The following is a 56086-nucleotide window of genomic DNA, read 5'->3' as shown; positions in this document are numbered from 1 at the left end:
GGGCTCCAGCACGGCCTTGAACGCGTCCAGCGCGGGCGCCTTCAGCTGCTCGTCGGCCTTGGCGCGACGGCGCGGCAGGTAGCCGCCCAGCGCGGCGCGGCGCTCGTGCAGGTACTTCATTTCGGGCGAATCCTCGGCCGGCTTGAAGTACGGCAGGTCTTCCAGCTTGTCGTCCGGGATCGGGATGCCGAAGCGGTCGCGGAATTCGCGGATCGATTCGAGCTCCAGCTTCTTTTGCTGGTGGGTCGGATTCTTGGCCTGGCCCACGTGGCCCATGCCGTAGCCCTTGATGGTCTTGGCCAGGATGACGGTCGGCTGGCCGGTGTGGGTGGTCGCGGCGTTGAACGCGGCGTACACCTTGTGGGGGTCGTGGCCGCCGCGGTTCAGGCGCCAGATGTCCTCGTCGCTCATGCGCGACACGGCTTCCAGCAGCTTCGGATGCTTGCCGAAGAAGTGATCGCGGACGAACTTGCCGTCGTTGGCCTTGTACGCCTGGTACTCGCCGTCGACGGTGTCTTCCATGATCTGGCGCAGGATGCCTTCCTTGTCGTGCGCAAGCAGCGGATCCCAGTAGCCGCCCCAGATCAGCTTGATGACGTTCCAGCCCGAACCGCGGAAGTCGCCTTCCAGTTCCTGGATGATCTTGCCGTTGCCGCGAACCGGCCCGTCCAGGCGCTGCAGGTTGCAGTTGACGACGAAGATCAGGTTGTCGAGCTTTTCACGGGCCGCGAGCGCGATCGCGCCCAGCGATTCGGGTTCGTCCATTTCGCCGTCGCCGCAGAACACCCAGACCTTGCGGTTGCTGGTGTCGGCGATGCCGCGGGCGTGCAGGTACTTCAGGAAGCGGGCCTGGTAGATGGCCATCAGCGGGCCCAGGCCCATCGACACCGTCGGGAACTGCCAGAAGTCCGGCATCAGCTTCGGATGCGGGTAGGACGACAGGCCCTTGCCGTCGACTTCCTGGCGGAAGTGGTTGAGCTGTTCTTCGGTCAGGCGGCCTTCGAGGTAGGCGCGGCCGTACATGCCCGGCGAGGTGTGGCCCTGGAAGTAGACCAGGTCGCCGCCGTGGCCTTCGTCTTCGGCGTGCCAGAAATGGTTCTGGCCGCAGCCGATCATGGTGGCCAGCGAGGCGAACGACGCGATGTGGCCGCCCAGGTCGCCGCCGTCCGGCGGGTTGTGCTTGTTGGCCTTGACCACCATGGCCATGGCGTTCCAGCGCACGTACGAGCGGATGCGCGATTCCAGCTCCAGGTTGCCCGGATGCGCCGGCTCCAGGCCGGGGGGAATCGTGTTGACGTAGGCGGTATTCGGCGAGAACGGGATGTGGGCGCCGGAACGACGGGCTTCGTCGATCAGGCGTTCCAGCAGATAGTGGGCGCGCTGCGGTCCTTCACGGTCAAGGACTGCCGCCAGGGCTTCGAGCCACTCCTGGGTTTCAAGGGTGTCTTCGTCGTTGGCAGCCTGCACGGCGCCAGCCTGGGCGAAAGAGGACATCGTGTGTCTCCTGTTGGGGTTCGTTCGTGACCACACCCGCTTATTTATCTACTCGCGGACATTGCATGGTAGCCGGGATCATCCGGGCTACCATGTCATGCATGGGTCGGGGTGTTTTCTAAGGACCTGCGGCTAGGGCCTGTTCCCTATCAGCCGGCATTCTAAGAAAGAAGATTAACCGCTCGCAAGCAAAATTTCATGTTGCGGTACGGCATTTCATAATGCGGAATTTTGAATGGAAGCTGAATACCTCCCGTCTATACTTTTTAAGCCGTAGTCCAAAAGGAGGGGTTGATTCCCGGCAATTCCCTTCCAACACGCACTAAAATGCGCGGTCTATCCGGCCCGAATTCCATGTCCAGCGCGCCCAAGTCCAATATACCTACGCCTTTCCACGACCACGCCCGCACCCGCCGGCGCGGCGTGTACTGGGTCACGCCCGCGATGGTGCTGATCCTCTATATCTGTGTGATGGCGGTGTTCTTCTGGCTGCAGCGCATCCATGACGACAGCGTCATGTTTGTCACGATCGACCAGGAAATGCGCCAGCAGCGGCTCATCTGGGTGGTGCTGGCCCTGTCCTGCGTGATCGTCATCAGCCTGCTGATGCTCTGGCGCTACACGCGCTTTCGCTCCACCGCCGAGGCCGCCCTGATCGCCGAAACCGGCTTTCGCCGCGCCATGGAGAACTCCATGTCCACCGGCATGCGCGTCCTGGACATGGAAGGCCGCATCGCCTACGTGAACCCGGCGTTCTGCCGCATGATCGGCTGGAACGAAGCCGACCTGATCGGCCGCAGCCCGCCCTTCCCCTATTGGGTGCCGGGCCGCCATGAACAGCACCAGCACACGCTGGACGTGCTGATGTCGGGCAAGACGCCCAGCAGCGGCCTGGAAGTCGAGGCGCAGCGCCGCGACGGCTCGCGCTTTACGGCGCGCATGTATGTGTCGCCGCTGCTGGACCCCAACGGCAACCAGATCGGCTGGATGACCTCCATGACCGACATCACCGAACCCAAGCGCATCCGCGAGGCCCTGACCGCCGCGCACGAGCGCTTCATGACCGTGCTGGAAGGCCTGGACGACGCCATTTCCGTTACCGCCGACACCCACGACGGCCTGGAACTGCTGTTTGCCAATCGCACCTACCGCCGCGTGTTCGGCGCGCAGACGGGCGGGCACGACGAGCTGCTGGCCGGCCGCCGCGGCCGCTTCACCGACGAATCGGTCGAGGTGTTCGCGCCGTCCGTGCAGCGCTGGTTTGAAGTGCACCACCGCATGCTGGCCTGGACGGACGGCCGCCGCGTGCGCATGCAGGTGGCGCGCGACATCACCGAGCGCCGCGGCCACGAAGAAGCGTCGCGCGTGCAGCAGGAAAAGATCCAGCTCACCAGCCGCCTGACCACGATGGGCGAAATGGCGTCGTCGCTGGCGCATGAACTGAACCAGCCGCTGACGGCCATCGCCAACTACAGCATGGGCGCGGTTGCCCTGGTCAAGGCCGGCCACACCAGCCCCAACATGCTGCTGCCCGCGCTGGAGAAAGCCGCCTCGCAGGCCGAGCGCGCCGGCAAGATCATCAGCCGCATCCGCGAATTCGTGAAGCGCAGCGAGCCGCGCCGCCAGCGCGTGGCCATCGGCCGCATTGTCGACAACGCCATCGGCTTTGCCGAAATCGACGCCCGCAAGCGCCGCATCCGCATCGACAGCTTCGTGCCCTCGAACGCGCCGGACGTGCTGGCCGATCCCATCCTGATCGAGCAGGTGCTGCTGAACCTGCTGAAGAACGGGCTGGAGGCCATGGAGAAGAGCGAGTCCGACGAGCTTAAGGTTGCCGTAATTCTGCACGAGCAGCATATCGAGGTGGCCGTGGTGGACCGGGGCCATGGCCTGGCCGAACCCGAGCGCCTGTTCGAACCCTTCTTCAGCACCAAGACCCAGGGCCTGGGCATGGGCCTGAATATCTGCCGTACCATTATTGAATCGCACCACGGCCGCCTGTGGGCGGACCCCAACCCCGCCGGCGGTACTATTTTCCGCTTCACCCTGCCCTGCGCTGCGTCCCAGACGCAGGCCCAGAATGATCAGTCCGAGGAGTTGCACGCATGAACACGCCCCACCTGTCGAGCACGGTATTCATTGTTGACGACGACGAAGCGGTCCGCGATTCGCTGCGCTGGCTATTGGAAGCCAATGGCTACCGCGTTCGCGCCTACGCCAGCGGCGAATCGTTCCTGGAAGACTATGACGCCAGCCAGATCGGCGTGCTGATCGCCGACGTGCGCATGCCCGGCATGAGCGGCCTGGAATTGCAGGAACAGCTGATCCTGCGCAATGCGCCGCTGCCCATCGTGTTCATCACGGGCCACGGCGACGTGCCCATGGCCGTGTCCACGATGAAGAAGGGCGCGGTCGACTTCCTGGAAAAGCCCTTCAACGAGTCCGACCTGCGCGAGATCGTCGCGCGCATGCTGGAGCAGGCCACGCAACGCGTGAGCAAGCACCAGGCCCAGAAGGATCACGAAGCCATGCTGGCGCGCCTGACCGCGCGCGAGCAGCAGGTGCTGGAGCGCATCGTCGCCGGCCGCTTGAACAAGCAGATCGCCGACGATCTGGGCATCAGCATCAAGACCGTCGAGGCGCACCGCGCCAACATTATGGAAAAACTTGAAGTGACCACCGTTGCTGATTTGATGAAAGTGGCCTTGGCCAAACCCGAGGCTCATGCATGACCGCTAGGATTATTGACGGCGCGGCATTGTCGCTGCGCATTCGCGAAGAAGTGGCCCAGCGCGTTTCCGTGCTGGCCGCCAAGGGAACCCGCCCCGGCCTGGCCGTAGTGCTGGTGGGCGCGGATCCCGCGTCGCAGGTGTACGTGCGCAACAAGGTCGCCGCTTGCGAAAAGGCCGGCCTGCATTCCGTGAAAGAGCAGTACCCGGCCGAGATGACCGAGGCCGAGCTGCTGGCCCGCATCGCCATCCTGAACCGGGACCCGTCCATCCACGGCATCCTGGTGCAGCTGCCGCTGCCCAAGCACATGGATTCCCACAAGGTCATCGAGGCCATCGCGGCCGAGAAGGACGTGGACGGTTTCCATATCAGCAACGCCGGCCTGCTCATGACCGGCCAGCCGCTGTTCCGTCCCTGCACGCCCTACGGCGTGATGAAGATGCTGGAATCGGAAGGCGTGGCGCTGCGCGGCGCGGAAGCCGTGATCGTGGGCGCCAGCAACATCGTCGGCAAGCCCATGGCCATGCTGCTGCTGCAGGCCGGCGCCACCATCACGCTCTGCAACTCCAAGACGCGCGACCTGGGCGCGCAGACCCGCCGCGCCGACGTGCTGGTGGTTGCCACGGGCAAGCCCGGCATGATCGACGGCTCGATGATCAAGCCCGGCGCGGTCGTCATCGACGTGGGCATCAACCGCGGCGCGGACGGCAAGCTGTGCGGCGACGTGGACTTCGCCTCCGCCAAGGAAGTGGCCGGCGCCATCACGCCCGTGCCGGGCGGCGTGGGCCCCATGACCATCGCCATGCTGCTGGTCAACACCGTCGAAGCGGCGGAACGGGCTGCCGCCTGAGTCCGGCTGCGCCCCCGGGCCGCGCCACGCGCCGGCCCTGCCGCGGGAACTGCCCCGCCCGGCCCTCGGCCCGGGCCGCGGGCGCCCCCGCGGCGCTCTCCGCAAGCGATATCCCGCCCTTGCGTTTGGGCGGATCGCCCCTACCTGATCCTTATGTCCTTCGTCGGCGCGCCGTCCGCGCCGCCCGCTATTTTTCACGCCGGTAACACCATGAACCAGAACCCCCTGCTCGCTCCCGTCTCCGATCTGGTCGATTACGCGGCCGTCAAGCCCGGGCATATCGTGCCCGCCGTCGAGGAACTGCTGGGCATCGCCCGGCAGGCCGTCGACCACGCCGCCGATCCCGCGCTCGCGCCCACCTGGAAAGCCGTGGTGGAGCCGCTGGACACCGCGTCCGAGCGCCTGTGGCGCGCCTGGTCGGTAGCCGGCCACCTGAACGCCGTCGTCAACACCCCGGAGCTGCGCGAGGCCTATAACGCCGCCCTGCCCCTGGTGACCGAATTCTCGACCTGGGTCGGCCTGCACGAAGGCCTGTACAAGCAGTACCAGCGCCTGGCCGCCGCCCCCGATTTCGCGTCGTGGACGCCCGTGCGCCGCCGCATCGTGGAAATGGCCCTGCGCGACTTCCGCCTGAGCGGCGTCGAGCTGCAGGGCGCCGACCGCGAACGCTACGCCGCCATTTCCGACCGCGAGGCCCAGGCCTCGCAGAAGTTCTCGGAAAACGTGCTGGATTCCATCGACGCCTGGTCGCTGCTGGTGGAAGACGAAGCCCGCCTGGCCGGCATCCCGGCCGACGTGCAGGCCGCCGCCCGCGCCGCCGCCGAAGAGGACGGCAAGCCGGGCTGGAAGCTCACCCTGAAGATGCCGTGCTACCTGCCCGTCATGCAGTACGCGCAAGACCGCGCGCTGCGCGAATCGCTGTACCGCGGCTACGGCACGGTGGCGTCCGAGCAGGGCGAGGCGAAGTTCGACAATTCCCCCCTCATCGAAGAACTGCTGGCCCTGCGCGCCGAAGAATCCGGCCTGCTGGGCCTGGGCACCTTCGCCGCGCTGCGCCTGCAAACGCGCATGGCGCGCGACGCCAAGGAAGTCACCACGTTCCTGCGCGACCTGGCCGCGCGCGCCAAGCCCTATGCCCAGCGCGACCTGGCCGAGCTGAAGGACTACGCCACCGGCGAACTGGGCCTGGACAGCCTGCAGCCCTGGGACGTGGCCTACGCGTCCGAGCGCCTGCGCGAATCGCGCTACGCCTATTCGGAAGACGAGGTGAAGCAGTACTTCACCGAGCCCCGCGTGCTGGCGGGCCTGTTCGACGTCATCCAGACGCTGTTCGACGTGCGCCTGAGCGAAACGCCGGTATCGTCGTGGCACGGCGATGTGCGCGGCGTGCGCGTGGAAAGCCCCAAGGGCGAGCTGATCGGCCACCTGTACCTGGACCTGTACGCGCGCTCGGGCAAGCAGAACGGCGCCTGGGTCGACAGCGAGCGCACGCGCCGCGTCGTGGCCGGCCACGTCCAGACGCCCATCGCCTACCTCACCTGCAACTTCTCGCGCCCCAACGGCGATCGCGCCGCCGTGCTGACGCACGACGACGTCATCACCCTCTTCCATGAAACCGGCCACGCCCTGCATGCCCTGCTGTCCGAGGTCGACGAGCCCGGCGCCGCCGCATTCGCCAGCGTGGAATGGGACGCCATCGAGCTGCCCTCGCAGTTCATGGAGAACTTCTGCTGGGAATGGGCCGTGGTGCAAAAGCTGTCGGCCCACGTGGACACCGGCGAGCCGCTGCCGCGCGCGCTCTATGACCGCCTGGTCGCCGCCCGCAACTACCAGAGCGGCATGCAGACCGTGCGCCAGATCGAGTTCGCGCTTTTCGACATGCTGATGCATGACCGCGCCACGGGCGCATCGATTACCGACGTGCTGGCCCTGCTGCAGCAGGTGCGCGAGGAAGTCGCCGTGCTGTTCCCGCCGGCCTGGCATCGCCTGCCGCACGCCTTCTCGCACCTTTTCGCGGGCGGCTACGGCGCGGGCTATTACAGCTACAAGTGGGCGGAGGTGCTGTCCGCCGACGCCTACGAGGCCTTCGAGGAAGCCGCGGCCAAGCAGGCCGGCAATGCGCTGGGCACGCTGGATCCCGCAACGGGCGCCCGTTTCCGCCGCGAAGTGCTGGCCGTGGGCGGCTCGCGCCCCGCCGCGGAGTCGTTCGCCGCGTTCCGCGGCCGCGCCCCGCGCATCGACGCGCTGCTGCGCCACAGCGGCATGACGCCCGGCTGACAAGCCCCCGCTGCCTGCCGGCCCGCGGCCCGCCTTCGCGCGGGCCGTTTCTTTTTCAGCCCGCCCTTTGCGCCGGGACAAGGCGCCGCCGCCGCGCCCTGCCCGGGCTTGCCGCAACGGGTAGAATCAAAAGGTTTACCCCCTTTTCCGGCTATTGGACTCATGCGACACCTCATTTCCGGCCGCGCGTGGCGCGGCCTGCTGTTGGCTCTGTGCGTGTTTCTTGCCGCCTGCGGCGACAGGAACGTCGATTGGACGCTCTACAACGTGAAGGGGCATCTGCCCGACCTGAAATTCTCGCTGCCCGGCGCGGGCGGCAAGACGGTCAGCAGCGAGGAGCTCAAGGGCAAGACGGTGCTGCTGTTCTTCGGCTACGCCAGTTGCCCGGACATCTGCCCGACGACCATGGCGCAATTGACCGCCGTGCTGCAGAACCTGGGAGACAAGGCACGGGATGTGCGCATCCTGTTCGTCAGCGTCGATCCCCACCGCGACACGCCCGACATCCTGCAGGCCTACGTCAACGCCTTCAACAACAACGCCATCGGCGTGACCGGCGACGAGAAGCAGATCGCAGACCTGGCCCGCCGCTACCGCGTGGCCTATCAGATCGAAAAGCCCCGGCCCGGCGACGACGCCGATATGTACGAGGTCACGCACAGCCGCGGCGTGTACATTTTCGACAAGGACGGCCGGGCCCGCCTGCTGGCCTCGGACACCGACAGCATCGAGGCCATGACCAAGGACGTGCGCCAGTTGATCGACCTCTCCTCCTGAGCCGGACAGCCGTTTCCGCATACCAGTTGTTACAGCCGGGCCCCGCGACGCGTGGGTATCATCAGTCCACATTGCCCCTTTTATCCTAGTAAGGAGTACGCGCATGAGCATCATCATCATGATCATCGTCGGGTTCATCGTGGGCCTGATCGCCCGCGCCATCATGCCCGGGGACCAGAACATGGGGATCATCATGACCACCATTCTGGGCATCATCGGCGCGGTCGTCGCCGGATTCCTGGGCCAGTCGCTCGGCTGGTACGCTGCGGGCGAACCCGCCGGCTGGATCGGGTCCGTCGTGGGCGCGATCATCGTCCTGTTCGTGGTGGGCCTGATCGCCAAGAAACGCGCCTGACGTCCTGCTAGGCAAAGCAACATAAAAAAGGGCCGGTCTTTTTGACCGGCCCTTTTGTATGTTGCTTTGCCCGCGCCGCAAGCGCGTCGCCGCTTAGCCGGCGGGCGCCGCCGCCGTGCGTTCGGTCCAGCCGCCGCCCAGCACCTTGTACAGGGTGACCAGGTTGGACAGCCGAGCCAGGCGCGTGTCGACCAGCGCCTGCTGCGCGGTGTACAGCGAACGCTGCGAATCCAGCACGCTCAGGTAGTCGTCGATGCCCTGGCGAAAACGCTGTTCCGAGGCGTCGTAGGCGCGCTGGTTGGCGTCCACCAGCAGGCGCTGCGCCTGGATCTGCTCGTCCAGGGTGCCGCGGCCGGCCAGGGCATCCGCGACTTCACGGAAGCCCGTCTGGATGGACTTCTCGTATTGCGCGACCTGGATGTTCTTCTGCACCTTGGCCAGGTCCAGGCCGGCGAGCAGCGAGCCGCCCGCGAAGATCGGCGCGGTGATCTGGGGCACGAAGCTCCAGGCGCCCGAACCGCCTTCGAACAGTCCGCCCAGGCTGGCGCTGGCGGTGCCGGCCGAGCCCGTCAGGCTGATGGTCGGGAAGAAGGCCGCGCGAGCCGCGCCGATGTTGGCGTTGGCGCCCTTGAGCTGGTGCTCGGCCGCGCGGATGTCCGGACGGCGGGCCAGCAGGTCCGACGGCAGGCCGGCGGGCAGCGTGGTCGGCAGCATGCCGTCGTCCAGCCTGACCGCGCCGTCCAGCGCCGCCGTCAGCTCGGGCGGCATGGGCTGGCCCACCAGCAGCACCAGCGCGTTGCGGTCCTGCGCGGCCTGGCGCGTGTATTGCGACAGGTTGCGCTGGGCCGTGCGCAGCGACACTTCCGCCTGGCTCAGGTCCAGCGAGGTGGACAGGCCCTGGTCGTAGCTTTGCTGGGTAAGCTTGAAGGAGTCTTCCTGGCTCTTGAGCGTGTCGCGCGTGAGGCTCAGCAGTTCCTGGTCGGCGCGCAGCGTCAGGTAGGCGTTGGCCACCTCGGCGATCAGCGCAAGCTGGGTCGCGGTGCGCGTCTCGTCCAGCGCCAGATAGGATTCCAGCGCCTGGTCGCTCAGGCTGCGGATCCGGCCGAACAGGTCCAGTTCCCAGGCGGACGTCGCTGCGCCCACCTGATAGCTGTGGCTGGTAGTGGCCTGCCCGCTGGGCGAGAGGTCCGCCGGCGTGCGCTGGGCCGATCCCTGGCCGGCGATGCCCACGCTGGGCATCAGGTCGGCGCGCTGGATGCGGTACTGCGCGCGCGCCGCCTCGACGTTCAGGGCCGCCACGCGCAGGTCGCGGTTGTTCGCGAGCGACCGTTCGATCAGCTGCTGCAGCAGCGCGTCTTCACTGAAGAAATCGCGCCAGCCGACATCGGCCGTGGACACGCCGCCCGGCGCGCCCGCCTGGGCCGTGTTGTAGGCCGGGCCCGTGGGATAGGCCGTGTCGATCGGCGCATCCGGCCGTTCGTACGTGGGGGCCAGCGAGCAGCCCGCAAGCGCCGCCGCCAGGGAAACAGACAGCAAGGTTCTCATCTGAAGTTTCATTACGGTTGTCCTTCTGCGGACACGTCCTGCGTAGCCTTGGCGCTGGTGTCGTGCTTGTCGAGGTTTTCGCTCATGCGCTTGACCTTGAACACGCGCAGCATGATCACGAAGAATGCCGGGACAAAGAAGATGGCCAGGAAGGTGCCGGTCAGCATGCCGCCGATGACGCCGGTGCCGATGGCGTTCTGGCTGCCCGAACCCGCGCCCGTCGAGATCGCCAGCGGGGTCACGCCCAGGATGAACGCCAGGGACGTCATCAGGATGGGACGCAGACGCTGGCGGGCGGCGTGGATGGCCGATTCCGTCAGGCTGGCGCCCGCCTCGTAGTGCTCCTTGGCAAACTCCACGATCAGGATGGCGTTTTTGGCCGCCAGCCCGATTGTGGTGAGCAGGCCCACCTGGAAATACACGTCGTTGGACAGGCCCCGCATCAGCGTCGCCAGCAATGCCCCGATGATCCCCAGCGGCACCACCAGCATGACCGCGGACGGAATGGTCCAGCTTTCATACAGCGCCGCCAGGCACAGGAACACCACGATCAGCGAAATCGCGTACAGCGCGGGCGCCTGGGCTCCGGACAGGCGCTCTTCGAAGGACAGGCCCGTCCATTCAAAGCCCACGCCCACCGGCAGCTTTGCCGCCAGCCGTTCCATTTCCTCCATGGCCGCGCCCGAGCTGTAGCCCGGCGCCGCCTGGCCCTGGATGTTGTAGGACGGCACGCCGTTGTAGCGGTTCAGCTTTTGCGGGCCGAAGCTCCAGGTGGCGCTGGAGAACGCCGAGAACGGCACCATGTCGCCGGCGTTGTTGCGCACATACCATTTGTTCAGGTCTTCCGGCAGCATGCGCGACGATGCCTCGCCCTGCGCGAACACCTTCTTCACGCGGCCGCGGTCGATGAAGTCGTTGACGTACGACGAACCCCATGCGGTGGCCAGCGTGCTGTTGATGTCCGAGACGGCCACGCCCAGCGCGCGCGCCTTCTCGCGGTCGATGTCCAGCTGGTACTGCGGCGCGTCTTCGATGCCGTTGGGACGCACGCCGATCAGGACCGGGCTCTTCGCGGCCTCGCCCAGCAGCTGGTTGCGCGCGGCAAGCAGCTTTTCGTGGCCCACGCCTGCGCGGTCCATGAGCTGGAAGTCAAAGCCGGTGACGTTGCCCAGTTCCATCACGGACGGCGGCGGCACCACGAACAGCTGCGCGCGGCGCTCGGTCTTGGCGAAGTGCGCGTTGGCGCGCGCCGCCACGGCGCCGGCCTTCAGGCTGGCGTCGCCGCGCTCTTCCCAGTCGCGCAGCTTGATGAAGAGGATGGACGCGTTCTGGCCGCGGCCGCCGAAGTTAAAGCCGTTGACCGCGAACACCGAGGTGACGGCGTCCTTTTCTTCGGTCAGAAGATAGTTGGTGGCGTCGTCGATGACGGCCTTGGTGGCTTGGGCGGTGGCGCCGGCCGGCGTCTGGATCTGGGCGAACAGGATGCCCTGGTCTTCGGCCGGCAGGAACGCGGTCGGGATGCGGGTGAACATCCAGCCCATGGCGAGGACCAGCGCCAGGTAGACCACCATCAGGCGCTTGGTGCGGTTCAGGCCGCGCGCCACGGTGTTGGCGTAGCCGTTGCTGCTGCGCTCGAACGTGCGGTTGAACCAGCCGAAGAAGCCGCGCTTCGCGCCATGATGGCCCTTGGGGATGGGCTTGAGCAGCGTCGCGCACAGGGCCGGCGTGAAGACGATGGCCACGAGCACCGACAGCACCATGGAGGACACGATGGTGATCGAGAACTGGCGATAGATCACGCCGGTGGAGCCGCCGAAGAACGCCATGGGTATGAACACGGCGGCCAGCACCATGGCAATGCCGATCAGCGCGCCGGTGATCTGGCTCATGGACTTGCGGGTCGCCTGCTTGGGCGTGAGGCCCTCTTCGGCCATCACGCGCTCCACGTTCTCCACCACCACGATGGCGTCGTCGACCAGAAGGCCGATGGCCAGCACCATGCCGAACATGGTCAGTGTGTTGATGGAGTAGCCGAACGCCGCCAGCACGCCGAACGTGCCCAGCAGCACCACCGGCACGGCCAGCGTGGGAATGATGGTGGCGCGGAAGTTCTGCAGGAACAGGTACATCACCAGGAAGACCAGGATGATGGCTTCAACCAGCGTCTTGAACACTTCGTGGATCGACAGGCTGACGAACGGGGTCGTGTCGTAGGGATAGACGACGTCCATGCCCGGCGGGAAGTAAGGCTTCAGGTTGTTGATGGTGTCGCGCACCGCCTGCGCCGTGTCCAGGGCGTTGGCGCCCGGAGCCAGCTTGATCGCCAGGCCCGAGGCGGGCTTGCCGTTGTAGAAGCTGTCGATGGCGTAGGTCTGGCCGCCGAGCTCGATGCGCGCGACATCGCCCAGGCGCACCTGCGAACCGTCGGAATTGACCTTCAGCAGGATGCGGCCGAAGTCCTCGGCCTTCTCCAGGCGCGAGGGCCCGATGATGGTCGCGTTGAGCTGCTGGCCGCGCACGGACGGCAGGCCGCCCAGCTGGCCGGACGACACCTGCACGTTCTGTTCCTTGATCGCCGCCACCACATCGACGGTAGTCAGGCCGTAGTTGACGAGCTTGGCCGGGTCCAGCCAGATGCGCATCGCGTACTGCGAGCCGAAGAGCTGGAAGTCGCCCACGCCCTGCGTGCGGCTGATGGGATCCTGGACGTAGGACGCGACGTAGTCGGCCAGGTCGTCCTTGGTCATCGTGCCGTCGGTGGACACGAAGCCCGCCACGATCAGGAAGTTCTTCGTGGCCTTGGTGACGCGGATGCCCTGCTGCTGCACTTCCTGCGGCAGCAGCGGCTGCGCCAGGGCCAGCTTGTTCTGGACCTGGACCTGCGCGGTATCCGGGTTGGTGCCCTGCTTGAAGGTCAGCGTGATGGACATGCTGCCGTCGGAATTGCTTTCCGACGAGATGTATTGCAAACCATCCAGGCCGTTCATCTGCTGTTCGATCACCTGCACCACGGTGTCCTGCACGGTCTGCGCGGACGCGCCCGGGTAGGTCACCGCGATGCCAATGGCCGGCGGCGCGATGTTGGGGTACTGGGCGACCGGCAACTGCAGGATGGACAGCGCGCCGGCCATCATCAGCACGATCGCGATCACCCAGGCGAAAACCGGCCTATCGATAAAAAACTTTGCCATGCATGGCTCCCTGATTACTGCTTGGCCGCGGCGGCGTTGGCCGCCTGCGGCTGCTGTGCGTTGGCGCCGGCTTCGGTGGCGACCACCTCGACGCCGGGACGCACCATCTGCAGGCCTTCCACGATGACCTTGTCGCCGGCGGCCAGGCCGTCGGTAACCAGCCACTTGTCGCCGATGGCGCGGTCGGTCTGCAATTCACGCAATTCCACCTGGTTCTTGGCGTTGACGACCAGCGCGGTCGGCAGGCCGCGCTGGTTGCGCGTCACGCCGCGCTGCGGCACCAGCAGGCCGTCGGCGGCGACGCCATCGGCCAGGCGGGCGCGCACGAACATGCCGGGCAACAGGCGGCGGTCCGGATTGGGGAACACCGCGCGCAAGGTGATCGAGCCCGTGCCCGGGTCCACCGTCACTTCCGAGAACTGGAGCTTGCCGGTCTGCTTATATTGCGAGCCGTCTTCCAGGGTCAGCGTCACCAGGGCGGCCTGTTCGCCGTCGGCCTTCTTCAGCTGGCCGCTGGCCAAGGCGTCCTGCAAGCGCAGCAGCTGGACGCTGGACTGGGTCACGTCGACATAGATAGGGTCGATTTGCTGCACTGCAGCCAATGCGTTGGTCTGATTGGCCGTGACCAGCGCGCCTTCGGTCACCGAGGAGCGGCCGATGATGCCGTCGATCGGCGACAGGACCTTGGTGTAGACGAGGTTGATGCGCGCCGTGTCGAGCGCGGCCTTGGCCGACAGCACATCGGCGGCGGCCTGGTCGCGCGAGGCGACGGCGTTGTCGTAGGTCTGCTGGCTGACGGCGCGGGTGGCCACCAGCGGCTTGTAGCGCTCGGCCAGCAAGGCGGCCGTCTTCTGCTGCGCCTGGGCGCGCGCCAGGGCGGCCTTCTGGCTGTCCACGCTGGCCTGGTAGAGCGCGGGGTCGATCTGGTAGAGCTGCTCGCCCGCCTTGACTTCGCCGCCTTCGGTGAAGAGGCGCTTCTGGACGATGCCGTTGACCTGCGGACGCACTTCGGCCACGCGGAACGGCGAGGTGCGGCCAGGCAATTCGGTGGTGAGGGAAACGGGCTGCGTGGTCAGGGTGACGACCGTGACTTGCGGCTTGCCCGCTTGGGGAGCCTCTTGCTTCTTGCCGCAAGCGGCCAAGGTGAGAGCCGATGCCGTCAGCGTGACGATAGCCGCGCTGCGCCACATAGCGCTTTTCTTATTCATAGATTGCATTCCCGATTTCCAACAAAAAAAGAAGCCCTGTCCCGGACCGTGATGATTCGGTTGGCTCGTATCGACTGGGGTGGTTTCGCGTTGAACACGCAGACAGGGCTTTGTCGCATTGCTGCATTGCAGAACTCGCATTCTGAGTTATCCCGCCCAAGAAACAAAGGGGCGCATTGAGAAAACATCATTCCATTTATGGGACAATTATGAAATCTCCACTTTGACAAACTCCTGTCATGAAACGTCTACAGGGCATGGAACTCTTCGTCGAAGTCGCGAAAACGCATAGTTTTAGCCGCGCCGCCGCGACGCTTGGCGTCCCCAAGTCCACCTTGTCTCGCCAGGTGGCCGAATTGGAAAGATCCGTCGGGTTGCGGCTGCTCAGCCGCACTACCCGCAAGGTCGAACTGACCGACGCGGGCCGGTTGTACTTCGAGCGCTGCCAGCGCATCGTGGCCGAGGCGCAGATCGCCCATGAGGAATTGCAGAAGCTGGTCGACACCCCCACCGGGCCGCTGCGGGTGAACATGCCCGCGGATTTCGGCACGGACTTCCTGGCTGAGTCGTTCATGGAGTTTTCCCGGCGGTATCCCGATGTCACGTTTTTCCTGGATCTGGCCAATCCGGACCACGCTTCGCGCGTGTTCCAGACCTGCGATGTTTCGATCGAGATCGGCGACCTGCCCGATTCGACGCAAATTGCAAGGCTCTTGGGCATGCTGCCCGCCCACATGTACGCCTCGCACGAATATCTGGCCAAGCACGGCGAACCGCGGCATCCCAGCGACCTGACCCGGCACGAGTGCATAGAGTTCCGCGCGGAAGGCGCCGGACGCGTGACCCGCTGGCCGCTGAGCAATGGCGACCAGCACATCGAGTTCACGCCGGGCAACCGGTTCTCCGTCAACGGCGTCGCCATGGCCCGCCGCCTGGCCATGCTGGGCGCGGGCATCGCGGTGCTGGTGGGAGGTCAGTTGGCAGAGCAGCAATCCGGCCAATTGAAGCGCGTGCTGCCCGACTGGCAACTGGGGCCGTTTCCTGTCCACGCCGTGACCGAGACGCGGCTATTGCCCGCCAAGACCCGGATCTTCATCGAGTTCCTGATGGAGCGCCTGGGCTGCCACCGGCAAGCGAAGAATACCCCCGCTTTCATGAAGTGAAGCGGGGACGGAAACAGATTGAAAAATCTGATGGCCGCCGACATCACATGTCGCGATGCCTGACCAATCGCGGCGGGCGTCGCGGCAGGTGTCTAGGCCGGTGTCTGACACCCGCGATAGACGGTCTTCATTCCAAGGCCGTGCTGCAAGGGTGTCAGACACCGGCCTAGACACCGGCCTAGACACCTGCCTTGACACCGGCCTTGGCAACTGCCTTGTCCCCCGGCCCGCCCCGTCAGAACTCCTCGTCGTCGCGCAGGTAGCGCCACTGGCCCAGCGGCAGTTCGCCCAAGGCCACGCGGCCGATGCGTACACGCTTCAAGCCCACGACTTTCAGGCCGACCAGTTCGCACATGCGGCGGATCTGGCGCTTCTTGCCTTCGCGCAGCACAAAGCGCAGCTGATCGTGGTTCTGCCAGCGCACCTGGGCCGGCTTGAGGGCCTTGCCGTCCAGCGACAGCCCGTGGTTCAGCAGCGCCAGCCCGTTGTCGGAAAGGTCGCCCTGCACGCGCACCAGGTATTCCTTGTCGACGCTGGAGTCTTCGCCGATCAGGTGCTTGGCGATGCGGCCGTCCTGCGTCAGCACCAGCAGGCCCTGCGAGTCGATGTCCAGCCGGCCGGCCACGGCCAGCCCTTCCAGATGCGCGCGCTCGAAGCGCTGCGGCACCCTGTCCCCCGCGAAGCGCGAACGCGCGTCGATCAGGGCCACGGCGGGCGTGTAGCCTTTCTCGGCTTGCCCCGACACATAGCCCACGGGCTTGTTGATCAGGATGGTGACCCGCGAGGTCTGGCGCGCCTGGGCGGCGCGCTCCAGCGTGATGACCTGGTCGGGATAGGCCCGGGCGCCCAGTTCGGACACCACGACGCCGTCCACGCGGACCCAGCCGCGTTCGATATAGCTGTCGGCCTCGCGGCGCGAACAGAGTCCGCGCTCGGACATGAGCTTGGAGATACGTACTTTTTCCATGGGCGGTATTGTATGCGGACCCGCCCCGCGCCCATCCGGCGAGCGGCCCTGCGGCACTCAGACGCATGGGGCCCGTCAGCCGGGCTTGGCATAATACGCAGCCATGACGACACCCGCAGCACATCGCCCCCCACTAGCCGCAGGCTGGCTGGCGCAAGCCCCGGCCATCCTGCCCCCCGCCCAGCGCCACTGGCTGTTCCGCCCCGGCGCGTTGACCGCCGGGCTGCGCCAGGTGGGACAGGTCCGCCTGCGGGTCGTGGCCGAGTACGCCGACGGCGCCCCGCTGGACGAAGCCCGCGCCATGCATATCGCCCCAGGCTCGCCCGTGTGGATCCGCGAAGTGCTGATGTCGGTGAACGGCGTGGACAGCGTGCCCGCCCGCAGCCTGACCCCGCTTGCCGCGTCCCATGGCGCATGGCAAGGCATGCGCCGCCTGCTGACCCGGCCGCTGGCCGACATGCTCTATCACGACAGCACCGTCATCCGCTCGCCCTTCGCCTGCCGCCGCCTGGCCTCCCCTGTGCCGTTTCATGCGACCGCGCGCGGCGTGCTGCCCGCCGAACGCCGCGAGCGGGACGCCGGGCGCATCTGGGCGCGCCGGTCCGTGTTCTGGCGCCAGGGCCAGCCGCTGCTGGTGGCCGAGTGCTTCTTGCCGGGCTTCTGGGAGCTGATCGCCGACCAGCCCGCGCCGCCGCTCGTGCCGCACCAGCGCACGCCGCGCTGACGCGGCCGCTTTCGCTGCTTCCCGGCCTCAATCCTCGTAACGCCGCCCCAGCTCCAGCAGTTCGGGCGTGCCGATCACCGCGTTCAGTCCGTCGAAGTCCAGCATCTTGTCCTTCCAGGGCGCGGTCGTGCCCTGCCGGCGCAGGCTGCCGTAATAGCCTTGCAGCGTGTGCGCCACGGCGCGCGCGGCGCCGCCCGGAAAGATGACGATGCGAAATCCCTGCGCCGTCAGCGCGTCGGCGCTTTGCACGGGCGTCTTGCCGCCCTCCACCATATTGGCCAGGAGCGGCGCGCGCGCGGCGAATCGGTCGCAGGCCGCCCGCATCTGTTCCGGCGTGCGCAGGGCTTCGATGAAGAGCGCGTCGGCGCCGGCTTCCAGGTAGGATTCGGCGCGGTCCAGCGCGGCTTCCAGGCCCTCGGCCGCCAGCGCGTCGGTGCGCGCCAGGATCAGCGTGGACGCGTTCACCCGCGCGTCGACGGCGGCGCGCAGCTTGCCGCGCATCTCGGCGGCGGGGATGACCGTCTTGCCGTCCAGGTGGCCGCAGCGCTTGGGAAAGGTCTGGTCTTCCAGCTGGATCATGGCCGCGCCCGCGCGCTCGAAGCCGCGCACCGTGCGTTGCGTGTTCAGCGCATTGCCAAAGCCCGTGTCGGCATCGACGATTACGGGCTTGGACACCCGCTCAGCGATACGGGCCAGCGTGTCTTCGACCTCGGTGTACGTGGTCAGGCCGATGTCCGAGCGGCCCAGGCGTGTGTAGGCAATGGACGCCCCGGACAGGTACAGCGCGTCAAAGCCCGCCTGCTCGGCCACCAGCGCCGACAGGGCGTCGTAGACGCCGGGGGCCAGCACGGCGCCGGCGGCCAGTTGCGTTTTCAGGTTCTGTTTCTGCATCACATCCGCTTCCTAGTCCAGGCCGCGCCCGAGCAGCGCCGCCGCGGTCGCCGCGGCGATATGGCCGCCGGCGACCGCACTGAGCAGGCCGTTGCCGGACAGATAGCCCGACACGTCGTTGCCCGATACGCCCCGGGCGGCTCCGCCCGCGGCCAGCAAGTTCGGCAAGGCCCGGCCATCCTGGCCAAGGACGCGGCAACGCGCATCGATGTCCAGCCCGCCTTGCGTATGAAACAGCGCGCCCGTCACCTTGACCGCGTGGTACGGCGGCAGGAGCGTCCGCTCGAAGCGGCGGCCGTGGGGGTCCGCGGCCTGCGGGCCGACGGCGGCCAGGGTCCGATGCAAGGCTTGCGCATCGCACCCGATCAGGGCCGCCAGCTCGGGCAGGCCGGCGCAGGTCTTCAGCGCCTGGCCGGACTCGGCCAGGACAAAATCCGGAAAGCCGCGGGCCAGCGCCAGCGTGCGGTCGTCGAACACGTTCCAGGCCACGGAACCGGGCTGCGCCAGCACGTGGACGGCCGCCTCGGAGTAGCCGCGGGTCTCGTCATGAAAGCGCAGGCCGTCGCGGTTGATCTGCACGCCGCCGTCCATCATCACCGCCCAGGAAATCAGCGCGCCCTGCGGCGTGGCCCAGGAACCATGGCCCTGGTAGCCGCCCAGGTCGGCCAGCCGCGCGCCCAGTTGCGCGCCCCATTCAATGGCGCTGCCGTCGTTGCCCGCGTGCCCGCCATAGACGGCGTCGCGCATGGCCGGCAGGTGCCGGCCCACCATCGCCGCATTGCCGCCGAAGCCATTGCAGGCCAGGATCAGGGCATCGCAGCCGATCACATCCATTGAACCGCCGGGGCGTTCGCAGCCCACGGCCGACACGCGGCCGTCGTCGTCCACCCAGATCTCGCGGGCCAGCGCGCGCGTGAGCAGATAGGCGCCCGCTCCGGTTGCCGCCCGCTCCAGCGCGGCGACCAGCGCGGCCCCGGTGCGTTCGGGCAGGGTGTGCATGCGGCGGGCGCTGTGGCCCGGGTACAGGAAGCCGTCCAGCACCTCGAACGCCAGCCCATGGTGCGCCAGCGCATCCATGGCCGCCGCCGCGGCGCCGGTGTAGGCGGCGACCAGCTCCGGCGCGGCGGCGCCGTCGGCCTTGGCCTGGATGTCCGCGGCGAAGCGTTGCGCGTCGTCGTCGATGCCGGCGGCGCGCTGCACCGCGGAACCGGCCGCCGGAATGAAGCCGGACGACAGGGCCGACGAGCCGCTCGGCGCGGCATCGCGTTCGATCAGCACGGTCTCGATGCCGGCGCTGGCCAGGCGCAGCGCGGCGGTCAGGCCGCAGGCGCCGGCGCCGATGATCGCCACCGGGACATGCATGGCGTCCGCGCCGGGCGCGGTTCCCCTTCTGACGGCCGGCGCGCTCACAGGGCCAGCCTGTCCAGCAGGTCCTGGCACGACACCACGTCGGCCACGCTGCGCAGGTCCGCCAGCGCCGCGTCGTGCATGGCGGGCGTCGGCGCGGCGCAGCCGTCGGCCAGCACCGTCACGTGATAGTCGCGCATGTGGGCGTCGCGCGCCGTGCTGGCCACGCCGCCGTTGGTGACGATGCCGGCGACCACCACGCTGGAGATGCCCGCGCGGCGCAGCACCCAGTCCAGCTGCGTGTTGAAGAAGGCCGAATACGCCACCTTCCAGACCGACACGTCGACCAGGCCGTCCAGCTCGGCCACATGGGCCTGCCCGGCCGAGCCGGCGACGAAATCGCCCTTGCCCAGGAACGGGCGCAGCTGCTTCAGATGCGGCGAGATCATGGGCTCGCCGTGCGCGTCCGGCCACAGCGTGAACAGGCTGGCGGCCACGAAGCCGCCCCGCGCCTTGAGCGCGCGGGCCACGGGCGCCACGCGGGCGGGCAAGGCGCGCGCCTGCGGGCTGACCGCGCCGCCGCGGTCGTAGGCGCCGCCCGGCGCCAGAAAGTCGTTCTGCAGGTCGACAATAACCAGCGCGGTGGTGCGGGGATCGAAGGGTTGCATGGTCCGCTCCTACGGGACAGTCCGGGCGATCAGCAGATTGCCCAGGGTATCGACGCGGCCGGCAAAGCCGGGCTCTATCCAGATAGTGGTGTCGGGCTGCTCCAGGATGGCGGGGCCGGCCACCTCGGCGCCCACCGGCAGGTCCAGCCGCGCATAACGCACGGCGTCGCGCCACTGGCCGGCGTGAAAAACCGCCTGCGTGCCCAGCGCGGCCGGCATGTCCTGGCAGGTAGGGGCCAGCAGCGCCAGGTCGAACTTGGGACGCTGGCCGATGCGGGCGTAGCGCAGGTTCAGGATGCGGACCGGGATGCCGGTCAGGCTGCGGCCGAAGGCGGCGCGGTAGGCGCGGTCGAACGCGGCGGCGATGCCGGCGCGGTTCAGGTCGCCGCGACCGGCTTCGACGCGCACGGTATGGCTCTGCCCCACGTACAGCATGTCCAGCTCGATGCTTTCGCGGATGCCTTCGAAGGCCACGCCGGCGGAATCCAGCCGTTCCTGGCAGGCGCGGGCCAGCCCGTCGATGCGGGCCAGCAGGTCATCGGCATCCAGCGCGTCCAGCGCCACGTTCAGGGTCTGCACGCCGTCGTGGCGCATGTCGGCCATGACGCAGCCCAGCGCCGAGGTCACGCCCGGATAGCGCGGCACGATGCCGTGGGCGGCATCCACCTCGTTCATCATGGCGCAGACATGCAGCGCGCCGCCGCCGCCGAACGGCATGTAGGCGAACTTGCGCGGATCGTGGCCGCGCTCGATCGACACGACGCGGATGGCGCCGGCCATCTTGGCATTGGCCACCGTCAGGATCGCTTCGGCCGCGGCGTGCGCGTCCAGGCCCAGCGGCCTGGCCACGTGCTCCTCGATGGCAGCGCGCGCCAGCTCCACGTCCATGGTGGCCAGCAGGCCGCCGCCCAGCGGGCGGTCGGCGGCGATGCGGCCCAGCAGCACATTGGCGTCGGTGACCGTGGGACGCGTGTTGCCGCGTCCGTAGCAGGCCGGGCCGGGGATGCTGCCGGCGGATTCGGGGCCGACCTGCAGCAGGCCGCCCGCGTCCACGCTGGCGATCGATCCGCCGCCCGCGCCGATGGTCTCGATCTGGATCATCGGGGCGCGCACCACCATGCCGAAGTCGATGGACGTCTGCGCCGACAGCGAGGCCTCGCCGCCCGCCACCAGCGACACGTCGAACGAGGTGCCGCCCATGTCGCCGGTGACCACGTCCGGAAAGCCGGCCGCGCGGGCGATGGCCGCGCAGGCGATCACCCCGGCCGCCGGGCCGGACAAGGCGGTGCGCACCGGCACGTCGCACGCCGTCTGGCGCGACATGACGCCGCCGTTGCTTTGCACCACCAGCAGTTCGCCTTCGAATCCGTGCGCCTGCAGGTCCGACTCCAGCCGGGTCAGGTAGCTGCCCACCACCGGCTGCAGGGCCGCGTTCAGCACCGCCGTCGAGCAGCGCTCGAACTCCCGGATCTCGGGCAGCACTTCGGTGGCGGCCGTGACGTTGCCGTTGGGCCAGATCGCCCGCACGCGGGCCGCGGCCCGCGCTTCGTTGGCCGGATTGGCGTAGGCGTTGACGAAGAATACGCAGACCGCCTCGCAGCCCTGCTCCAGCAGCGCGCGCGCCGCGGCCTCGACCTGGTCCAGGTCCACCGGCGTGTGCAGGGCGCCGTCGGCCAGCACGCGCTCGCGGACTTCCAGGCGCAGGTCGCGCGGGACGACCGGCTCGTAGTTGCCGCGCAGGCCCCAGGTCCGGGGCCGGTCGCGCCGGCGCATTTCCAGCACGTCGCGAAAGCCCTCGGTGGTGATGATGCCGGTGCGCGCCACCTTGCGCTCCAGCAGCGCGTTGGTGCCCACCGTGGTGCCGTGCACGATGGTGCCGATGGCGCCGGCGCCGTCGGCCACGCGCGCGATGCCGTTCATGAAGCCGCGCGCTTCCTCGCCGCGGGTCGACGGCACCTTGACGACGCGCGCGGCGCCGCCCGCCTCGTCCAGCACGAACAGATCCGTGAACGTGCCGCCCACGTCCACGCCAACCACCAAACCTTGCGCCGCGCTCATGCCGACTGCTCCTTCAGGATATCGCTTACGTAGCCCATCTTTCGGTCGTGCTCGCGCGCCGCCCCGGCGCGCCCTGCAGGCGCGCCATAGCCGCCGCCGCCCGGCGTCTCCAGGCGCACGCGGTCGCCGCGCCGCAGCTGGATGCCCAGCATCTTCGAGCTCATGGGCGGGGTTTGCCATTGGCCGTCCTGCTGATAGCGAAAGACGTTCAGCGCCGCCTGGCCGCCGCCCGCGATGCCCTTGGGCGCGCTGCGGCCGCGTTCGCCGAAGATGAAGGCCTCGGCGCTGTCTTCCAGCAATTCGATTTCATAGATCGCGCCCAGGCCGCCGCGGTGCGTGCCGTCGCCCGCCGAATCGGGGCGCAGCGCCCATTGCGTAAAGCGCACGGGATACGCCGCCTCCAGGATTTCCAGCGGCGGGATGGTGGCGGTGGAGATGGGCGCGTTGCCGTGGCTCAGGCCGTCGCCGTCCGAATGGCCGCCGTGGCCGCCGCCGAAGAAGCTGAACATCACCCAACGCTGGCCCTTGCGGGCGGCGTCGCTGCGGTAGCCGGCGATGGACAGCGCGTTGATGGTGCCGTAGGCCTGCGCCATGGCGCGTTCCGGCGCGGCCTGGGCCATCGCGCAGAAGATCACGTCGATCATGCGCAGGATGGTTTCGGTATAGCCGCCCACGGGGCGCGGGCGGTCTGCCGAGATCACCAGGCCGTCGGGCAGCACTACGTCCACCGCGTCCAGGACCCCGGCGTTGGCCGGCACGTCCGGGAACAAGTGCTTGAGCGCCACATAGCAGGCGGCGATGGCCGTGGCGCGCGAGATGTTCACCGGGCCCGCGCAGGCGGGCGAAGTGCCGGTGAAGTCCAGCGCCAGGCGGTCGCCGGCTATCGTCAGCGCAAGGGCGATGCGCAGGGGCGCGTCGCGCACGCCGTCGTTGTCCAGCATGTCCTCGAAGGCATATACGCCGTCGGGCAGGCGCGAGATGTGGTCGCGCATCAGGCGGCGCGCCCGTTCGCGCAGGGTGTCCAGGGACTCCAGCACAGTGGCGTCGCCGTATTCGTCCAGCAGCCCGTCCAGCCGGCGCGCGCCCAGCTCCAGGGCCGCCAGCTGGCCGTTCAGGTCGCCCCACAGGCTGTCGGGCAGGCGGGTGTTGGCCTTCAGGATGGCCAGCACGTCCTGGTCCAGCGCGCCGGCGCGCAGGATGCGCACGGGCGGGATCTGCACCGCCTCCTGCCAGCATTCGGTGGCGGCCGGGTTGTAGTTGCCGGGCACGGCGCCGCCCACGTCGTGCCAGTGCGCGGCCGACGCCAGGAAGCAGAACAGGCGGCCGCCGCGGAACACCGGCCTGACCAGCTTGAAGTCGTTGGCGTGCGTGCCGCCTTCGTAGGGATCGTTGAACAGCCAGACGTCGCCATCCACCATGCCGCCGCGCTCGGCCGCGGCCTTGGCCGCCGCCTTGACGGCGAACGCCATCGCGCCCACGAACACGGGCAGTCCCGACTTGCCCTGGATCAGCGTGGCGCCGGTGGCGGCGTCGTACATGCCGTGGCAGGCGTCATGGGCCTCGGCGATGATGGGGTTGAACGCGCTGCGGTACAGCGTGGCGTCCATTTCGTCGGCAATCTGTTCCAGGCGGCCCTTCAGGACCGCCAGGGTGACGGGATCGAGCATGAGGTTCTTCCTAAGAGGTTTGACGCTGTTTCAGCAGGTTCAGCAGTCCGCCGGCCCGCACCATTTCCAGGAGAAAGGCGGGCACGGTCTCGCAGTGCAATTCGGACGGGACGGCGCCGGGGCGGTCGATGCGCCCCGCGGCCGGATCCAGCGCGATGCGTTCGCCCTCGGCGAGCGTCCCGGCCTGTTCGCAGGTCAGCAGCAGCAGGCCCACGTTGAACGCGTTGCGAAAGTACAGGCCATTGAAGGACGGCGCGATCACCGCCGCCACGCCCAGGCGGACCAGCGCGGACGCAGCCTGCTCGCGCGAGGAACCGATGCCGAAGTTCGGCCCCGCCACCAGCACGTCGCCCGGCTGCACCTGGCCCGCGAACTCCGGCCGCACCCGCTGCAGGCAATGGCGGGCGATCTCGTCGATGCCGAATTTCATATAGGCGCCCGGGGCCAGCGCGTCGGTGTCGATGTCAGCGCCTACCCGCCACACGCGGTGCGTTGGCTTCTGGTCCGTCATGCCGTGAACTCCCTGGGGTCGGCGATGCGGCCGGCCACGGCCGACGCCGCGACCGTGTAGGGCGACGCCAGATAGACCTGGGCCGTCTCGGAGCCCATGCGCCCCTTGAAGTTGCGCGCCGTGGTGGAGATGACGCTGGCGCCGTCCGGAATGGATCCGCCGTAGCCCGCACAGGCGCCGCAGGACGTGGCCAGCACCTCCGCTCCGGCCTCGCGCAGCGCCCGCATGACGCCTTCCCGCTCGGCTTGTTCCTGGTCCTGCCGGCTGGCCGGCGCCACCATCAGCCGCATGCCGTCCGCCAGGCGGCGTCCGCGCAGCACGCTGGCCGCGGCGCGCAGGTCTTCCAGCTTGGCGCCGGTGCAGGCGCCGATATACGCCACCTGCACCGGCACATCCTGGTACTGGTCCACGTCGCGCGCATTGGCGGGGCTGTGCGGCGCGGCGACCTGGGGCGCCAGCGCGGCGGCGTCGAAATCGTGCCATTCCGCGTCCGCGCCCGGGTCGCTTTGCCAGCGCGCCAGATCCAGCTCCGCCGCCACGCCCGCCTCGCGCAGGTAGGCGGCGGTGGTCTCGTCCGGCGCGATCAGGCCCACCTGCGAACCGAGTTCGGCGCTCATGTTGGACAGCGTCATGCGCTCTTGCATGGACAGCGCGCGCACGGCCTCGCCGCAGAATTCCACCGCCTGGTAGCGCCCGCCGTTCATGCCGTAGCGGCCGATCATGCGCAGCATCATGTCCTTGGCGGTGACGCCGCCGGCCAGGCGGCCGCTCCAGCGCATCATCAGCGTGCTGGGCACCTTGACCCAGATCTGGCCGGTGACCGCCACGCCCAGCATCTCGGTGCTGCCGATGCCGAACATGTAGGCGCCGAACGCCCCGCCGGTGGGCGAATGCGAATCCCCACCCACGCAGAACATGCCCGGCCGGATGTGGCCGTGCTGCGGCACCACCACATGGCAGATGCCGACGGAGTCATACACGTTGGGCAGTTGCTGCCCCGCGGCCCAGTCTCGCGCAATGCGCACGATGCGGCGCGATTCGTCGTCGGACTCCGGAACATAGTGGTCGATGACGAGCACCACCTTGGAGCGGTCCCAGAGCGTGGCGCCCAGCTCTTCCAGCATGGGCTGCAGACGCCGCGGGCCGCTGGAATCGTGGAACATCGCCAGGTCCACCGCACAGGTCACGATTTCGCCCTCGGCGACCGCGGCGCGCCCGCAGGCCGCGGCGATCAGCTTCTGAGCCAGGGTTTGAGGCTTGGCCATCGCTACATTCCCAGGTAGGCGCGGCGCACGTCGTCGCTGGCCAGCAGGTCCGCGCAGGCAGCGCTGTAGCGCACCGCGCCGTTCTCCAGCACATAGGCGCGCTGCCCCGTTTCCAGGGACTGGCCGACGTTCTGCTCCACCAGCAGGATCGCCAGCCCGCCGGCGTGCAGGCGCTGGATCAGGCCGAACAATTCCTCGACCATCAGCGGCGACAGGCCGAGCGACGGCTCGTCCAGGATCAGCAGGCGCGGCTCGGCCATCAGGCCCCGGCCGATCGCCAGCATCTGCTGCTCGCCTCCGGACATGGTGCCGGCCAGTTGCGCCAGCCGCTCGCGAAGCCGCGGAAAAATCTCCAGCACCTTCTCCAGGTTGGCGGCGCGGCGCTCCCGCGCCCGGGCGAAGGAGCCCAGCTCCAGGTTCTCGCGCACGCTCAGGTTGGGGAAGATGCGCCGGCCTTCGGGCACCTGGATAAGGCCCGCCTGCACCACCTGGCGGTAATGGCGGCCGGTCAGGTCCTGGCCCTCGAAGCGCACCGTGCCGCCCCAGGGCCGGCACAGCCCGCACACCGTGTTGTTCAGTGTGGACTTGCCCGCGCCGTTGCTGCCCAGCAGCACGACGATCTCGCCCGCGCCCACCGCCAGGTCCACGCCGCGCAGCACTTCCATGCGCCCGTAGCCCGCGCGCAGGCCCTTGACCTCCAGCAGCGCGCTCATGCCGGCGCTCCCTGGGCGGCAAGCCGGGCCGCCGCGCCGTGGCCCAGATAGGCCTCGACCACCTTGGGATCGCAGGTGACCTCGCGGGGCGTGCCCGACGCGATCAGCCGCCCCTGAGCCAGCACCCATACGTGTCCGGCCAGGCTCATCACCGCGCGCATCACATGTTCGATCATCAACACGGTGACGCCGTCGTCCACCAGCTTTTTCACCACCGGGATCATCTCGTCGATCTCGCTGGGATTCAGTCCCGCCAGCACCTCGTCCAGCAGCAGCAGGCGCGGCCGCGTGGCCAGCGCGCGCGCCAGTTCCAGGCGCTTGCGGCCCGCCACGGTCAGGTCGGCCGCCGGCTTGTCCAGCGAGGCCTGCAGATTCACCCGGGCGGCCACGGCCTCGGCCTCGGCCAATGCCTCGTCCCGGTCCGCCAGGCGCAGGTGCGCGCCCACGGCGATGTTCTGGCGCACCGTCTGCGCGCCGAACGGCTGCACGATCTGGAAGGTGCGGGCCAGGCCCAGCCGCGCCGATTCATGCGGGGCGCGGCCGGTGATGTCCTGCCCGGCGAAATGCACGGAGCCGGAACCGGGCCTGAGAAAGCCGGACAGCAACCCGAACAGCGTCGTCTTGCCCGCCCCGTTGGGGCCGACCAGCGCGGTCAGGGAGCCTTGCGGAACGTCCAGGCTCACGTCCTGGACGGCCTTCAGGCCGCCGAAGGCGATGGACAGATTGCGCGCTTGCAGCAGGATGTCAGACACGGGCGCGCTCCTTGAAGCCAAGCAGGCGGCCCAGGGACTGGCCGCAGCCGGTGATGCCGCGCGGCAGGAACATCACGATCACGATCAGCACCACGCCGTAGATCACCATGCTGATGCCAGGCAGTTCGCCAAAGAGGTTGCGGGTCAGGTCCGCCAGCGCATGCAGCGCCGCCGCGCCCAGCAGCGGCCCCCACAAGGTGCCCAGGCCGCCGACGATGGCGCCCACCAGGGCCTCCACCGAGACGGCCGAGCCGAACGCGATGCCCGGGTCGATGTATTGGAAGACCTGTACGTAGAACGCCCCGGCGGCGCTCATGAAGGCCGCGGACAGCGCGATGCCGCCCAGCTTCACGCGCAGCGGATTCACGCCGATGGCGCGCGCGGCGTCTTCGTTGTCGCGCACCGCCTGCAGGTAGGCGCCAAAGCGCGAATGGCGCAGCCAGGCGGTGACCAGCAGGGCCAGCAGCACAAAGCCCAGCAGCAGATAGATGTAGCCCCGGCGCGAGCCGAACTGCATGTTGGCCGCGCCCTCTTGCAGCGGCACCATCAGCCCTACCCCGCCGCCGGTGAATGAAGCCGACAGCGCCAGGATGCGGAACACCTCGGCAAAGGCCAGCGTCACCAGCGCGAAGTACGAGCCCTTCAGCCCGTAGCGAAACGTCAGCCCGCCCACCGCCGCGCCGGCCAGCGCCCCCATGGATATCGCCATCGGCAGCGCCAGCCAGGGGTTCAGGCCCAGGTTCAACTGGCCCAGCGCCTGCGCATAGGCGCCCACGCCAAAGAACAGCGCGTGCCCGAAGGACAACTGGCCTCCATAGCCGCCCAGGATGTTCCAGGCCTGCGACAGGAGGGCCGCGTACAGCGACATCATCACGAACGTCAGCAGCACGCCCGATTGGGCCAGCGCGGCAACCGCCGCCAGGGCGGCGCCAAACAGCGCAATCGCGCAAAGATCCTTCTTCATGGTCAGCCCCTCGCCCCGAACAGCCCCTGCGGGCGAAACAGCAACACCGCGATGAAGATCGCGAATATGCCCATCTGGCCCAGCGAGTCGCCCAGGAACAGGCCCCCGATGGACTCCACCACGCCGATCAGCAGCCCGCCCGCCAGCGCCCCCACGAAACTGCCCATGCCGCCCAGCACCACGATGGTGAACGCGACCAGCACGAAGCCGCTGCCCACTTGCGGATTCACGTAGTAGGCCGGCAGCAGGAAGCAGGCGGCCGCGCCCAGGCAGGCCATGCCGATGCCGAAGGACAGCGCGTAGACCTTTTCCACGTCGATGCCCATGAGCTTGGCGCCCTGCTTCTCGCGGGCGACGGCTCGGATCGCGCGGCCCAGGTCGGTGCCGCGGATGATCCAGAACAGCACCGCCGCCACCGCCAGCGCGCCGAAGAACGCGATGACCTTGGGCAGCGCGATCATGGCGGGCCCGATCTCGACCGTGGACAGGGTGTACGCGGTTTCGATGCTGCGCGTGTCGGACTTGAACCAGACCAGCGCCAGGTTCTCCAGCACGATGGCCAGGCCCAGCGTCACCAGCAGGATGTTCTCGTCCTTGCCGTGGCTGGCGCGGTTGATCACGAACCGCTGCAGCGCATAGCCCAGCGCGAACATCCCCGCCACCACCAGCGGCAAGGCGGCGTAGGGGTCGATGCCCAGCCGGTCCTTGAGCAGGTAGACGGCGTAGAGCGCGACCATGAGCGCGGCGCCGTGGGCGAAATTGATGATGTGCAGCACCCCGTAGATCAGGGTCAGGCCCAGGGCGATCAGCGCGTACACGGCGCCGGTCGTCAGGCCGTTGAGCACCGAGGCGAAGAGGATGGCGGGGTCCAGCATGCTCAGGCTTTCAGCGGAAAGACGGCGTCTGCCTGGCGGTAGTCCACCGGGAAGATCACCTTGATGTCGCCGCCGATCACCTGCGTCAGCAGGGGCTGGGCGCCGGTGTTCTGGCCGTTCACGAAGCGCGTCGGGCCGTAGGGCATCACGTTGTCCTGGAACGTGCTGGCGGCCAGCGCGTCGATGATCGCCGCCCGGTCGGCGGACCTGGCGCGTTCCAGCGCGTCGGCCAGCAGCAGCATCGCGGTGTAGGTCATGAAGACCTCGTAGCTGAAATACGCGCCCTTCTCTTCCACGCGGGCCTTCAGCGGCGCCACGCGCGCGTCCTTGGGGTTGAACCAGTGGTTGCAGTCAATGATGCCGTTGGCGATGTCCGGGAATTCCTTCAGGAATTTGTAGCTGGACGCCGCGCCCCCCAGCACCGAATAGATGGCCTTGGGCTGCACCTTCTGCTGCTTCATGGCGCGCAGCAGCAAGGCATATTCGTTGTAGTAGTTGGCCGGGATCACGATGTCGGGATTCACCGACTTCATGCGCAGCACGATGTTGTTGAAGTCGCGGGTGGGGTTCGGGTGCTTGACCACTTCCTTGACCTCGAACCCGTGCTGCGGCAGCGACTTGGACAGGAGCGCCGCCGTGCCGGTGCCAAAGAGCGAATCCTCGTGCACGATCATCACGGTCTTGGCCGGCTTGCCGGCCGCGTCGTTCAGCGCCGCCAGGTCCATGATGGCGCGTTCGCTACAGGCGCGGTAGCCGGGGCCGAAGCGGAAGGTGTTCTTCAGGCCGCGCTCGACGATCTGGTCGGCCACGCCCACATCCACCACGTGCGGCAGGTTGTGCTTGCCCGCCGTCTGCGTCGTGGCCAGGCAGATCGCCGACGCGTACGCGCCCACGATGGCCGACACGCCCGCCTCGTTCATTTTTTCGACCTCCGCCGAGCCCGCCTCGGGGCGCGACTGCGCGTCGCCCAGCACCGCTTGCAGCGGCGCGCCGCCCAGCGACTTGATGCCGCCGGCCTTGTTGATGTCCTCGATCGCCAGCAGCGCGCCCAGGCGGCATTGCTGCCCCGAATAGGCCAGCGCGCCGGTCACCGGATGCAGCACGCCGACCTTCACGGGCGCGGCGCCCTGGGAACGGGCCACCCAAGGCGCGGACACGAGTGCGGCCGCGGCGGCGGATTGATAGAGGAAAGTGCGGCGCGAATTCATGGGAGATCTCCGAAGGGTTCAATGAAATTGGGCCGACAGCTCTTCGCTGACCCAGACCTTGGCGTCGATGCTGCCGACGCGCGACAGCTGCAGCTGGTATTGATAGCGATCGGGCCGGTACAGGCCCTGCAGCAGCTGCACGGGCCGGTCGTTCACATCGCGCACGACCCGCGTCACCGCCAGCAGCGCCGAGCCCACCGATACATCAAGATGGCGCGCCACCTGCGCATCGGCCAGGCGCGCGGAAATGGTCTGCGTGGCGCCGCCGAACTCCACGCCGGCCGCTTCCAGCAGCATCAGCAGCGGCTCGCGTTCCAGGTCGTCGCGCGTGAAATCGGCCACGGCCTGCGGCACATAGGTGGTGATGTGGGAGAGCGGCCCGGCCTCGGTGCTGCGCACGCGCAGGCTCTTGTGGACCGGGGTTCCGGGCGCGATGCGCAGCGCCTCGGCCACGGCAGGCGGGGCGAACACGAGCGTGCTGTCCAGCACCTGCACCGTGGTGCGCAGGCCCATGTTGACGATGTTCTCCAGCAGGCCGGTCAGATGCGCCTTCTGTTGCGAGCTGGCCGCGGGCACCGCGTTGGGGTTGGATGCGCCGCGCAAGGGCCAGGTCCCCAGGCCGGGCCGGCGCGACACCAGGCCGTCCGCCACCAGCATCTCCATCGCCTTGCGGATGGTGATGCGGGCCACGTCGAACTGGCCGGCCAGCGCATGTTCTCCGGGTACGCCGTCCTGATCGAAGCGTCCCTCCTGCAATTGCTCGCGCAGGACGAGATAGATCTGGTGGTACTTCGGAAGCGGCAGTGAGGTTCCCATGCAGGGAACTCTAGGGGTGTCCTAATGTACCGTCAATGGAACAAATGCCATTGCGGGTTGTTCTATCGGGAAAACACCGACTCGATCCGATTGCGCCCGCGCTGCTTGGCGTAATACAGCGCGCGGTCGCTGCGGCTCAGCGCCAGCTCCGCGTCGGCGTCCATCGTATGCATGGCGGCTATGCCGATGCTGACCGTCAGCGGTATGGGCTGGCCCTCCGACGAGTAAGGCGTGTCCGCGATGCGCCGCTGCACGTTCCTGGCGAAGACCTGCGCGCGTTCGATGTCGGTGTCGGGCAGCACGACCGCGAACTCCTCGCCCCCGATGCGCCCGACCAGGTCGATCTCGCGCAGCTGGGCGCGCAGCATCTTCGCGAAATGCTGCAGCACGCCGTCGCCGATCGCGTGCCCCCAGGTGTCGTTGATGTGCTTGAAGTGGTCCAGGTCGCACATCAGCACCGCCGCGCAGCGGCTGCCGTGTCCCTTGATCCGGGCCAGCTCCGCGGCGATGCGCGACATGAAATGGCGGCGGTTGGGCAAGGTGGTCAGGGCATCGGTGGCGGCCAGCTCGCGCAGTTCGAATTCGGCGCGCTTGCGGTCGGTGATGTCGGTGACGAAACCATGCCAGATCACCCCGCCGTCCGCGTCGCGCCTGGGGCTGGCGTCGCCCTGGCGCCAGCGCACGCCCTGCAGCGGAAGGCAGACCCGGAACTCCAGGTGCCATGGCGCCTGCGCCGCCGCGGCGGCTTTCAGCGACGAGTGGTAGACGGCCAGATCGTCCGGGTGGACGCGCTGCTCGATGGCCGTGGTGCTGGCCCGCACGTCGTCGGCCGTGAGTTCGAACATGTCCCAGATGCCGGCGCTGACGTATGAGAACCACGACCCGCCCTCCGGCACCGGCCTGCTCTGGAAGACCAGGCCGGGCACGGCGTCCGTCAGGTTGACGACCAGATCCGCCGTGCGCTGCAGGCGTTCCGACATGGCGCGCACCGCGCTGATGTCGGTGGTGGTGCCCATCATGCGCAGCGCCCTGCCCGCCTCGTCCCGGCTGACGACCTTGCCGCGGCTGCAGATCCACTTGTAGCTGCCGTCCTTGCAGCGGATCCGGTGCTCGACCTCGTAGCTCTCGGTCTTGCCGTCGAAATGGTCTTGCATGGCGGCGCGGACGTAATCCAGGTCGTCCGGATGCAGGCGCGTGTAGGCGTCTTCGATGCGGCAGGACAGCTCGGATTCGCCGTAGCCCAGCAAGGCCTTCCAGCCCGGCGAATACGTGATCTCGCCCGTAACCACGTTGCGGTCCCAGACGCCGGTGCCGCTGCCGGCGATGGCCAGCGACAGCTTGCGGGCCTCGTCGCGCCAGGAGTCTTCGTCCGCCCGCTCCAGCGCCAGCGCCTGGCGCTTTTCCACGGCCATGGCCGCGAGGCCGGCCAGATCCCGCAGGGCCTGGCGCTCTTCGTCGGTGAGATGGCGCGCCTGCCCGTGCAGCAGGCGGATGGCGCCCAGCTGGCGGCCGTCGGCGGCGCGCACGGGGCATTCGGCGGTGAAGGGGAAATCAGGGGCGGCGGGCGGCGCGCCGGCCTGCGCCTGCCAGACTCCGTCGGCGTCGCTGCAAGCCACCAGCGCCATGTCCACGCCGAACAGCCGCCTGGCCAGGCGGGCCAGCTTGTCCAGGGGGCCGTCGGGTTCGGCTTGCACTCCGCCCGCGCTGTCGACTGGCGCCGGAGTTGGGGAAGCGTCACCTGTAGCGGGCATTTCGGAACCTGATCAATACGGGATTCATCGGTGTAGCCATGCCTAGGCCGTGGATGACATTTTGTCACGTTCCGCACCAAAATTGCATCATTTTGGAAGATATGATCGCCGCCCCGTGACACCCCCTGGTTCGCGCCCGCCGCCGGACCGTTCAGCTCGCCTTCGGCCGCGTGTCCACCGCTAGGCACAGCAGCGCCGTCACCAGGGCCAGGCCCACATGCCCTATATACAGCGGCGAGAAATCGGCGTGGCTCACCGCGCCATGCCCCAGTAGCAGCACCGTGATCGCCACACCCAGCACGCCGCCGATCTGGCGCGTGGCCTGGTTGACCGCGCTGCCCACCGCATAGTGCTGGGCCGGCAGGCGGTTCACCGCGGCGCCGGACAAGGCAGGCAGCACCATGCCCACACCGATGCCGCTGAGCAGCAGGCCGGGCAGCCAATCGCGCAGGTAGGCGGGCTCAGCGCCCGGCGCCAGCAGGAACCACAGTCCGCTGGCCGCATAGACCAGCGCGCCGCCCACCAGGAACGGCCGGTGTCCCATCCGCGCCGCCAGCCGGCCGGTGACGATCGCAGTCGGCACCACCAGCAGCGGGCCGGGCGTGACGGCCAGTCCGGCTTGCGGCAGGCTGTAGCGCCACACGCCCATCATGTAGAAGAAAAAGGCGAAGAACATCATGGCGAACGCGATGCCGAAGCTGAAGGTGGCCAGGTTCACATAGCGATAGGTCCGGTGCTTGAACAGCGCCAGGTCCACCAGCGGATGCGGCGTTGCCCGGGCCCACGCCACGAAGGCGACCAACGCAATCACGCCCACGGCGGCCGCCACGGCCAGCTCGCCGCGCCGCCACGCCGGCGACTCCGACTGCACGATGGCCAGGGCCAGCGCGCCCACCCCCACGACCAGCAGCGCCATGCCCACCCCGTCCACGCGGCGGCGGGCGTCGGGCCGCACGGATTCCTTGAGCAGGCCCGCGCCGAACCACAAGGACAAGGCGCCCAGCGGCAGGTTGATGTAGAACGCCCACGGCCAGCCCGCGACGTCCACCACGAAGGCGCCCAGGCTGGGCCCGACAGCCGCCGCCAGTCCGCCCACCGCGCCCCACAGGCTCACCGCCACCGAGCGCTGCGACGCCGGGAACGCCGCCAGCACGATCGACAAGGAGGCGGGCAAGAGCAAGGCCGCGCCGATCGCCTGCAACACGCGGGCGGCGATGAGCCACCCCTCGCTGCCGGCCAGCCCGCAAGCCGCCGAGGCAGCCAGGAACAGCACCACCCCGCCCATGAACATGCGCTTGCGGCCGTGCGTATCGGCCAGCCCGCCCGACGGGATCAACATGGCGGCGAAGACCACCGTGTAGGCATTGAGCACCCACGACATGTCCGCGGCGGAAGCCTCGGGAAAGCCGTCGCGCAGCGCGCCGAACGCCGCATAAAGCATGGTGCTGTCCAGGGACACCAGGAATACGGCGATGCTGGCGACCCAGAAGACGGGCCAGGGGGACGCGGCGGCCGGGGCGACGCCTGTCGGCGTAATAGCGGGAGGCGTCGTGGCGGAGGGAGAGGTGGAATCCATGATGGCGCGTTCCTCCGGCTTACAGATAGACCGCCGGGCTGGCGGACAGGCCCTGCTTGACCTGGCGCGTCTGCTCGTCAGCCAGCACCTCTTCCTCGCCGGCTTCCAGCGCGTCCAGCGCCTGGCGCACGATGGCCTCCGGGGTGGACTTGGGCGCGTCGATGCCCTGGGTCAGGTCGGTGTCCACAAAGCCCATATGCAAGCCCAGCACCTGGGTCTTCTGGGCGCGCAGCTCCTGGCGCAGCCCGTTCGTCAGCGCCCAGGCGGCGGACTTGCTCATGGCGTACACGCCCAGCAGCGGGCCATTGATCCAGCTGGCGATGGACAGCACGTTCAACACCGCGCCCCCGCCGTTCGCGGCCAGCACCGGCGCGAAGGCCCGCGCCACCAGCAGCGGGCCGAACAGGTTGGTGTCCAGGTGACGACGGGCCGATTCGACGCTGTCGGGCGCCAGGAAGCCGCCCGTCACCGCGATGCCGGCGTTGTTGATGATCAGCGTCGCATCCTTCGCCAGCGCGGCGGCGGCCGCCACCTCGTCCGGATGGGTCACGTCCAGCCTGATCGGCTCGACGCCGGCCAGCGTGATGGCGGACGGATCGCGCGCGGCGGCATAGACCTTGCGGGCTCCGCGGGCCAGCGCCTCGCGGGCGAAGGCCAGGCCCAGGCCGCGATTGGCCCCGGTGATGAGTACGACGGCGTTCTTGAGTTCCATAATGGGCATTCCTTGGTCGGGCGGTTGTGCGGCGGATGAGCCGGGGTTTCCTTACTTGCAAATATGATGATCATCATATTTGTGTGCGGCAAAAAGGCCGCGCAAGACGGCCTTGGGAAAAACATTCAGTGGGACGGGCTGCCGCCCTCGTGGTCGTACTGGTCCAGGACCGCCTGGCGTGCCGACGCCAGCACGGCGCGCCCCTGGGCGTTGTCGCCCAGCGCCCGGGCCAGTTGCAGGGCGCCGACCAGCGTGCTGGTCACCGCCACCGCGGCGTGCTCGCCGGCGCCGGCGGGCAATACCCGCTGGATGCCTTCCAGCAGGCGCTGCACCCGGCTGGCCGCGACCTCGCGGACTTCGGGCGACTGGCGGGGAATTTCAGAGGCCAGGGCGGAAACCGGGCATCCGCCCTCGCAGCCCGCAAGATGGGCCTCGCCCAGATAGGTGTCGACCCAGGCGCGCAGCGGGCTGGCGCCTTCGGCGCGGCGGCGCGCCATGCCCTGCGACAGGCGGGCCGCGCCATCCTTGCCGGCGCGATCCATCGCGGCCGCCAGCAAGGCGTCGCGGGACGGGAAATGCGCATAGAAGCCGCCGTGGGTCAGGCCGGCTTCCTTCATGACATCCGCCACCCCCACCCCCGAATACCCCTCGCGCCGGATCACGCGCGCGGCCGCGTCGACGATGCGTTCGTGGGACAGTTCCTTGCGGCGGGAGGCAGCCATGTTTGCGGCACCTTAAATATGATGAACGTCATATTAATGCCGCGATTATCCGGAACGCAAGACCCGGCCCCGTATTTATTTCAGCGCCAGGCCTCGGGCTCGACGCTGACCTCGCCCTTATCGGCCGAGAAATACACAATGCCGTCCGAGATATTGGCATTGAGCTGCATCGTGCGCTCGGCCAGCTTGGCCAGCGCGCGCGTCTGGTCCGAAGGCAGATTGATCACCTTCAGGTTGCGCGTGCGCTCCAGCTTGTTGCGCACGCCATCCCACCAGATCTTGCTGGCCGAGCCGCCGTAGCAGTAGACGATGACTTCGTCCGCGCGGCCGCAGGCGCGCAGGATGCGGCGCTCTTCGGGCTGGCCCACTTCGACCCACAGCTTGATCGCGCCGGTCAGGTCCTTGACCCACAGGTCCGGTTCGTCCGTGTCGCTCAGGCCCTTGGTGAACGACAGGTCCTCTTGCGCATGCAGCGCGAAAGCGACCAGGCGGACCATCATGCGTTCGTCGGTTTCCGAGGGATGGCGGGCGACCGTCAGCGTATGGCTGCCGTAATAGTGGCGGTCCGTGTCGGCGACGTTGAGTTCGGCCTTATAGATAGTGGCGCGCAGGGCCATGGCAAAAATCCGTTGAAAATAGCGAATTGCGTAAAGGCCGCCATGATACCGCCTGCGGCGGCGCGTCCCTACCTCCCTACCTGGTGTCAGACACCCACGAACCGCGGTGTCTGACACCGGAGCGATCACGCTTTCGCTGCCGCCGGGCGGCGCTACACTTTCCGGACGCCCGCAATCCAAACACCATCCCGACCATGACCGCCACCGCCGCCCTGCTTGCCTTCACCCTGGCCGCCGCCATCCTCACCATCACGCCCGGCCTGGACACTGCCCTGGTGCTGCGCACCGCCGCCGTCGAAGGCGGACGGCGAGCCCTGATGGCCGGCCTGGGCGTCTGCGCCGGCTGCCTGATTTGGGGCGCCATCGCCGCGCTGGGCCTGGGATCGCTGCTGGCCGTGTCCACGCTTGCCTATGACACGCTGCGCATCTGCGCCGCCGCTTATCTGTTCTACCTGGGCGCCAAGCTGCTCTGGCGTACGCTGCCCGGCCGCGGGTCCGGCGCCGGCATACCGCCAGCCGGTATGCCCGCAGCCGCCAGCCCTCAAGCCCAGGCTGCTCCCGTCCCGGCCAGCGCCAGCGCCACCGGCTGGTTCCTGCGCGGCTGCCTGACCAACGCGCTGAATCCGAAGGTCGGCATCTTCTACATCACCTTCCTTCCACAGTTCATTCCCGCCGGCGCCGACGTGCTGCGCTTCAGCCTGCTGCTGGCCACGGTCCACGCCATCGTGGGCCTGCTCTGGTTCGCCCTGCTGGTCGCCGCCACCCGCCCCCTGGCCCGCTGGCTCTCCCGCCCCGCCGTCATGCGCGGCCTGGACCGCGCAACCGGCGCGGTCTTCATCGCATTCGGATTGAGGCTGGCGCTGGAGAAGCGTTAGGCGAAAAAAAAACGCCAAGGGCGCGAGACACGAAAAGCAGGCGACATCCGGCACCCGCAAAGATCCATTTCAGCCTGCCACGTCGTTTAGGGTGTCAGACACCTTCGTAATGGTGTCAGACACCTTCGTTTCACGGTGTCTGACACCGTCACGCGGACGGTGGAGCGTCTGGCGCCGGGGCGGCCCAAGAACCCAAACCAGCAACAAGCAACGAGCAACAGCCAAAGGCACCACCCCTCACCCAGCCGCGTCAATAAACCCCAACCGCATGCCGAGCCACGAAATGCCCCTCCCCGACAGCCACCAGCGGCTCCACCAGGGGATCATCCCCCAGCTTGCGCATCGGGCTGGGAATCTCATCCACCAGCAACGACCGCTCCCGATGCCGCCGCTGCGGATCCGCGATCGGCACCGCCGCCATCAGCTTCTTCGTATAGGGATGCTGCGGGTTCTCGAAGATCGCGCGGCGCGGCCCGATCTCCACGATCTGTCCCAGGTACATCACCGCCACCCGGTGGCTCACGCGCTCCACCACCGCCATGTCGTGCGAAATGAACAGGAACGACACGCCCAGCTCGCGCTGCAGATCCAGCAGCAGGTTCACGATCTGCGCCTGGATGGATACGTCCAGCGCCGACACCGATTCGTCCGCGATCACCACCTTGGGGTTCAGCGCCAACGCGCGCGCGATGCAGATGCGCTGGCGCTGCCCGCCCGAGAACTCGTGCGGATAGCGGTCGATCATTTCGGGCAGCAGCCCGCACTTGTCCATCAGCCAGCGCACGCGCTCCTGCGCGGCCTTGCCGCGCGCCACGTTGTGGATCAGCAGCGGCTCCATGATGGAATAGCCCACCGTCATCCGCGGATCCAGCGACGCGAACGGATCCTGGAAGATGAACTGGATATGCTGGCGCAGCGTCTGCATCGCGCTGCCGCGCAACGCGCCGATGTTCTTGCCGTCGAACTCGATCGAGCCGCTCTTGCTCTTGACCAGCTGCAGCAGCGAACGGCCCGTCGTCGTCTTGCCGCAGCCGGACTCGCCCACCAGCGACAGGGTCTCGCCGGGATAAAGGTCAAAACTGACCTTCTCGACCGCATGCACGCGCTTTTGCACCCGGCCCAGAATGCCGCCGGTGATATCGAAGCTGGTGGTCAGGTCGCGCACCTTCAGCACCGGGCCGTTCTCGCGGCGCACGGTGGAAGCGGCCGCCACGGGCGTATCCACCAGCTTGCCGGGATCGGCCACGCGGGCGGCTTCGTCCAGCTTCAGCAGCGGGAACGGCGCGGGCTCGTCCGTGCCGTGCATCGCGCCCAGGCGCGGCACCGCCGACAGCAGGGCGCGGGTGTAGGCATGCTGCGGACGCGCGAAGATGCCGTCCGAACCGCCCTCTTCCACCTTGTCGCCGCGGTACATCACCAGCACCCGGTCGGCCACCTCGGCCACCACGCCCATGTCGTGCGTGATGAAGATCACGCCCATGTCCATTTCTTCCTGGAGCTGGCGGATCAGCTGCAGGATCTGGGCCTGGATGGTGACGTCCAGGGCGGTCGTCGGCTCATCGGCGATCAGCAGCTGCGGCTTGCAGGACAAGGCCATCGCGATCATCACGCGCTGGCGCATGCCGCCCGACAACTGGTGCGGATAGCGGTCCAGGATGGCGCGGGCCTCGGGGATGCGCACGCGCTCCAGCATGCGCAGCGTTTCCGCGCGCGCGCCGGCGGCGTCCAGCCCCTGGTGCAGCTGCAGGGCCTCGGCAATCTGGTTGCCCGCCGTGAAGCTGGGGTTCAGCGAGGTCATCGGCTCCTGGAAGATCATGGCCACGTCGGCGCCGCGCACGCGTTGCAGCGTGGAGTCCTGCGCGTTGGCCAGGTCCAGCACGTCGCCGCTGCGCCGGCGCAGCAGCATGCCGCCGTTGACGATCTTGCCGCCGCCATACTCCACCAGCCGCATCAGCGCCAGCGAGGTCACGGACTTGCCCGAACCGGACTCGCCCACGATGGCCAGGGTTTCGCCGCGATCGACGTGGAAGGAGACGTTGCGCACCGCTTCCACGGTGCGCTCGGGCGTCTTGAAGCGCACGGTCAGGTCATTGACCTGCACGACGCGTTTGGGATCCATTGTTGCCATAGTGATCATTTTTCCTGACGCGGATCGAGCGCGTCGCGCAGCCCGTCGCCCAGCAGATTGAAGCCCAGCACCACCAGGAAGATCGCCGATCCGGGGAAGATCGACATCCAGGGCGCCTGGGTCATGAAGTTCTTGGCCGTGTTCAGCATCGAGCCCCACGACGGCGTGGGCGGCTGCAGCCCAAGTCCCAGGAAGGACAGGCTGGCCTCGGCGATGATGGCGGTTGCGATCGTGATGGTGGCCTGCACGATCAGCGGCGGCATCACGTTGGGAAACACGTGCCGGCCGATGATGCGCAAATCGGACGCGCCCAGCGCGCGGGCGCTCTGGACGTAGTCTTCATTCTTGACCGCCAGCACCTGCCCGCGCGTCAGGCGCACGAACTTGGGCGCGGCGGACACGCCGATGGCGATCATCGCGTTGGTCAGGCTGGGCCCCAGGAAGGCGGCCAGCGCGATGGCCAGGATCAGGAAGGGAATGGCCAGCAGCGCCTCGGTGGCGCGCGAGATGATGCTGTCGGTCCAGCCGCCGAAGTAGCCGGCGGCCAGGCCGAACGGCACGCCCACGACCAGCGCGATCAGCACCGACACCAGGCCGGCCATCAGCGAGGCGCGGGCGCCGTAGACCATGCGGCTGAAGATGTCGCGGCCCAGTTCGTCCGTGCCCAGCCAGTAGGACGCCGACGGCGCCTTGCGGATGGTGGTGAAGCTGGTCTGCAGGGGGTCGTGGTTGGCGATCAGCGGGGCCAGGACGGCCAGCAGAACGAAGAACAGCACGATGCCCAGGCCGAGCATCGCGATGTGGTTGCGCTTGAACTTGCCCCAGGCGCGATTGCGGCTGCGGGGCGGCGTGACGGCAGCGGCCGTTGCAGGAATTGCGCTCATGAGTGCCTCAGGCGGGGATTGACCAGGATATACAGGATGTCGGCCAGCAGGTTCATCAGGATGAAACCCACCGCCACGCAGAGCACCACGCCCTGCACCACCGCGTAGTCGCGCGTGAAGACGGCGTCGACCACCAGCTTGCCGAAGCCCGGGATCGTGAAGACCTGTTCGGTCAGCACGGCGCCCGCCAGCAGTTCGCCGAACAGCAGGGTCACGAGCGTGACGATGGGCATCAGCGCATTGCGCAAGGCGTGGCGCAGCACCACGCGACGCGGCGACACGCCCTTGGCGCGGGCCGTGCGCACATAGTCCGCGGACAGCGCTTCCAGCATGGAGGACCGCGTGTGCCGCATCAGGTAGGCGGCGATCGCGGTCGACAGCACCAGCGAAGGCATCAGCATGGTCTTGATCGACAGCCAGAAGTCCTCGGACGGCGACACATAGCCCGAGGCCGGCAGCAGCTTCCACTGCACCGACACGACCATGATCAGGATGATGCCCAGCCAGAAGTTGGGGATGGACATGCCGGACAGCGCGGCGATGTTGGCGCCCATTTCAACGGGCTTGCCCTTGCGCACGGCGGCCACGATGCCCATGGGTATGCCCACCAGCAGCGCGAAGAACATGGCCATGGCGGCCAATTGCAGGGTGACGGGCAGCTTCTGCGCGATCAGCGTCGTGACGGGCACGTCGGTGCGCAGGGACTTGCCCAGGTCGCCTTGCAGCACCTGCCCCGCCCAGGCGGCGTATTGCATGGGCAGCGGATCGTTCAGCCGGTATTTGTCGCGCAGGTAATCCAGCACGGCAGGATCGCGTTCTTCTCCGGCGAGGGTCAGGACCGGATCGCCGGGCAGGATTTTCTGCAGCATGAAGACGATCATCGACACCAGTATCAGTGTCGGTATCGCGACGATCACGCGGCGCAAGATGAGTTTAAGCATGTGGGAAACCGTAAGACAGGAACGACGGACGGCGCCGGCCGGACTTGGCGCGACACGCGCCCGCCGCAAAGAACGACCGGACGCGCAAGGCGCGTCCGGCCAGCGCGGCGGAGAACCGCCGCGCCATTATCACTTCTGTGCGAAGGTCACGCCCTTCAGGCGGATCATGCCGTCCGGGTAGGGCGTGAAGCCCTTGACCTTCTTGCCCATGACGAACGGCCACGGCTGATAGTAGTTGTACACGCCGGGCAATTCGTCCTGGATGATGGCCTGGGCCTGGTCGTAGATGGCGCGGCGCTTGGTCTCGTCGGGCACGGTGCGGGCCTGGTTCAGGAGCTTGTCCAGTTCCGGGTTGCAGTAGTGGCCGTCGTTCAGCGCGCCCTTGCAGGTCACGAAGGCATGGACGTTGCCGTCGGGATCGACCCGGCCGGACCAGCCCAGCATCACGATCTGGAAGTTGCCGCCCGAGGCTTCCTTTTGCAGGGCGGCGTATTCCGTGGGGCGCAGGGACAGGTCGAAGCCCGCCTCCGCTCCCATGGCCTGGACGATTTCCGCGATGGACGAGGTGGTGGTGTTGTTGCCGAACACCAGCTCGGCCTTCACGCGGTCAAAGCCCGCTTGCTTGAGCAGGGCTTTCGCCTTGGCCGCGTCGCGCTGGGTCGCCGGGAACTTGTCGCTGTGGTAGGGGCTGGCGGGCGGGAACGGCTGCTGGGCCGGTTCGAAGATGCCGCCGCCGGCCACTTCATTGATGGCGTTGCGGTCGATGGCGTACTGGAACGCCTGGCGCACCAGCTTGTTCTTGAACGGATTGTCTTCGGCGCGCTTGCCGTTGGCCACGTTGAACATGAATTGCTGGAAGCCCAGGCCGGCCACCGGCGCGAACGTCAGGCTGGCGTCGTTCTTGACCTGCGGGGCGTCCGAAGGATTCAGGCGTTCCAGCATGTCCAGGTCGCCGGCGCGCAGGTTCGACAGGCGCACGGTGGTGTCGGGGATGGGCAGGAAGGTCACGCGCTTGAAGGCGTAGTCCTTCGCGCCGTAGTACTGGTCGAATTTCTCGAGCACGATGCGGTCGTTCTGGATGCGTTCGACGAACTTGTACGGCCCCGAGCACACGGGCTTGCGGCCCACGGCGGCCACGTCGTCCGAGAAGGTCTTGGGCGACAGCATCATGCCGGCGCGGTCGGACAGCTGGGCGAGCAAGGTCGCGTCCGGCTCCTTCAGGGTCAGCACCAGCGTGCTGGCGTCCGGCGCGTCGACCTTTGCCACCGAGCGCAGTTCGCCCTTGCGCAGGCTGTCGGGCAGGCTCATGGCGCGTTCCAGGTTGGCCTTGGCCGCGGCCGCGTCGAACTTGCTGCCGTCGTGGAACAGCGCGTCTTCGCGCAGCTTGAAGGTCAGCACCTTGTTGTCGTCGCTGAACGACCACGACGTGGCCAGCTGCGGCACGAAATGCAGCTTGGGATCGATGTCCACCAGCTTGTCGCACAGCGACGTGAACACGATGCGGCCCACATAGGTTCGGGCGCGGTGCGGATCCAGAACGTCCGGATCTTCCTGCAGGCCGATCCGGATGTTCTGGGCGCTTGCGGCGCCGGCGGCCAACGCCAGGAGGCTGGCGCCGAAGGTCAAGGTCAAGCGTTTCATTGTGTTTATTCCCCTTGTTGCTGCATTGCCTGATATTTAGAAGCCCACGGCCTGGCCGTCGCGCCGGCTGTCGCTGGCGGCGACATAGCCCAGTTCGTTGTCGTTCTCGGACATGCGCCAGATGAACTGGCCGGCGCCGAAGTCCATGTAGGGATCGTCGACGGACTTCAGAGCATGCCCGAGGTCCTTCAGGCCCGCAATGGTGGAGGCCGTCATGTTGGTCTCGATATCCAGCGTGAAATCGCGGTTGACCTTCCAGCGCGGCGCGCAGCAGGCGGCCTGCGGGTTCTGGTGGTAGTCGATCATGCGGACCACGGTCTGCATGTGGCCCTGCGGCTGCATGTCGCCACCCATCACGCCAAAGCTCATGACCGGCTTGCCGCCGCGCGTCAGGAAGCCCGGGATGATGGTGTGGAACGGGCGCTTGCCGCCCTCGACCACGTTGGCCGACTTGGGATCCATCGAGAAGCCCACGCCGCGGTTCTGCATGCTGATGCCCGTGCCCGGCACGACCACGCCCGACCCGAAGCCCATGTAGTTGGACTGGATGAACGAGATCATCATGCCGTTTTCATCGGCGGCGGTCAGGTAGATGGTGCCGCCGGCGTGCGGACGGCCGGCTTCGAAATGGGTGGCCTGGTCCAGGCGGATCAGCTTGGCGCGGCTGTCCAGGTAGGCGTCCGACAGCATTTGCTCGGGGGTGACCTGCATGGCGCGCGGATCGGCCACGTACTTGTACAGGTCGGCGAACGCCAGCTTCATGGCTTCGATCTGGATGTGCTGGGACTGCACCGAATCCACCGGAATATCAGACATATCGAAGCGCTCGACGATGCCCAGCGCGATCAGCGCGGCGATGCCCTGCCCGTTCGGCGGGATCTCGTGCAGCTCGTAGCCGCGGTAGGACTTGGAGATCGGCTTGACCCATTCCGGGCGGTAGCCGCGCAGGTCTTCCAGCGTCATCGCGCCGCCGCATTCCTTGCTGAAGGCGGCGATGCGTTCGGCCAGCTCGCCTTCGTAGAAGTCGCGGCCCTTGGATGCGGCGATGCGGCGCAGCGTGTTGGCGGCGTCCGGGAAGCGAAAGTGCTCGCCGACCTTGGGCGCGCGGCCCTCGGGCAGGAAGGCCTGGGCATAGCCCGGCTGCGACTTCAGCTCTTCGGCGGCGGCGGCCCACTTGTGCGCCACCACCGGCGGCACGGCGTAGCCGCGCTCGGCGATTTCGATGGCGGGTTCAAACAGCTGCTCGAACGGCAGCTTGCCCAGCTTTTCGTGGAGCGCGGCCCAGCCGGCCACCACGCCCGGCACGGTTACGGCGTCCCAGCCGCGCTTGGGCTGGATGGCCAGGCCGTCGGGGCCCGTGCCGTACTTGCGCTTGAAGTATTCGGTGCTCCATGCGGCCGGCGCCACGCCGGACGAGTTCAGGCCGTGCAGTTCCTTGCCGTCCCAGACGATGGCGAAGCAGTCGCCGCCCAGGCCGCAAGAGACGGGTTCGACCAGGACGATCGTGGCGGCGGCCGCGATCGCGGCATCCACCGCGTTGCCGCCTTTGAGCAGCATGCGCAGCCCTGCCTGAGCCGCCAGCGGATGCGACGTGGAGACCACGTTGCGGGCAAACAGCGGGATGCGGACGGAAGGATACGGGTTGCCCCAGTCGAAGGATTTCATGGCGCTTGTCTCATAAGGTTAAGCGGGCGAAGTTACTCTCGTGCTCTAATTAAATCAATTTGATTTTTTGTTCCGTCATAAAAGAAAATTTTATGAGTACGATCCGTTTTCTGCGCACTTTCCTGGCCGTCGCCCACCATGGCTCTTTTTCGGAAGCGGCCGAACAGGTGGCCCTGACCCAGGCCGCCGTCAGCTTCCAGATGCGCTCGCTGGAGGCCGAGCTGGGGCGCGAACTGTTCGACCGCAGCGGCCGCCTTGCCATTCTTAACGCAGCCGGGCGGGAATTGCTACCTGAAATCAAGCACTTGCTCGATTTATACGACAAGATGAGGCTACCCAGCACCGTGCCGGGCGAGCTGGCCGGGTCCGTCTCGGTCGGCAGCATCGTGTCGTGCATGGGCACCCTGTCCAAGGTGATCTCGGGCCTGAAGAAGGCGCATCCCAAGCTGGACGTGCGCATCCTGTCGGGCAAGGCCAGCGAACTGGCGGGCAAGGTGGAAGACGGGGAACTGGACGCGGCGTTCCTGGTGGAAGCCGGCCGCAAGATGGCCAGCACTCGCTGGACCCCGCTATATGAAGAGCAGCTGGCGGTGATCGCGCCGCGCTCGGCGGTGGGCGAGACGGCCCGCCAGGTGCTGGCGGGCAATCCCTTCCTGCGCTTTGACCGCACCCAGCGCACCGGCCTGCAGATAGACCGGCTGCTGCGGCGCCTGGCGGTGCCGCTCAATGAATTCCTGGAGCTCAACGCCATCGAGACGCTGGTGGAACTGGTCCGCCAGGAGGTGGGCGTGACGCTGCTGCCGCTGATCAACGGCGCCAACTGGCAGCACAGCCCCGAGTTGCGGATTCTTTACCTGCCGCAGGACCTGGGCCCGCTGTCCCGCTCCATCGGCATGCTGGAGCGGCGCGAACACGCCCGCCAGGGCATCACGGCGGCGATCTGCGAGGCGTGCGCCACGGCCTTCCGGGCGCGCGACACGCAGACCGCCGCCTGAGCGCTACTCGCCCATCGCCGGATCCGTCACGGACGCGCGGCCCGTTTCGACGCGGCCGGCAAAGCGGCGCAGCCAGGACGGGTCCTCGGCCAGGCGCGCCGTGAAGTCGTACCAGGCATGGCTGCCCGCCAGCGCCCAGTGCTGCTCGACCTGCCCGCCCGCCGGCACGGCGAACGTCCAGCGCTCGTGGTTGGCGTAGTAGGCGTTGGGCGTGACTTCAAAGGTGCAAGGCGTCTTGCCGCTGTTGATGAAGCTGACATAGAGGTCGCCGTTGGCGATGTCGTAGCAGACGCGGACCTCGGCATCCTGCTGCGACGTCCTGTCCAGCGCCAGGTCGCCCGCAAAGTGGCGGTGATAGCCGTTGGGGCCCAGCACCCACAGGTCATACTTGCCGCCGTCCACCGCCGTGTCCCAGCTGCCTTCGAGCTGCTTGTCGGCTTCCACCGTGTAGCGGCGCGGCAGGCGGTCCAGGTGCAGGCGGTCATAGACGTGGAACACCGCCGCCTGCTTGCCCGTGTTGGAGAACACCAGCCACATGTTGCCGGTGGTGGGCTGGCTGCGGCCGCTGGTGTGCAGTTCGTAGGGCAAGGCGCGCGAATGGCGCATGCCCTTCTCCTGCGCCGGCTTGGCCTGGGTGGACGGATCCGGCAGCGGCACGGCGGTCAGCGCTTCCTGCGCGGTGCGTTCCTGATCCGACTCGGAACGGGTCAGGATGTTCAGGTCGGGCAGCGTTTCGTCGTTGGGCGTGGCGAAGTTGAAGGCCGAGGTCAGGTCGCCCAGCACGGCGCGGCGCCACGGGCTGATGTTCTCTTCCTTCACGCCGAAGCGGGCTTCCAGGAAGCGCAGCACGGACGTGTGGTCGAACGCCTGGGAATTGACCCAGCCGCCGCGGCTCCACGGCGACACCACATACATGGGCACGCGCGGGCCGGGGCCGTAGACGCGGTTGTCGGCGGCGTCCTGGGCGGAGGCGTGCGTGTGGCGCTCCAGGTCGGTGTTGACGGTGGAGGCGCCCGCCATGGAGCCGTCGGCGTTCAAGGACGGCGCGGCGGGCGGCGGCAGGTGGTCGAAGTAGCCGTCGTTCTCGTCGAAGTTGATCAGCAGGACGGTCTTGCTCCAGACATCCGGATTGGCCGTCAGCGCGTCGAGCGTTTCCTGGATGTACCAGGCGCCCTGCACGGGGCTGGACGGGCCGGGATGCTCGGAATACGTGGCGGGCGCCACGATCCACGACACCTGAGGCAGCGTGCCGTTTATCGCGTCGTCGCGCAGCGCCTGGAGGAAGCCGCCGTCCGGCATGGTGTTGGCCGTGCCCTTGTAGAGCGGATTGGCGGCGTCCATGCTGGGCGTCCAGGCCGGGTACGGCGCGCCATTGGCGCCGTTGCCGGCCAGGTCGTTGGCGCGGCGGTACTGCTGGAAACCCGCCAGCGGGTTGTCGCCGAAGTTCTCGGGCAGGTTCTGGTAGACCTTCCAGGTCACGCCGTTTTCCTGCAGGCGCTCCGGATAGGTCTTCCAGGTCCAGCCGATGGACGAATCGCCCAGGCTGTCCCACTGGTTGCGGGTGGACGGGCCGTTGCCCTGGGCCAGCGGATCGTTGGTGCCGGTCCAGTGGAACAGGCGGTTGGTGTTGGTGCCGCCATGCGTGGAGCAGTGATAGGCGTCGCACAGCGTGAAGGCGTCGGCCAGCAAAAACTGGAACTCGACCTCTTTCTGGCGGTAGTAGCCCATGGACTGGTTCTGCTTGTAGCGCGGCCATTGGTACATGCGGCCGTCGTCCCAGGCCATCTGCGCGTCCACGTAATCGTGCGGCGTGCCGGCCACGCGCTGGGCGTTGCCCTGCGTGCTGTCCAGGTGGTACGGCATCACCACGCGGGTGGCGTTGGCCTGTTCCCAGACCGAGCGGTTCTGCGGCAGCGGAATGGTGATGCGGTCGCCAAAGCCGCGCACGCCCTTGAACGTGCCGAAGTACATGTCGAACGAGCGGTTTTCCTGCATCAGGATGACCACGTGCTCGACGTCGTTGATCGTGCCGGTGCGGTTGTTGGCGGGAATCGCCAGCGCGCGGCGAATGGCCGGCGGGAACATCGACAGCGCGGTCAGGCCCGCGGTGGAGGCCGCGGCGTTGCGCAGGAAGCGGCGCTTGCCGGCGTGGATCGGGTCTTTTTCGGACTTCACGGATTCTTTTCCTATGGATCTACAGGGAGCGGCTCAGGGCGCGCAGCGCAGTTCGGGCTTGGCCGGGGTGGGCGGCACGGGCGTCGGCGTTTCAGGCTGGCCGCCGTTGTCGGGCGGGCTGTCGTCGCCGTCGTCGCCGCCGCAGGCGGCCAGGGTGGCGGTCAGCATCAGCACCGCGCCGGCGCGCAGGAAACCGCGCAAGATCATCGACATACTCATGGTTTTTCTATCCTTGGGACATCAGGGAAATAGTTCGGAGACGGACTTGCCGGACATCGCCAGGGACTTCACTTCGTCCTCGGTCAGGGCCCGCGACCAGAAGGCCAGGTCGTCGAACTGCATCGTGTACGGGCCCTTGGTGCCGGCGCAGCAGATGCCGTAGGTGCCCTTGCCGTCTTCGTTCAGGCCTATGTGCGGGCCGAACACGCCGGCGATCTGCGTCAGGTTGACGGTGGCGGTCCCTTTGAAGAGGCGCGTGAAGCCCAGCTCGCTGTCGTACCGGTAGGCCACCATGCTCTTGGCGGGCTTATCGATGACCATGGCGATGTAGACCGGCTTGTTGGCGGTGAACTTCACGCCTTCGATGTCGACGCGCGATCCGCCCGCCAGGTTGAAGCGCAGTTCGGGGCCGGCCCACTGCGCGATGGTGATGCCGGGGTTGGCGCCGGAGTTGTAGTCCTTGTTGCCCAGGATGGAGCGGTCGTTGGCGGTGCCGTCGGACTGGTACCAGAAGCCGATGGTGAACGCCTGCACGCTGTCCATGAGGCCGGCCGGGTAGTCCAGCTTGAACGCGCCCAGGGCGGCCGAGCCGCGCTCGTTTTTGAAGCTCTTGCCGTACACGCCCGGGTCGGCGAAAGCCGGCGCCTGCGTGCCGTCGTAGGGCGTGATCGCGCCGCCGCCGGCCGCCACGTCGTTCACGTTGCCTTCGAAGGGAAAGAACATCGTCAGGCCGGTGCGCAGCGAGGCCAGCAGCGGCACGGGCTTGGCGTAGACCACCGTGGCGCGCGCGGCGCTGACCGCGCGGCCCGCGGACACGCTGTAGTTCAGCGCATGCACGCCTTCGGTGTCGAACGTGTAGCCCGTGTCCACATACTCCGTGGCCGTGCCGGGCAGGCGCGCCACTTCCGCGCCGTCGCGGCTGACCACGATCTCGCCGCCGGGCTCGCCCACGCGCACCCAGCTCAGGGTCACGCTCTTGTTGTCCATGGACGTGCGGGTAGCCACGCGGCGCAGCGCCAGGGGTTCGGTAAGCGAGGTGCCGGCCATGTCGTAGGCGGCCGCGGCGGGCAGCGCGTCCAGATGCGCGAGCAGGGTCGGCGTCAGGTCGGCCGCGCCGGGCAGCGCGTACCAGTTGTTGTCCCACAGGCCGTCGAACGAGGCGTCGTCCGCGCTGCCGCCCAAGAGGGTCGGCTGATTGGCGGCCAGCAGGATGGTCTTGTTGGAAGAGAACGGCAGCCCGTCGCTCGCGCCGGTCTTGCCCAGGCCGTGGCTGGACGCCACCACCATCAGCCAGTTCTCGTTGGGATGGTCCGCGCGCCGGTCGGCGATCTGCTTGGCGAGGACGCCGATGGCGGCGTCCGTCTGATGGATGACGGCGTCGTAGGTCGTGCCGAAGCCGCTTTCGGCCGCGGCGCGTTCCGGCGCGCCGAACTGCGCCACCACCATGTCATAGCCTTCGGCGATGCGGTCGCGGGCCTGCGCGGCGACGCAATCGTCCACGCCGGCGCAATCGGTCAGCGATTGCAGATAGCCCGCGTCGCGGTCGCTGCCCACCAGGCCGGCCAGCAGCGACGAATTGAACGCGCCCGCGGCGCGGGCCTCGGGCTGCGCGGCCTTGATGCGCTGGAACACGCTGGGCGCCTTCAGGGCCTGGCCCGGCGCGTTGGAACGCACGCCATGCGCGTCGGCCCACTGGCCTGTCAGCAGGGTGGCCCAGCCCGGCGCGATCAGCGTGGGCTGCTGCGTCGCGCCGCCGGTCACGCCGCCGGTCCAGGCGCGCGTGGCGGTCAGCTGCGCGATGTTGGACAAGGTCTTGTCGGCCACTCCGCGGCGCAGGGCGTCGTAGGTCAGACCGTCGACACCGATGAACAGCACCTTGTCGACGCTGGCCTGGCCGGGTTCGGTCACGGGCGGCTGGGTCGGCGGGACGGCGGCGTCCTCGTCGTCGTCATCGCTTCCTCCACAGCCCGCCAATGCGCTGGTCGCCAGCAACATGGCGCACCATCTTCTCCAACTCAATGTCTGCATCGCTTCTCTTCTCTTTTCATGAACAGGGTCTTACGCTGGCCGACATGGTGGCGGCCCAAGGTGAAAGACCCGTGAAGCAAAGAAGAGAAACCCTGATCGACGGATCAGGATTCTTTTGCGAACGGTGCGAGGCGGAAATTGAAAAGGGTCGGCAGGCCGGTCCTTTGTTGCGCTGGAGAGATCAGCATTGCAGACCTGTCATGAAAGGCCGCTATAGTCGGGCGCGTCGTCTTGTCCCACTGCCCTTTGCGCCCATGCCACTGTCCCTGTCCTTGCGTTCCGCCCTGCCCACGGCGCCCGCCGCGCTGCGCGTCATTGCCGTGCTGGCGCTGGCCGCGGGCCTGGGAGTCTGGGCGTCCATCCTGCTCGCGCCGCGCCCCGGTCCCCTGCCCCCCGCGGTCTCGGCCGCCGCGCCGCGCGCGGCCGACAACACGCCGGTGGCGTTGTGGTTCGGGAAGGATGAAGTCATGCGCACGCAGATCAGCGTGCTGGGCGTGATCGCGGCGGGCCCCGACGGCGCCGCCGTGCTGAGCGTGGACGGCGGGCCGCCGCTGGCATGGCGCGCCGGCGGCGAAGTGGCGCCGGGCATCGTATTGCGGGACATCGCGGCGGACGCCGTGACGGTGGAACAGGCCGGGCGGACTAGCCGCCTGGCGGCGCCGGCGTCAGAGGCTGCGCCGGCGGGGATTGCTCAGGTGAAGTGAGGCGGTGTCAGACACCTGTGAAGTAAGGCGGTGTCAGACACCTGGTGTCTGACACCGGACTGATCAGCGCTTGCGTCCCGCGGGGCGGCCCATTTGCTTGCGGCCGGCCGCGTTGCCCAACGTGGAACCTACCGGCTTCTTGTTGGCGGCAGCCAGCTTCTTTTGTTGGAGCGCCTTCTCCACTAATGCGGCCAAACCCGTCGAAGACTTCTCTTTTGTAGCCATTACCGCTCCTTGTAGAGAGGACATGGTAGCAGGCGGGCGGTTTCCGCCCGCTCGCCCGCTGCGGCGCGCGCCCAGGCGGGCCCGCAGGCGTTTGCCCCCGCGTATGCATTACTGTCATATTTCATGTCCACAATCCCCGGCTTCTACTGAAAGACCGGAGTTGTAAAGTGCGCCACTTACCGCGTGGGCTTGCCCGCCAGCAAGGTTTCACCCTGATCGAGATCATGGTGGTGATTGTGATCATGGGGATTCTGGCTGCGCTGATCGTGCCGCGCGTGCTGGACCGCCCCGACCAGGCCCGCCAGGTCGCCGCGCGCCAGGACATCGCCGGCATCATGCAGGCGCTCAAGCTCTACCGCCTGGACAACGGCCGCTACCCCACCACCGCCCAGGGCCTGCGCGCGCTGGCGCAAAAACCCGAGGGCGTGGCCAACTGGCGCGGCTACCTGGACAAGCTGCCCAACGACCCCTGGGGCCATCCCTATCAATACCTGAGCCCCGGCGTCAAAGGCGATATCGATGTCTTCTCATTCGGCGCCGACAACAAGCCCGGCGGAGAAAACGGCGATGCCGACATCGGTTCCTGGGAACTCTGAGCGCGGCTTCACGCTGGTCGAGGTGCTGGTGGTGCTGGTGATCGTCGCCATCGCCGCCAGCATGGTGAGCCTGTCGGTCGGCCAGGGCGACAACCGCCTGCGCGGCGACGCGCAGCGTCTGGCCGACGCCTTCACCGTGGCGCAAAGCGAGGCCCGCAGCGACGGCCGGCCCATCCGCTGGCTGGCCAACGGCCAGGGCTGGTCGTTTGAACGCCAGGGCCGCCTGCCCGGCCCCAGCGCCGAGGAAGACGCCCCCGTGCCCGCCGACCGGCTGGAGCGCGACGAGGTGCTGCGTCCGCAGGCGTGGTCGGCCAGCCCCGTGCAACTGCGGCTGGACCCGGACCGCCCGCTCATCTTCAACACGGAATGGGTGGCGGCTCCCGTCACGCTGACCCTGCGCGCGGGAGACGCCCGCGTCACCCTGCAACGCGATGCCTCGGGCCGCTATGACATCCGCTGAACCGCCGCGCCCGCTCAGCCGCGAACGCGGCTTCACGCTGATCGAAGTGCTGGTGGCGCTGGCCATCATTGCCGTGGCGATGGGCGCGGCCCTGCGCGCCACCGGCGTCATGGCGGCGAACAACCGCGCCCTGCAGGACAAGACCCTGGCGCTGCTGGCCGCGCAGAACGCGCTGACGCAGCTGCGCCTGGACCAGACCCTGCCGCGCGCCGGCTCCCAGACCGTGCCCTGTCCGCAAGGCGGCCTGGCGCTGCAATGCGAGCTGGTCTTCACGAACTCCATGAACCGCAGCTTCCGGCAGGTCTCCGTCAAGGTGCACGACGCCGCGTCCGCGCGCGAAGGCGCCATCCTGCTGCAACTGGACGGGCTGCTGTCCAGCCTGCGATGACGATGCGCCGCCCCCCGCAATCCCAAGCCGGCTTCACGCTGATCGAAGTGCTGGTGGCGCTGGCGCTGATGGCGCTGGTCAGCCTGATGGCCTGGCGCGGCCTGGCCAGCGTGTCCACCGCGCGCGACCGGATCGAGGCCCAGGCCGAGGACACGGACGCCATCGTCCGCACGCTGGGCCAGATGGCGCGCGATGTCGAGCTTTCCTACAGCGGGCCGGGCTTTGATTCCCCGGGGCTGGACGCGCAGCCCTTCACCAGCGGCCTGCGCCTCTTGCCGCGGGCGGCCGGCGGCCAGACGCTGGAGATCCTGCGCCCCGATCCCGACGGCAACGGGCTGTGGCAGCGCGTGCAATGGCAGGTCCGGCCCGACGGCCTGTGGCGCGCCAGCGGCCCGTCGGCGGCGCGCAGCCCGCTGCCCGCCGCGGCCGGCGGCGCGCTGCTGCTGGCCGGCGTGCGCGCCCTGACGCTGCGCGCCTGGGTGCCGGGCGCCGGCTGGACTGACCCGCGAGCCTCCTTCGCCGCGGCGCCGACCGGCCTGGAGATCACGCTGGAACGCGGCGCCCCGGGCGACCCTCGGCGCTACACGCGCATTCTGGAGCTGCCATGAGGCGCGCTGCACGGCGCGCGGGCGCCTCTCGCGAACGCGGCGCGGCGGTGGTCAGCGCGCTCATCGTCGTCGCCATCGTGGCGGCGCTGACCACCAGCCTCTTCCAGCGCCAGACCGCCAGCACCCGCCGCGTGGAGAACGAAGAGGCCCGCGTGCAGGCCCGCGCCATGCTGGCGGGCGGCATCGACTGGGCCCGGCTGGTCGTGCGCGACCACGGCCGGCGCGAACCGACCACGCGCGGCGACCAGATCTGGGCCACGCCGGTCCTGGACACCCGCATCGAGCGCCCGGGCGACGACCGCGTGGCGGTGTTCTCGGGCCGCGTACAGGACGAGCAAGGCAAATTCAACCTCTACAACCTGGCGCGCAACGGCGTGCCCCAGCCCGAGCAGGAAGAGATCCTGCGCCGCCTGCTGAACACGCAGCAACTGCCCGACACCCTGGCCGCGGGCATCATCGACATCATGGCCGCCGCCCAGCCGCCCGTGCCCGCGGCCGACGCGGCATCCGCGCCGCAAGGCCAGCCCCGCGCCACGCCCGATGCCCGGGCGCCGCTGCCTCGCGGCGTGGACGAAGTGGCTGCGCTGCTGGGCCTGGAGCCGCCCGCGCGCAACGAACTGCGGCGCACGATGACGGTGCTGCCGGCGGCCACCAGCGTCAACGTCAACACGGCGCCCGCCGAAGTCCTCGCCGCGCTGGTGCCCGGCCTGTCGCTCAGCCAGGCGCGCGCCATGGCTGGCGAACGCGATCGCGGCAACTGGTTCAACAACACCGGCGACTTCGCCAACCGGCTGGCGGGCACGGGCATCGAGTCGCCCGCGCCCACCGTCGTCGCCAGCAGCGGCTGGTTCCTGGCCAGCGGCACCGTGGTCTACGAACGGGCGCGCGTCTCCATGCAAGCCCTGGTGCGCAGCGCCCCGCCGGCCGCGCCCGACACGATCTGGACGAGAGAGATTCCTTGAAAAACATCCTGCGCATCGCGCTGCCCGCCCTGGCGGAATTCAGCGCCGACTCGCCCCTGCCCTACGCCTGGTTCGACCGGCGCGGCCGCTGCGCGCGGCAAGGCGAACTGACGCTGCGCGCCATGGGCCATGCCTATCCGCATGCCGCGTGCGAAGCCGTGCTGCATCCCTCGGACGTCATCGCCGCCACGGTGCAGATCCCGGCGGTGGCCCGCGCGCGCTTTGCCGCCGCGGTCCACAGCGCGCTGGAGCCGCTGGTGCTGAGCGATCTGGACGCGCTGGCGATCGGACACGGGCCGCGCACGGCCGACGGTTCCGTGGCGCTGGCCTGGTCGCCGCGCGAGCCAGTGCGCCGCGCGTGGGGACTGCTCAGCGCGCAAGGCCTGCAGGCCCGCGCGCTCATCGCGCCGCAAACCCTGGGCCCCGAAACGGCGGAGCCCCTGCGCGACCCCGCCGATCCGCGCTGGCTGGCGCCCTCGCCTTCGTGGTCGCTGGCCATGCCGCAGCTCGCGCCGGTCCGCGTCTCGCGCTGGCGTCCGGTCTGGCGCTGGGCCGCCGCCGCGGCCGTCGTGTGGATTGCCGGCCTGAACCTGCATGCGTCGCAACTGCGCGGCGAAGCGGACGCCCTGCGCAACGGCATGCGCGAGCAGGTGCTGGCCGCCTTCCCCGACCTGCCCGTGGTGCTGGACCCGCCGCGCCAGGCGCAGCAGGGCCTGGATGGGCTGCTGGCCAATCGCGGCGCGGCCAGCGCCTCGGACTTCCTGCCGCTGGCCCGCGCCGCCGCGCAGACCCTGCCCTTCGCCGCCGACAAGGTGGCGCGCCTGACGTACGCGGACCAGGCGCTGACCCTGCAGCTGGCCGACGCCGGCGAGCAGTCCCAGCGCGTGGCCGAAACGCCCGCGCTGATCCAGCAGGCCGCCGCCCTGGGCCTGAAGCTGGAACGCGGCGACACCGACAACACCTGGCGCATCGTGCGCAATCAACCATGAACCCGCTGCACCGACTGCAAGCCGCGTGGCTGTCCGCCCGCAAGCCCGTGGATCCCGCGCTGGCGCGCGCGCGCCAACGCTATCAGGCGCTGGCTCCGCGCGAACGGCGCCTGGTCGCCGGCGCCGCCCTGCTGCTGGGCGCGGCGCTGGCCTTCGTCATGCTGATCGAACCGCCCTTGAACACGGTGGGCAAGCTTCAGGCCGAACTGCCGGCGCTGCGCGCCCAGGCCGCCGCCGTCGCCGACCTGACGGCGCAAGCCGCGGCCCTGCGGCAGCGGTCCGCCACGCCAGTGGGCGCCATGCCCGGCAAGGGAGAACTGGCCGCCAGCCTGGAACGCGCGGGATTGCCCGCCGGGCAATGGAGCCTGGGCGAAGCCGAAGCCGGCGGCGGCGTGGAGCTGTCGCTGAACCAGGCGCCCTCGTCGGCGCTGCTGCGCTGGCTGGACGGCGCGGGCCGCGACTGGGGCCTGGCGATCACGCAGGTGGACCTGAGGCGCGCCGCCAATGCCAATGGCCGGCCCTTGCCGGGACTCGTCAACGGCAAGGTCACCCTGATGCCGCCCAAAGCCTCCGGGAGCCGCTGATGTCCGCAAGCCGATTCTCGAAGCGCGGCGCCGGACTGCTGCTGGTGGGCGCCTTCTGCGCCGTGGCGGCGGGCGTGGCCGTGCTGCCCGCGCGCTGGCTGCTGGCCCTGCTGCCCGATGACGCGCCCATCGCGCTGGCCGACGCCAGCGGCACGCTCTGGCGCGGCGGCGCCTGGATCGCGCTCGGACATCCGGGCGCGCGGCGCGTGCTGCCGCAGGCGGTGCAATGGCAATGGCGATGGGACGCGATGGCGCTGGACGTTTCGCACCCCTGGCTGCAAGGCCCGCTGCGGGCGCGCCTGGGATGGAACGGGGTGTCGGTGCCCGCGCAGTCGCTGCGCGTCCCGGCGTCCGTGCTGCCCGCGCTGGGCGCGCCGTGGAACACGCTGGCGCCGCAAGGCATGCTGGAAATCAACTGGCAGCCGCTGCGCCTGGGCGCCGCGCTGCCGTCCGGCCCCGTGGCCGACCTGCGCTGGCGCAACGCCGGCACCGCGCTCACACCCGTGACGCCGGTCGGCACCTACCTGCTGCGGGTACAGGGCGGCGGCAAGGCGGGCGCGACGCTGGCCTTGAGCACGGAAAGCGGACTATTGAGCGTGACGGGCCAGGGCAGCCTGAGCAGCCG

General features: G+C 68.5%; 51 protein-coding genes (1 of these 51 only partly in view). 19 read left to right on the top strand and 32 right to left on the bottom strand.

The window, feature by feature from the left end:
* Window positions 1-1494, bottom strand: partial view of a pyruvate dehydrogenase (acetyl-transferring), homodimeric type gene (gene aceE / locus ACFWP0_RS16205; RefSeq protein WP_377843687.1) — the 5' portion only. It extends 1215 nt beyond the left edge of the window; 1494 of the gene's 2709 nt are visible here — the first part of the coding sequence; it begins with the start codon at window positions 1492-1494; the stop codon falls past the left edge of the window.
* A gap of 354 nt (window positions 1495-1848) precedes the next feature.
* Between aceE and ACFWP0_RS16200 the strand changes: the two genes are divergently transcribed.
* From ACFWP0_RS16200 to ACFWP0_RS16175, 6 genes are all read left to right on the top strand, one after another.
* Window positions 1849-3603: a PAS domain S-box protein gene (locus ACFWP0_RS16200; RefSeq protein WP_377843686.1), complete on the top strand. Its 1755-nt coding sequence runs from the start codon at window positions 1849-1851 to the stop codon at window positions 3601-3603.
* Window positions 3600-4226, top strand: coding sequence for a response regulator transcription factor (locus tag ACFWP0_RS16195; protein WP_057284369.1), 627 nt, complete (start codon window positions 3600-3602; stop codon window positions 4224-4226). The genes ACFWP0_RS16200 and ACFWP0_RS16195 overlap by 4 nt, the downstream gene beginning before the upstream one ends.
* On the top strand, window positions 4223-5074 hold the full coding sequence (folD, locus tag ACFWP0_RS16190) for a bifunctional methylenetetrahydrofolate dehydrogenase/methenyltetrahydrofolate cyclohydrolase FolD (protein WP_377843684.1): 852 nt from the start codon (window positions 4223-4225) through the stop codon (window positions 5072-5074). The genes ACFWP0_RS16195 and folD overlap by 4 nt, the downstream gene beginning before the upstream one ends.
* A 210-nt stretch (window positions 5075-5284) precedes the next feature.
* The gene (locus tag ACFWP0_RS16185; protein WP_377843682.1) at window positions 5285-7351 is read left to right on the top strand and encodes a M3 family metallopeptidase; all 2067 of its coding nucleotides are present in this window, start codon (window positions 5285-5287) and stop codon (window positions 7349-7351) included.
* Window positions 7352-7513: 162 nt separating this feature from the next.
* The gene (locus tag ACFWP0_RS16180; protein ID WP_377843681.1) at window positions 7514-8128 is read left to right on the top strand and encodes an SCO family protein; all 615 of its coding nucleotides are present in this window, start codon (window positions 7514-7516) and stop codon (window positions 8126-8128) included.
* Between the two features lie 103 nt (window positions 8129-8231).
* Entirely contained in the window at window positions 8232-8483 is a 252-nt protein-coding gene (locus tag ACFWP0_RS16175) for a GlsB/YeaQ/YmgE family stress response membrane protein (RefSeq protein ID WP_377843679.1), read from the top strand.
* A 93-nt stretch (window positions 8484-8576) separates the two neighbouring features.
* Here the strand turns inward: ACFWP0_RS16175 and adeC are convergent, their stop codons facing one another.
* Genes adeC through ACFWP0_RS16160 form a run of 3 tightly spaced genes read right to left on the bottom strand, consistent with a single transcriptional unit; the run spans window position 8577 to window position 14427 of the window.
* Entirely contained in the window at window positions 8577-10040 is a 1464-nt protein-coding gene (gene adeC, locus ACFWP0_RS16170; protein WP_377843678.1) for an AdeC/AdeK/OprM family multidrug efflux complex outer membrane factor, read from the bottom strand.
* On the bottom strand, window positions 10040-13219 hold the full coding sequence (locus tag ACFWP0_RS16165) for an efflux RND transporter permease subunit (RefSeq protein WP_377843676.1): 3180 nt from the start codon (window positions 13217-13219) through the stop codon (window positions 10040-10042). Before ACFWP0_RS16165 ends, adeC begins: the two co-directional genes overlap by 1 nt.
* A 14-nt stretch (window positions 13220-13233) precedes the next feature.
* Window positions 13234-14427: an efflux RND transporter periplasmic adaptor subunit gene (locus tag ACFWP0_RS16160; RefSeq protein WP_377843674.1), complete on the bottom strand. Its 1194-nt coding sequence runs from the start codon at window positions 14425-14427 to the stop codon at window positions 13234-13236.
* 257 nt (window positions 14428-14684) lie between these two features.
* Between ACFWP0_RS16160 and ACFWP0_RS16155 the strand changes: the two genes are divergently transcribed.
* A complete protein-coding gene (locus ACFWP0_RS16155; RefSeq protein WP_377843764.1) occupies window positions 14685-15590 on the top strand; it encodes a LysR family transcriptional regulator in 906 nt (301 codons plus the stop codon).
* A gap of 235 nt (window positions 15591-15825) precedes the next feature.
* On the opposite strand, the gene ACFWP0_RS16150 is transcribed toward ACFWP0_RS16155, so the two are convergent.
* A complete protein-coding gene (locus ACFWP0_RS16150) occupies window positions 15826-16557 on the bottom strand; it encodes a pseudouridine synthase (RefSeq protein WP_377843673.1) in 732 nt (243 codons plus the stop codon).
* A 103-nt stretch (window positions 16558-16660) separates the two neighbouring features.
* On the opposite strand from ACFWP0_RS16150, the gene ACFWP0_RS16145 reads away from it, so the two are divergent.
* Window positions 16661-17281, top strand: a complete 621-nt coding sequence (locus ACFWP0_RS16145; protein WP_377843671.1) for a chorismate--pyruvate lyase family protein — start codon at window positions 16661-16663, stop codon at window positions 17279-17281.
* Window positions 17282-17308: 27 nt separating this feature from the next.
* On the opposite strand, the gene ACFWP0_RS16140 is transcribed toward ACFWP0_RS16145, so the two are convergent.
* From ACFWP0_RS16140 to ACFWP0_RS16055, 18 genes are all read right to left on the bottom strand, one after another.
* Window positions 17309-18172, bottom strand: a complete 864-nt coding sequence (locus ACFWP0_RS16140; protein ID WP_377843762.1) for an oxaloacetate decarboxylase — start codon at window positions 18170-18172, stop codon at window positions 17309-17311.
* Window positions 18173-18184: 12 nt separating this feature from the next.
* Entirely contained in the window at window positions 18185-19534 is a 1350-nt protein-coding gene (locus tag ACFWP0_RS16135; RefSeq protein ID WP_377843670.1) for an FAD-dependent oxidoreductase, read from the bottom strand.
* A gap of 44 nt (window positions 19535-19578) precedes the next feature.
* Window positions 19579-20187, bottom strand: coding sequence for a cysteine hydrolase family protein (locus ACFWP0_RS16130; protein WP_377843668.1), 609 nt, complete (start codon window positions 20185-20187; stop codon window positions 19579-19581).
* A 9-nt stretch (window positions 20188-20196) separates the two neighbouring features.
* Window positions 20197-22245: a hydantoinase/oxoprolinase family protein gene (locus ACFWP0_RS16125; protein ID WP_377843667.1), complete on the bottom strand. Its 2049-nt coding sequence runs from the start codon at window positions 22243-22245 to the stop codon at window positions 20197-20199.
* A complete protein-coding gene (locus tag ACFWP0_RS16120; protein WP_377843666.1) occupies window positions 22242-23912 on the bottom strand; it encodes a hydantoinase B/oxoprolinase family protein in 1671 nt (556 codons plus the stop codon). The genes ACFWP0_RS16125 and ACFWP0_RS16120 overlap by 4 nt, the downstream gene beginning before the upstream one ends.
* 10 nt (window positions 23913-23922) lie before the next feature.
* Window positions 23923-24423 carry a 3-isopropylmalate dehydratase gene (locus ACFWP0_RS16115; protein WP_377843664.1) on the bottom strand — a complete coding sequence of 167 codons (501 nt, stop codon included), beginning with the start codon at window positions 24421-24423 and terminating at the stop codon, window positions 23923-23925.
* Window positions 24420-25688, bottom strand: a complete 1269-nt coding sequence (locus ACFWP0_RS16110; protein ID WP_377843662.1) for a 3-isopropylmalate dehydratase large subunit — start codon at window positions 25686-25688, stop codon at window positions 24420-24422. The genes ACFWP0_RS16115 and ACFWP0_RS16110 overlap by 4 nt, the downstream gene beginning before the upstream one ends.
* Before the next feature lie 2 nt (window positions 25689-25690).
* Window positions 25691-26401 carry an ABC transporter ATP-binding protein gene (locus tag ACFWP0_RS16105; protein ID WP_377843661.1) on the bottom strand — a complete coding sequence of 237 codons (711 nt, stop codon included), beginning with the start codon at window positions 26399-26401 and terminating at the stop codon, window positions 25691-25693.
* Window positions 26398-27153: an ABC transporter ATP-binding protein gene (locus ACFWP0_RS16100; RefSeq protein ID WP_377843659.1), complete on the bottom strand. Its 756-nt coding sequence runs from the start codon at window positions 27151-27153 to the stop codon at window positions 26398-26400. The genes ACFWP0_RS16105 and ACFWP0_RS16100 overlap by 4 nt, the downstream gene beginning before the upstream one ends.
* Entirely contained in the window at window positions 27146-28117 is a 972-nt protein-coding gene (locus ACFWP0_RS16095; protein ID WP_377843657.1) for a branched-chain amino acid ABC transporter permease, read from the bottom strand. Before ACFWP0_RS16095 ends, ACFWP0_RS16100 begins: the two co-directional genes overlap by 8 nt.
* A gap of 2 nt (window positions 28118-28119) precedes the next feature.
* Complete coding sequence (locus tag ACFWP0_RS16090; protein WP_377843656.1) at window positions 28120-28992, bottom strand: branched-chain amino acid ABC transporter permease; 873 nt, start codon at window positions 28990-28992, stop codon at window positions 28120-28122.
* A 2-nt stretch (window positions 28993-28994) separates the two neighbouring features.
* Entirely contained in the window at window positions 28995-30200 is a 1206-nt protein-coding gene (locus ACFWP0_RS16085) for an ABC transporter substrate-binding protein (RefSeq protein WP_377843654.1), read from the bottom strand.
* Window positions 30201-30218: 18 nt separating this feature from the next.
* Window positions 30219-31016, bottom strand: coding sequence for a GntR family transcriptional regulator (locus tag ACFWP0_RS16080; protein ID WP_377843653.1), 798 nt, complete (start codon window positions 31014-31016; stop codon window positions 30219-30221).
* Between the two features lie 62 nt (window positions 31017-31078).
* Window positions 31079-32767, bottom strand: coding sequence for a diguanylate cyclase (locus ACFWP0_RS16075; RefSeq protein ID WP_377843652.1), 1689 nt, complete (start codon window positions 32765-32767; stop codon window positions 31079-31081).
* Window positions 32768-32918: 151 nt separating this feature from the next.
* A complete protein-coding gene (locus ACFWP0_RS16070; protein WP_377843650.1) occupies window positions 32919-34343 on the bottom strand; it encodes an MFS transporter in 1425 nt (474 codons plus the stop codon).
* A 19-nt stretch (window positions 34344-34362) separates the two neighbouring features.
* Window positions 34363-35055 carry an SDR family oxidoreductase gene (locus tag ACFWP0_RS16065; RefSeq protein ID WP_377843649.1) on the bottom strand — a complete coding sequence of 231 codons (693 nt, stop codon included), beginning with the start codon at window positions 35053-35055 and terminating at the stop codon, window positions 34363-34365.
* 125 nt (window positions 35056-35180) lie between these two features.
* Entirely contained in the window at window positions 35181-35777 is a 597-nt protein-coding gene (locus ACFWP0_RS16060) for a TetR/AcrR family transcriptional regulator (protein WP_377843647.1), read from the bottom strand.
* A gap of 80 nt (window positions 35778-35857) precedes the next feature.
* Entirely contained in the window at window positions 35858-36394 is a 537-nt protein-coding gene (locus tag ACFWP0_RS16055) for a YaeQ family protein (RefSeq protein WP_377843645.1), read from the bottom strand.
* Between the two features lie 194 nt (window positions 36395-36588).
* Here ACFWP0_RS16055 and ACFWP0_RS16050 point away from each other — a divergent pair, with 194 nt between their 5' ends.
* On the top strand, window positions 36589-37269 hold the full coding sequence (locus ACFWP0_RS16050; protein WP_377843643.1) for a LysE family translocator: 681 nt from the start codon (window positions 36589-36591) through the stop codon (window positions 37267-37269).
* A gap of 250 nt (window positions 37270-37519) precedes the next feature.
* Here ACFWP0_RS16050 and ACFWP0_RS16045 read toward each other — a convergent pair whose 3' ends face one another.
* The 5 genes from ACFWP0_RS16045 to ggt form a co-directional block, all read right to left on the bottom strand.
* Window positions 37520-39388: a dipeptide ABC transporter ATP-binding protein gene (locus ACFWP0_RS16045; RefSeq protein WP_377843641.1), complete on the bottom strand. Its 1869-nt coding sequence runs from the start codon at window positions 39386-39388 to the stop codon at window positions 37520-37522.
* Window positions 39389-39402: 14 nt separating this feature from the next.
* Entirely contained in the window at window positions 39403-40281 is an 879-nt protein-coding gene (nikC, locus tag ACFWP0_RS16040; protein ID WP_377843639.1) for a nickel transporter permease, read from the bottom strand.
* Window positions 40278-41222, bottom strand: a complete 945-nt coding sequence (locus ACFWP0_RS16035; RefSeq protein WP_377843638.1) for an ABC transporter permease — start codon at window positions 41220-41222, stop codon at window positions 40278-40280. Before ACFWP0_RS16035 ends, nikC begins: the two co-directional genes overlap by 4 nt.
* Window positions 41223-41351: 129 nt before the next feature.
* Window positions 41352-42863, bottom strand: a complete 1512-nt coding sequence (locus tag ACFWP0_RS16030) for an ABC transporter substrate-binding protein (RefSeq protein WP_377843636.1) — start codon at window positions 42861-42863, stop codon at window positions 41352-41354.
* 36 nt (window positions 42864-42899) lie between these two features.
* A complete protein-coding gene (gene ggt / locus ACFWP0_RS16025; protein WP_377843634.1) occupies window positions 42900-44528 on the bottom strand; it encodes a gamma-glutamyltransferase in 1629 nt (542 codons plus the stop codon).
* A 92-nt stretch (window positions 44529-44620) separates the two neighbouring features.
* Here ggt and ACFWP0_RS16020 point away from each other — a divergent pair, with 92 nt between their 5' ends.
* Window positions 44621-45523: a LysR family transcriptional regulator gene (locus tag ACFWP0_RS16020; protein WP_377843632.1), complete on the top strand. Its 903-nt coding sequence runs from the start codon at window positions 44621-44623 to the stop codon at window positions 45521-45523.
* A 3-nt stretch (window positions 45524-45526) separates the two neighbouring features.
* On the opposite strand, the gene ACFWP0_RS16015 is transcribed toward ACFWP0_RS16020, so the two are convergent.
* The 3 genes from ACFWP0_RS16015 to ACFWP0_RS16005 are packed head-to-tail and all read right to left on the bottom strand — an operon-like array spanning window position 45527 to window position 49912.
* Window positions 45527-47698, bottom strand: a complete 2172-nt coding sequence (locus ACFWP0_RS16015) for a phosphocholine-specific phospholipase C (protein WP_377843630.1) — start codon at window positions 47696-47698, stop codon at window positions 45527-45529.
* 33 nt (window positions 47699-47731) lie between these two features.
* Window positions 47732-47917 (bottom strand): hypothetical protein, encoded by a 186-nt coding sequence (locus tag ACFWP0_RS16010; protein ID WP_377843629.1) that lies wholly within the window; start codon window positions 47915-47917, stop codon window positions 47732-47734.
* Window positions 47918-47938: 21 nt separating this feature from the next.
* The gene (locus ACFWP0_RS16005; protein WP_377843627.1) at window positions 47939-49912 is read right to left on the bottom strand and encodes an alkaline phosphatase family protein; all 1974 of its coding nucleotides are present in this window, start codon (window positions 49910-49912) and stop codon (window positions 47939-47941) included.
* Between the two features lie 287 nt (window positions 49913-50199).
* On the opposite strand from ACFWP0_RS16005, the gene ACFWP0_RS16000 reads away from it, so the two are divergent.
* Window positions 50200-50649, top strand: a complete 450-nt coding sequence (locus tag ACFWP0_RS16000; RefSeq protein ID WP_377843624.1) for a hypothetical protein — start codon at window positions 50200-50202, stop codon at window positions 50647-50649.
* 63 nt (window positions 50650-50712) lie between these two features.
* On the opposite strand, the gene ACFWP0_RS15995 is transcribed toward ACFWP0_RS16000, so the two are convergent.
* Window positions 50713-50874, bottom strand: coding sequence for a hypothetical protein (locus tag ACFWP0_RS15995; protein WP_171664370.1), 162 nt, complete (start codon window positions 50872-50874; stop codon window positions 50713-50715).
* A gap of 167 nt (window positions 50875-51041) precedes the next feature.
* Here ACFWP0_RS15995 and gspG point away from each other — a divergent pair, with 167 nt between their 5' ends.
* From gspG to gspN, 8 genes are all read left to right on the top strand, one after another.
* Window positions 51042-51470, top strand: a complete 429-nt coding sequence (gene gspG, locus ACFWP0_RS15990) for a type II secretion system major pseudopilin GspG (RefSeq protein WP_377843622.1) — start codon at window positions 51042-51044, stop codon at window positions 51468-51470.
* Window positions 51442-51930 (top strand): type II secretion system minor pseudopilin GspH, encoded by a 489-nt coding sequence (gene gspH / locus ACFWP0_RS15985; protein WP_377843620.1) that lies wholly within the window; start codon window positions 51442-51444, stop codon window positions 51928-51930. The genes gspG and gspH overlap by 29 nt, the downstream gene beginning before the upstream one ends.
* Window positions 51917-52318 (top strand): type II secretion system minor pseudopilin GspI, encoded by a 402-nt coding sequence (gspI, locus tag ACFWP0_RS15980; RefSeq protein WP_377843618.1) that lies wholly within the window; start codon window positions 51917-51919, stop codon window positions 52316-52318. Before gspH ends, gspI begins: the two co-directional genes overlap by 14 nt.
* A complete protein-coding gene (locus tag ACFWP0_RS15975) occupies window positions 52315-52926 on the top strand; it encodes a prepilin-type N-terminal cleavage/methylation domain-containing protein (RefSeq protein WP_377843616.1) in 612 nt (203 codons plus the stop codon). Before gspI ends, ACFWP0_RS15975 begins: the two co-directional genes overlap by 4 nt.
* Window positions 52923-53888: a type II secretion system minor pseudopilin GspK gene (gene gspK, locus ACFWP0_RS15970; protein WP_377843614.1), complete on the top strand. Its 966-nt coding sequence runs from the start codon at window positions 52923-52925 to the stop codon at window positions 53886-53888. Before ACFWP0_RS15975 ends, gspK begins: the two co-directional genes overlap by 4 nt.
* Entirely contained in the window at window positions 53885-54877 is a 993-nt protein-coding gene (gene gspL / locus ACFWP0_RS15965; protein WP_377843612.1) for a type II secretion system protein GspL, read from the top strand. The genes gspK and gspL overlap by 4 nt, the downstream gene beginning before the upstream one ends.
* Window positions 54874-55461 carry a type II secretion system protein GspM gene (gene gspM / locus ACFWP0_RS15960; RefSeq protein WP_377843610.1) on the top strand — a complete coding sequence of 196 codons (588 nt, stop codon included), beginning with the start codon at window positions 54874-54876 and terminating at the stop codon, window positions 55459-55461. The genes gspL and gspM overlap by 4 nt, the downstream gene beginning before the upstream one ends.
* Window positions 55461-56086 (top strand): type II secretion system protein N (gspN, locus tag ACFWP0_RS15955; RefSeq protein WP_377843608.1); only part of this gene is annotated, 626 nt, incomplete at its 3' end. The genes gspM and gspN, both read left to right, overlap by 1 nt.

This window comes from Achromobacter sp. NPDC058515 (genome assembly GCF_042721735.1).
In the GTDB taxonomy this organism is placed as follows: Bacteria; Pseudomonadota; Gammaproteobacteria; order Burkholderiales; family Burkholderiaceae_B; genus Achromobacter.
The sequence above is the reverse complement of the archived record's forward strand: the minus strand, read 5'-3'. Positions and strand labels throughout refer to the sequence as shown.

What these genes read in the sequence shown, in the direction of transcription:
- ACFWP0_RS16200 (WP_377843686.1), top strand. Translation starts at nt 1,849, where the DNA reads ATGTCCAGCGCGCCCAAGTCCAATATACCTACGCCTTTCCACGACCAC.
- ACFWP0_RS16195 (WP_057284369.1), top strand. Translation starts at nt 3,600, where the DNA reads ATGAACACGCCCCACCTGTCGAGCACGGTATTCATTGTTGACGACGAC.
- folD (WP_377843684.1), top strand. Translation starts at nt 4,223, where the DNA reads ATGACCGCTAGGATTATTGACGGCGCGGCATTGTCGCTGCGCATTCGC.
- ACFWP0_RS16185 (WP_377843682.1), top strand. Translation starts at nt 5,285, where the DNA reads ATGAACCAGAACCCCCTGCTCGCTCCCGTCTCCGATCTGGTCGATTAC.
- ACFWP0_RS16180 (WP_377843681.1), top strand. Translation starts at nt 7,514, where the DNA reads ATGCGACACCTCATTTCCGGCCGCGCGTGGCGCGGCCTGCTGTTGGCT.
- ACFWP0_RS16175 (WP_377843679.1), top strand. Translation starts at nt 8,232, where the DNA reads ATGAGCATCATCATCATGATCATCGTCGGGTTCATCGTGGGCCTGATC.
- adeC (WP_377843678.1), bottom strand. Translation starts at nt 10,040, where the DNA reads ATGAAACTTCAGATGAGAACCTTGCTGTCTGTTTCCCTGGCGGCGGCG.
- ACFWP0_RS16165 (WP_377843676.1), bottom strand. Translation starts at nt 13,219, where the DNA reads ATGGCAAAGTTTTTTATCGATAGGCCGGTTTTCGCCTGGGTGATCGCG.
- ACFWP0_RS16160 (WP_377843674.1), bottom strand. Translation starts at nt 14,427, where the DNA reads ATGAATAAGAAAAGCGCTATGTGGCGCAGCGCGGCTATCGTCACGCTG.
- ACFWP0_RS16155 (WP_377843764.1), top strand. Translation starts at nt 14,685, where the DNA reads ATGGAACTCTTCGTCGAAGTCGCGAAAACGCATAGTTTTAGCCGCGCC.
- ACFWP0_RS16150 (WP_377843673.1), bottom strand. Translation starts at nt 16,557, where the DNA reads ATGGAAAAAGTACGTATCTCCAAGCTCATGTCCGAGCGCGGACTCTGT.
- ACFWP0_RS16145 (WP_377843671.1), top strand. Translation starts at nt 16,661, where the DNA reads ATGACGACACCCGCAGCACATCGCCCCCCACTAGCCGCAGGCTGGCTG.
- ACFWP0_RS16140 (WP_377843762.1), bottom strand. Translation starts at nt 18,172, where the DNA reads ATGCAGAAACAGAACCTGAAAACGCAACTGGCCGCCGGCGCCGTGCTG.
- ACFWP0_RS16135 (WP_377843670.1), bottom strand. Translation starts at nt 19,534, where the DNA reads ATGCATGTCCCGGTGGCGATCATCGGCGCCGGCGCCTGCGGCCTGACC.
- ACFWP0_RS16130 (WP_377843668.1), bottom strand. Translation starts at nt 20,187, where the DNA reads ATGCAACCCTTCGATCCCCGCACCACCGCGCTGGTTATTGTCGACCTG.
- ACFWP0_RS16125 (WP_377843667.1), bottom strand. Translation starts at nt 22,245, where the DNA reads ATGAGCGCGGCGCAAGGTTTGGTGGTTGGCGTGGACGTGGGCGGCACG.
- ACFWP0_RS16120 (WP_377843666.1), bottom strand. Translation starts at nt 23,912, where the DNA reads ATGCTCGATCCCGTCACCCTGGCGGTCCTGAAGGGCCGCCTGGAACAG.
- ACFWP0_RS16115 (WP_377843664.1), bottom strand. Translation starts at nt 24,423, where the DNA reads ATGACGGACCAGAAGCCAACGCACCGCGTGTGGCGGGTAGGCGCTGAC.
- ACFWP0_RS16110 (WP_377843662.1), bottom strand. Translation starts at nt 25,688, where the DNA reads ATGGCCAAGCCTCAAACCCTGGCTCAGAAGCTGATCGCCGCGGCCTGC.
- ACFWP0_RS16105 (WP_377843661.1), bottom strand. Translation starts at nt 26,401, where the DNA reads ATGAGCGCGCTGCTGGAGGTCAAGGGCCTGCGCGCGGGCTACGGGCGC.
- ACFWP0_RS16095 (WP_377843657.1), bottom strand. Translation starts at nt 28,117, where the DNA reads ATGAAGAAGGATCTTTGCGCGATTGCGCTGTTTGGCGCCGCCCTGGCG.
- ACFWP0_RS16090 (WP_377843656.1), bottom strand. Translation starts at nt 28,992, where the DNA reads ATGCTGGACCCCGCCATCCTCTTCGCCTCGGTGCTCAACGGCCTGACG.
- ACFWP0_RS16085 (WP_377843654.1), bottom strand. Translation starts at nt 30,200, where the DNA reads ATGAATTCGCGCCGCACTTTCCTCTATCAATCCGCCGCCGCGGCCGCA.
- ACFWP0_RS16080 (WP_377843653.1), bottom strand. Translation starts at nt 31,016, where the DNA reads ATGGGAACCTCACTGCCGCTTCCGAAGTACCACCAGATCTATCTCGTC.
- ACFWP0_RS16075 (WP_377843652.1), bottom strand. Translation starts at nt 32,767, where the DNA reads ATGCCCGCTACAGGTGACGCTTCCCCAACTCCGGCGCCAGTCGACAGC.
- ACFWP0_RS16070 (WP_377843650.1), bottom strand. Translation starts at nt 34,343, where the DNA reads ATGGATTCCACCTCTCCCTCCGCCACGACGCCTCCCGCTATTACGCCG.
- ACFWP0_RS16065 (WP_377843649.1), bottom strand. Translation starts at nt 35,055, where the DNA reads ATGGAACTCAAGAACGCCGTCGTACTCATCACCGGGGCCAATCGCGGC.
- ACFWP0_RS16060 (WP_377843647.1), bottom strand. Translation starts at nt 35,777, where the DNA reads ATGGCTGCCTCCCGCCGCAAGGAACTGTCCCACGAACGCATCGTCGAC.
- ACFWP0_RS16055 (WP_377843645.1), bottom strand. Translation starts at nt 36,394, where the DNA reads ATGGCCCTGCGCGCCACTATCTATAAGGCCGAACTCAACGTCGCCGAC.
- ACFWP0_RS16050 (WP_377843643.1), top strand. Translation starts at nt 36,589, where the DNA reads ATGACCGCCACCGCCGCCCTGCTTGCCTTCACCCTGGCCGCCGCCATC.
- ACFWP0_RS16045 (WP_377843641.1), bottom strand. Translation starts at nt 39,388, where the DNA reads ATGGATCCCAAACGCGTCGTGCAGGTCAATGACCTGACCGTGCGCTTC.
- nikC (WP_377843639.1), bottom strand. Translation starts at nt 40,281, where the DNA reads ATGAGCGCAATTCCTGCAACGGCCGCTGCCGTCACGCCGCCCCGCAGC.
- ACFWP0_RS16035 (WP_377843638.1), bottom strand. Translation starts at nt 41,222, where the DNA reads ATGCTTAAACTCATCTTGCGCCGCGTGATCGTCGCGATACCGACACTG.
- ACFWP0_RS16030 (WP_377843636.1), bottom strand. Translation starts at nt 42,863, where the DNA reads ATGAAACGCTTGACCTTGACCTTCGGCGCCAGCCTCCTGGCGTTGGCC.
- ggt (WP_377843634.1), bottom strand. Translation starts at nt 44,528, where the DNA reads ATGAAATCCTTCGACTGGGGCAACCCGTATCCTTCCGTCCGCATCCCG.
- ACFWP0_RS16020 (WP_377843632.1), top strand. Translation starts at nt 44,621, where the DNA reads ATGAGTACGATCCGTTTTCTGCGCACTTTCCTGGCCGTCGCCCACCAT.
- ACFWP0_RS16010 (WP_377843629.1), bottom strand. Translation starts at nt 47,917, where the DNA reads ATGAGTATGTCGATGATCTTGCGCGGTTTCCTGCGCGCCGGCGCGGTG.
- ACFWP0_RS16005 (WP_377843627.1), bottom strand. Translation starts at nt 49,912, where the DNA reads ATGTTGCTGGCGACCAGCGCATTGGCGGGCTGTGGAGGAAGCGATGAC.
- ACFWP0_RS16000 (WP_377843624.1), top strand. Translation starts at nt 50,200, where the DNA reads ATGCCACTGTCCCTGTCCTTGCGTTCCGCCCTGCCCACGGCGCCCGCC.
- ACFWP0_RS15995 (WP_171664370.1), bottom strand. Translation starts at nt 50,874, where the DNA reads ATGGCTACAAAAGAGAAGTCTTCGACGGGTTTGGCCGCATTAGTGGAG.
- gspH (WP_377843620.1), top strand. Translation starts at nt 51,442, where the DNA reads ATGCCGACATCGGTTCCTGGGAACTCTGAGCGCGGCTTCACGCTGGTC.
- gspI (WP_377843618.1), top strand. Translation starts at nt 51,917, where the DNA reads ATGACATCCGCTGAACCGCCGCGCCCGCTCAGCCGCGAACGCGGCTTC.
- ACFWP0_RS15975 (WP_377843616.1), top strand. Translation starts at nt 52,315, where the DNA reads ATGACGATGCGCCGCCCCCCGCAATCCCAAGCCGGCTTCACGCTGATC.
- gspK (WP_377843614.1), top strand. Translation starts at nt 52,923, where the DNA reads ATGAGGCGCGCTGCACGGCGCGCGGGCGCCTCTCGCGAACGCGGCGCG.
- gspM (WP_377843610.1), top strand. Translation starts at nt 54,874, where the DNA reads ATGAACCCGCTGCACCGACTGCAAGCCGCGTGGCTGTCCGCCCGCAAG.